This is a genomic window from Solirubrum puertoriconensis (genome assembly GCF_001483135.1).
Taxonomy (GTDB): Bacteria; Bacteroidota; Bacteroidia; order Cytophagales; family Hymenobacteraceae; genus Solirubrum; species Solirubrum puertoriconensis.
Window position 1 is genome coordinate 1,201,199 of the sequence record NZ_LNAL01000006.1, and the last position, 57,456, is coordinate 1,258,654.

The window sequence follows — 57,456 nt, forward strand, 5'->3', positions numbered from 1 at the left end:
GAAGCCATGCGTGCTACCATGTCGGGCGATTATTTCAAAAAACTGCAGTCGGCCATTAAGCAAGGCACTCCGGTGGAGCGCAGCGTGGCCGATGCCGTGGCTGGTGCCATGAAAACCTGGGCCATGAGCAAGGGTGCTACGCACTACACGCACTGGTTTCAGCCGTTAACGGGCGCCACCGCCGAAAAGCACGACTCGTTTTTCGATTTGAACTCCGACGGTCGTCCGATCGAAAACTTCAAAGGTTCGGCGCTGGTGCAGCAAGAGCCCGATGCGTCGTCATTCCCCTCGGGCGGTATCCGCAATACCTTCGAGGCACGCGGCTACACCGCTTGGGACCCCACTTCGCCGGCCTTCATCATTGAAACTGCAGGTGCCAAAACGCTGTGCATCCCGACCATCTTCGTTGCTTACACCGGCGAAGCCCTCGACTACAAAGCCCCGCTGCTGAAGTCGTTGGTAGCACTGGAGCGTGCTGCACTGCCCATCTGCCAATACTTTGATAAGGACGTACAGCGCGTAACGACTACGCTGGGCATCGAGCAAGAGTACTTCCTGGTTGATAAGGCCCTGTACTCGGCGCGCCCCGACCTAGTAATGACCGGCCGCACGCTGTTTGGCCACGCGCCGGCCAAGGGCCAGCAGCTCGAAGACCACTACTTCGGCTCGATTCCGCCGCGCGTGCACGCCTTCATGCTCGAGTTCGAAGAGGAAGCTACCAAGCTGGGTATTCCGCTGCGCACGCGACACAACGAGGTAGCGCCACACCAATTTGAGTGCGCGCCCACGTTCGAAGACGCTAACTTGGCCATCGACCACAACCAGCTCCTGATGGACATCATGGACCGCGTGGCCGATAAGCACGACTTTAAAGTGCTGCTGCACGAGAAGCCGTTTGCGGGCGTAAACGGTTCGGGCAAGCACAACAACTGGGCCCTGAGCACCGATACGGGCGTGAACCTGCTCTCGCCGGGCCGCAAGCCCAAGGAGAACCTGCAGTTCCTCGCGTTCTTCATCAACACAATGAAGGCCGTGCACCAGCACGCCGATCTGCTACGCGCCTCTATCGCCTCGGCCTCGAACGACCACCGCCTAGGTGCCAACGAAGCCCCGCCCGCAATCATGTCGGTGTTCGTGGGTTCGCAGCTGTCACAAGTGCTCGACGAGTTGGAGCGCAACGCCAAACTGCCGCTCGATAAGGGCGACAACCTCTACCTGAAGTTGGGCATCGACAAGATTCCGCCCATTCTGCTCGACAACACCGACCGCAACCGTACCTCGCCGTTTGCCTTCACCGGCAATAAGTTCGAGTTCCGCGCCGTAGGTTCGTCGGCCAACAGCTCGTCGTCGATGACGGTGCTGAACGCCATCGTGGCCGATCAGCTGGAAACTTTCCGCAAGGAAGTAGATGCCCTAATTGAGGGTGGCCGTAAGAAAGAAATGGCCATCATCGATGTGCTGCGCCAGTACGTTATCGATTCGAAAGCCATTCGCTTTGAGGGCAACGGCTACTCGGATGAGTGGAAAGTCGAAGCGGCCGGTCGCGGCCTCTCGAACGTGCCTACCACGCCGCCCGCGCTCGATGCATTCGTGACGGAGCAATCGTCGCAGCTGTTCAGTCGCCTTGGTATTTACTCGCACGTAGAGCTGCACGCCCGCCACGAAATCCTGCTCGAGGACTACATCAAGCGTGTGCAGATCGAAAGCCGCGTTATGGGTGATTTGGCTATTAACCACATCATCCCCACGGCCGTAGCTTACCAGAATAAGCTGGTGCAGAACGTAAAAGGCTTGCGCGAACTGGGCCTCGACGATGAGTTCACTCAGGTTACTGTTGACTCCATCAAGGAGATTTCGCGCCGCGTGGCTACCATTAAGACCACAGTGGCCGAAATGGTAGATTGCCGCAAGGTGGCTAACAAAAAAGACGACACCCGCGAGCGTGCGCTGATGTACAGCGAAAAGGTGCGTCCGCTGTTCGACGTGATCCGTCGACAGGTCGATAAACTAGAATTATTGGTGGCCGATGAAGATTGGCCGCTAGTAAAGTATCGCGAACTGCTTTTCTTGCATTAAATTAGCAGCTTGCAAGCGAGGCCGGTTCGAATTCGGGTGGGAATGCAGTTCGACCGGCCCGCTCACTAAGCCCGTTGGCCCCGTGTATATGCGGGAGCCGGCGGGTTTTTTCATTTTAGCGATTCAAGATTAAGGCATTTTTTGCTAGCCTGCAAACGATTGCATAAAAAATTGCGCACGGGGTTGCTTGCTGCCGATGCCGCTCGGGGCAACACCCAAGTACCATTTTTGGCTATAAACCAGTAAGTTGGGTATCTGCAGCAGGGGGTGGGCTGGCAGCAGGCAGCTCAGTAACATATAGGTCCACCTCTTCGGCACCCGAGCCAAAATCGGGCGCTACGGCCCGCCGCAAACGATTCTTAAGCTCGTCGAGGGTGCGGCGCACGTTGGTAACGGAAGGGTGCTGTTTCAGCTTAGCGGCCGCTTCAGTTTTCATCACTAGCTGCACCACTTTCTCGAGTACAAAGGGCAGAATCCAACCGGCCACGTTCGAGGCCAAGGCTCCGCGCAAGCCCAAACGCGCCAGTAACCGCACCGTCATGCGCTCCAGCAGCAGTGCTTTCACGGCCGGAGCGGCTTTGTCGACCAGAAAATCGGCTACTATTTTGGCGTTGCCTTTCTGTACCTCGGCGCGCAACACCTCCTGTACCGACTCCACGGCAGCTAGAAATGCTTTGCGAAACAGCGGTCCGGTTTGCCAAGCGCGCAAGCCAATGGCTCGGGCCGAGTTAAGCATCGACGGAACAAATGCGGGCGTCTTCATCATCGGCAAGAAACGTAAAAGCGTCCGAAAGGTGGCCCACGGGCGTAGCGCCGGGTAAATTTTGCAGCTCTGCCACCTAGGCTTAAACAACTCTCCGCATGAATGCCATTGTAATAGCGCACCCCGGCGGCACCGAAGTGCTCCAACTACGGCAACAGCTCAAGCCCGAACCCGCTGCCAATCAAGTGCTTGTGAAGGTGCAAGCAGCCGGCGTAAACCGCCCCGATGTGCTGTTGCGCCAAGGCAAATACGGCGGTGCCGGTGATGTAAGCGGATTAGTGCCCGGGCTGGAAATTGCCGGCACCGTGGAGCAGGTAGGAGCGGAGGCCAGTCGGTGGCAACCCGGCGATGCCGTGTGCGCATTGCTGGCCGAGGGCGGCTATGCCGAGTACGCCGTGGTTGATGCGCGCCATTGCCTGCCCGTGCCCGCGGGCTGGAGTATGGCCGAAGCCGCTACTTTGCCCGAAACGGTATTTACAGTGTGGCACAACGTGTTTGAGCGCGGCGCATTGCAGCCCGGCGAAACGCTGTTGGTGCACGGTGGTAGCAGCGGAATTGGTATCACGGCAATCCAGCTAGGCAAGCTGTTGGGTGCCACGGTGTACGCCACGGCTGGTACGGAGGAGAAATGCCGCGCCTGCGAAGCCCTAGGTGCGACTCGTTGCTTCAACTACAACACCCAGGACTTCGAGGCTGAGCTAAAGCAAGTTGGCGGCGCCGATGTGGTACTGGACATGGTGGGCGGCGACTACACGGCCAAAAACCTGAGCCTGCTGAAAGAGGATGGCCGTTTGGTGTTCATCAACGCCATGCGCGGTGCCCGGGCCGAGTTTAACGCGCTGGAGGTGATGCGCCGTCGCCTTACCATTACGGGAAGCACCTTGCGCCCTAGGTCGGCTGCGTTTAAAGCCACACTGGCAGCAGCCCTTGAGCAGCAAGTATGGCCGCTGCTGGCCAACAAGCAGTTTCGGCCGGTTATTTACCGGGAGTTTGCCTTGGCCGAGGCCGAGCAGGCGCACCGTCTGCTTGAGAGCAGCGAGCATATCGGTAAACTGGTGCTGCGGGTAAACGATTACTAATTTAAGTCGTGGCGGTTTTCTCTAGGCCCGGGAACGGCGGAGAGGACAACGGCGCCTCGGCGGCGAAGAGTTGGCCGGGGTGGCGGAGGGCGTCGTACACGGCAATGGTGCTGGCGAAGGCCGTCCAGGCGCTGATTGGCGCGTACGCATAGGGCAGAAGATTGGCGTCGCCGCTGTGCGTGGCCAGGCTCAGGCTGGTTAGGGCTGCGGCAGCGTCGGCTAGCGTCCAGGCGGCACTAAGCCGTGGGCTGCAGCAAGTATCGGCCGGTACACGCCCGTACGTAGGTCAGGCCATGATTAATGCCTAATGCCGCCTTTAACGATGCACCGGGTTTGCAGGTGCATACGCTCGAAGGGGTTTTCGCGCGGGCCGAACAGGAGTAGGGTGTTGTAGTGCGTACTGCAGCACGCGCTACACGCAGCTACAATCGCCCTTCGTACCTTTGCCGCCGAGCAACTTTGCCGCCGCCAGCGCGGTTTTGCTTCCGACTACGATATCCGCTGCATGAGCACCTCCGCCTTTAAGATTTACTGCCCCAGCCTTACCGAGTACAAGCGCCGCGAAGCGCGCGTCGTGAACATCGGCGACCTGCCCCTAGGTGGTTCGTACCCCATACGTGTGCAGAGCATGACCACCGTCGATACCATGGATACCATGGGCTCGGTGGAGGAGACGCTGCGCATGGTAGAGGCCGGCTGCGAGTACGTGCGCATCACGGCGCCGAGCATGAAGGAGGCTCAAAACCTGCTCGAAATCAAGAAGGAGCTGCGCAAGCGCGGTTGCGAGGTGCCGCTGATTGCCGACATTCACTTCACGCCGAACGCGGCCGAACTCGCCGCGCGCATTGTGGAGAAAGTGCGCGTAAACCCCGGCAACTACGTCGACAAAAAGAAATTTCAGGTACTGGAGTACACCGACGCCGAGTACCAGGCCGAGATAGAGCGCATTCGGGAGCGGTTTCGGCCGTTGGTGCAAATCTGCAAGGAGTACGGCACGGCCATGCGCATCGGCACCAACCACGGGTCGTTGTCCGACCGCATTTTGTCGCGCTACGGCGATACGCCGCTGGGCATGGTAGAGTCGGCGCTGGAGTTTTTGCGCATCTGCGAAGACGAGAACTACTACAACGTGGTGCTCTCGATGAAGGCCTCCAACACGCAAGTGATGGTGCAAGCCTACCGCTTGCTGGTGCAGAAGCTCGCAGCCGAAGGCCTGCAGCCATACCCGCTGCACCTGGGCGTAACCGAAGCCGGCGAGGCAGAAGATGGCCGCATCAAGTCGGCCGTGGGCATTGGCACCCTGCTCGAAGACGGCCTGGGCGATACCGTGCGTGTGTCGCTCACGGAACCACCCGAAGCCGAGGCGCCCGTGGCCCGTATGCTCATCGACCGGTACACCAACCGCGCCGCCGAGGCTAAGCCAATTATGCCCTTGGCGGCTGATGCTACCAACCGCGCAAAGCTGTCGGGCATCAGTGAAGCTCAGGAGCAAAATATTCCCATCGACCCATTTCAATACCACCGCCGCCACTCGCACGAGGTACTGAACCTAGGCGGGCAAAACGTGCCGCGTGTGCTGGCTGATATTTCGCGCCTGCCGCAGCTGGAGTACGCCGATCTGCGTTGCGTGGGGCACCTCTACTCGGCATTCCTCGATAAGTTTCAGATGAACGACCTAGGGGCCGACTTCATCTATACCGGTCAGCGCCCGGTGCCTTTCATGCTGCCCAACGGCCTGAAGGAGCTGGTTGATTACTCGGCCTGGCTCGACGGCGGCAAACGCGAAGACCACTACCCGGTGCTCACCCAAAGCGAGTACGCTGTGGCCGCAGCCAAGCACCCCGAGGCCAACTTTGTGTTCCATAATCTGGAGTCGCTCACCACGGCAGCCCTCGAGCAGCTGCGCCTCGACCGCACGGCCGTTGTCATTCTCTACACCGACAACGCCCACGCCATGCCCGAAATCCGCCGGGCGTTCTTCCGGCTGATGAACTTCGGCATTACCAATCCGGTCATCATCAACCGCCAGTACCCCGAGCAGGCGCCCGAGCAAACGCAGCTCTACGCCGCTACCGATGTGGGCGGTCTGCTGCTCGATGGCCTCGGCGACGGCGTGGTGCTGAGTACCGAAAAGCTACCCGATGCCGACCAGGCTACTTGGCTGCAGCGCCTCGATTCTCTAAACCAGCTGAGCTTCGGTATTTTGCAGGCGGCTCGTACGCGCATGAGCAAAACGGAGTACATCAGCTGCCCGAGCTGCGGCCGTACCCTGTTCGACTTGCCCGAAACCACGGCCATGATTCGCCGCCGCACCGACCACCTCAAGGGTGTCAAAATCGGCATTATGGGCTGCATTGTGAACGGCCCCGGCGAAATGGCCGATGCCGACTACGGCTACGTAGGCGTGGGCCGAGGCAAGATTGCGCTGTACCGCGGTCAGGAGGTTATCAAGAAATCGGTGCCCGAAGAAGCCGCCGTGGATGAGCTTATCAACCTGATCCGTGAGGATGGCCGCTGGGTTGAGCCTGTGAAGCTGGAGGAGCAAGTAGGGGCGTAGTAGCAGCTATCAGAGCATTAACAGAACGTCATGCCAAGCGTAGCCGAGGCATGACGTTTTTCTTTTGGGTTTACCCGCTATGCTGGACTTTTTTCTAATTGATGATAGCCAATCCACATCCAACCGGAAATTGGTTTTGCAGCGTGTAGGGGGCATCGAGGATGAGTTGTTTTACCGCCTGCAAGCGGAAGGGATTATTGAAGCTTGGCTTGATTACTACGGTACCTTTCGCTGGGGAAGTGAAAATGTAATGCGTATCCTGCACCAGCTGTTGCAGAAGCGTGGGGCGGCTACACTGCGACCAGACGAGGCCGTTTTTGTGGCTATTCTGCAACGCGCAGTGGATGCACAATGCGGCTTGCTGGCTCGTGGCGATTAGTAGCTTGCCTTACGGCTGAAACGCAATCGTATCAGCGCTATTCTCTGGGTCAGCGCTAGCAGCCGAGACGCTACCTTTACCGCGCCAATACCCAATCTCCACTATGATCCGCACCGTCATCTTCGACATGGACGGCGTACTCGTTGATACCGAGCCGCTGCACCACGAGGCCTTTTTCCGTCATTATGCCGAGCTCGGCATTCAGGTCTCGGATGAGGAATACGCCACCTTCCTAGGTCTCTCCACGCGCAACGTGTACCAGCGGCTGAAGCAGGAGTTCGGATTGGATGGCGACATTGACGAGCTGATGAAGCGTAAGCGCGAGCTATTTGCCGTGGCTTTCGACGAATCCGAGGAGCTGGATTTGCTGCCCGGTGCGCGCGAGCTGATCTTGGACTTACGCCAGGCGGGCGTGCCGTTGCAGCTGGCCTCGTCGGCGGGCAAAGACACCATCAACCGCGTGTTCCGGCGTTTCGGGTTGTATCCGCTGTTCGACAACCTGGTAAGCGGCGAAGATTTTCCGCGTTCCAAGCCCGATCCGGCCATTTTCTTGCGTGCCGCCGAGTTGGCCGGAGTGCCACCGCAGGAGTGCTTGGTAATCGAGGACTCCCACAACGGCGTAACCGCCGCCAAAGCAGCAGGCATGTACTGCATCGGCTACCGCAGCGAGCATTCGGAAGGGCAGGACCTGCACCACGCCGATCAGGTGGTTTCGCACCTAGGGCAGCTTAGCGCAGCCGCCATTCTGGCATTGTAAGCACCTAGGGCAAGGCCCGGTGCGCTCAGATTGAGTTTAAGGCCATAACGCCATTGCCAACAATAACTCCGATTGGGCGCGGTTGCGTACTAAGGGTAAACGCTTGCCCCCACCACCCGCATGATCGTCCGCCCGCTGAACCTGCCGGAACTAGGTTTGCTTATTTACCTGCTCCGCAGCGCGCCTCAATCAGCGCGTTTGCTCGGCGAGCTGCATACCGCCGAGGTGGTCGAGCTTAACACCAGCGGCATAGGCACGTTGCGCTTTCTAAACCACATGCCCAACCGCCACCTAGGCGAGCGAATTGCCAGCACGCAGTTTCTAGACGAAGACGGTGTGCAGGTTTTTGCGGCACTGTACCTCGATCAGCACGGCGAGCTATATGAGCTCGACTGTTGGAAGGCCGACGATACCCCGGTGGTGCGTATTCCGGCATTTTAGCCGCTGCTGCTAGGCAAAAGTCCGGCTCCTGGGTGCGTATGCTGCTTTAGAAGTAGGGCAGCTGCTACTGCTTGCACTTGTCTTTGCGGCGGGTGTCAATTACGTAAGCAATTTTCCAGCCCTGGGCCATGCGTACCAGTTGAAACGAGTTGTAGCCGCAGTGGCTGAACTTGTTGCCTGCATAGAACTGATAGGGCGTCCAGACGCTGGCCAGATCAGCATCAATCAGCAGGCGCTCGTAGATGATGCGCTCATCCCATACCTCGGGGTGCGGCGTGCCAACAGCCTTCAGAAAATCGGTAGGGTTTTCGGTGCGCACCTGGGGGCTGCCGCCGCGGGTGCTGATGGTTTGCATAACCACTGCAGGAGCTAGCGTGCTGCGCACCATTGCACTGTCGCCCTTGCGCATGCCCTCGAAAAATGTGTCGATGGTCTTCTTCACGGCGTTGGCTTCGGAGGCCGATTGAGCCGAGGCTAACGGAGCAATGGCGAACAGGCAGCAGGAGAGTAGCAGGTGTTTCATAAGAGAAGAAATGCGGCAAAAGCCGGTGCGCACAACGACGTACCGTCGAGCTAAGGAGTTGCAGCTTGGACGGTAGAAGGGCGTTATTACACCGCTGCAAACTCGAAAATATGTTCGAAAAGCGGCAACTATGCCCCGGTGCCCACTGTTTCATATATAGTCAGCAACTTACGATTTGCCACAAGGAGGGAAGCCCTAGGTTGCCGATTGATGAGCCGGTGTGTGGTGGGCGACGGAGCGCCAATTGCAAGTAGCCGGCGAGGTATGGCGCCACCGAGGCGTCGTTTCATGGTAAGTTTACTTTTCCATCCGCTTCTTTGCCGAAGCCGCAACCCCAACGATATGCGTACGAAAGGTCTGTTTGATTTTGGTCCCGTATTTGGCTATTTCTTCCGCAAGAAAGATCCGAACCGCCACACCAACTTTAACCTGCGCACGATGCACATCATCAATAAAATATCGATGCTGATGTTTCTGGCAGGCCTGATTTTCATGCTCTTCAAATTTGTCATTCTGCGCTAACGCGCTTTAGTCTTTTGGCCTATACCGCAAGCCCGCTGGTATTTCCGGCGGGCTTGTTTTCTTTGGTAAGTGGCTTGCCCACGAGCTCATCCACTGGCAATATGGGCGGCAGCCGCTACCTTGCTGCCAAGCATTGCCCTTTGGTATGAACATCGAAGAACTCCGCGAGTACTGCTTAAGCAAGCCCGGCACCACCGAAGAAACCCCGTTTGGCGAAGACACGCTGGTGTTTAAAGTAGGCGGCAAAATCTACGCCCTCACCAGCATTGGCAGCTACGAAAGCGTAAACCTGAAATGTGACCCGGAGCGCGCCGTGCAGCTGCGCGACGAGCACGACTTTGTGCGGCCTGGCTACCACATGAACAAAAAGCACTGGAACACGGTGCTGGTAGGCACGGGCATCAGCGTGCGCATGCTGCAGGAGCTCATCGACCACTCGTATGACTTGGTGCGCGCCTCGCTGCCCAAGGGCGTGCAAGCCGAATTAGCCGCGGCCGAGTAGTTAGGCTTTGGGGTAAGCAAAGCGTTGCCCCAAGCGGCGCAATGGCCGCTCCAGCCAAGCCCACGATACGGACGCCACTACCAGCAGCCCCGCGGCCATCAGCAGCAACGCAAGCGGCGACTGCTCCCACTCGGCCGTGGCATAGGCAGGTGCTACGCGGTGCAACACGCGGTGCAGCAGCACGGGCATAAACAAGTGGTACAGATACAATCCGTAGCTGCGTTGGCCTATCCACACCAAAACCGGGTTGATAAGTGCGCTACGCACCGAAGCCGAGGGCGTAAGCAAAATCATGCCCAGCACGCAAGCGGCCAGCAGTGCCAGCAGACTAGGAGCCAGCAGGAGCTCCGGGCGGCCCCCTAGGTGCTTCAGCAGCACATATGCGGGCAGCAACACCGCAAAGGCCATAACCCAGTGCCGATAGCTAATCCGCTGAGGTTGGGCTACGGCTAGCCCTAGCAACCCACCTAGAGCAAATACATCGAGGTGCGCGGGCAACAGCACCAAGGCAAACGAGGTGCCGGTAGCCGCCAGTAAGTACCAACGCAGCACCGGGCCGAGCACTACCAACAGGCCCAGTAACCAAGGCAAGCGGCGGGCACCGACTAGCAATACCAGCGCGGGCCAAATCAGGTAAAACTGTTCTTCCACGGCCAACGACCACCAGTGGCCCACGCCTTCGCCCCAGGCTTGCTTGCTGAAGAACAAGAAGTTTGCGCCTTGCAGCGCAAACCAGCCTAAGGACGCGCGCACGAAGCTGAGGTTCAGCAGCCAAGCCGCTGCCAGCGCAACATAAAAGGCTGGCAAAATGCGCAGGCTCCGGCGCAGGTAGAACGGCTTCAGCACCCGCCACGGCTGCTCGCTGCGTTGCGCCCGGCGCAAAATGTTGGTTACAAAGTAGCCGCTCAGCACAAAAAAGGCCGTTACGCCCACCGAGCTGGTTGCAGTGCGCACCCATGCCACCGGCAACCAGTGCTGCGCAATCACCATCAGCACCGGCAGCACCCGAAACGCATCGAGCTCGGGGCGGTAAGAGGCGCTGGTGGTTTGGCGAACCGACAAAGCTAACATCGGGGTAAGTGCAAGAGTATGTGCAGCCGACAAACCTAGGTTAAATCAACCAGAACAATGCAGTTGGTTGGGCGCCAACGCAAACGGCCCACAGCTCCGTTGAGAGCCGTGGGCCGTGCAATAGTTCTGGTAACCCTAGGTGCTTACACCACCACGTTTACCATGCGGCCGGGCACTACAATCACCTTTTTGGCAGGCTTGCCTTCGGCGTAGCGGGCCAGGATGTCGGTGCCGAGTACGGTTTGCTCGATTTCGGCGGCCGTAGCATTGGCCGGGAACTGCAGCTGCTCGCGCACTTTGCCGTTGATGGCCACCGGGTAGTTCACCGTGTCTTCAACCAAGTAAGCCTCGTTGAACTCGGGGAACGGCGCCGTGCTCAGCGAACCGGCTTCGTGGCCGAGTTGCTCCCACAGCTCCTCCGCAAGGTGCGGAGCGTAGGGCGAAATCAGCACCACCAGCGGCTCCAAAATGGCGCGCTTGCGGGTGTTCAGGGCCGACAGCTCGTTTACGCAGATCATAAACGTGCTCACCGAGGTGTTGAACGAGAACCGCTCGATGTCCTCCTGCGCCTTCTTGATGGCCTTATGCAAAGCCTTCAGCTCGGCCGGTGTGGGCTCCTCGTCGGTAACGGCCCAGTCGCGGTCTTCCGGGAAGAACAATCGCCAGAACTTCTTCAGGAAGCCCGATACCCCCGTCATGCCTTGGGTGTTCCAGGGCTTGAATTGCTCCAACGGACCTAGGAACATCTCGTGCAGGCGCAGCGCGTCGGCCCCGTAGCGCTCAATCAGCGTGTCGGGGTTCACTACGTTGTATTTCGACTTCGACATCTTCTCGATTTCGACGCCGCACACGTAGGTGCCGTTGTCTTCGAGAATGAACTCGGCCGAGGCAAAGTCTTCGCGCCAGTTGCGGAAGGCTTCGATGTCGAGCACGTCGTCTTCGGTGATGTTCACATCCACGTGCAGGGGCGTGGTTTCGTATTCGCCCTTCTTCGAGTTCGTCACGAACTTGTTGGTGCCGTTGATGCGGTACACAAAGTTCGAGCGACCCAGGATCATGCCTTGGTTAATGAGCTTCTGGAAAGGCTCGTTACCGCTTACCAGCCCTAGGTCTTTCAGGAACAAGTACCAGAAGCGGGCGTAGAGCAAGTGGCCCGTAGCGTGCTCAGCACCACCCATGTATAGGTCTACGGTTTGCCAATACTGCTCGGCTTCTTCGCTCACAAAACGCTCGTCGTTCTGCGGGTCCATGTAGCGCAGGTAATACCACGACGAACCCGCCCAGCCAGGCATGGTGCTCAGCTCGAAATCGAACTGCCCGCGGTACTTCCAGTCCTTGGCCCGACCTAGGGGCGGCTCACCGGTTTCGGTAGGCTTGTACTCATCGATTTCGGGCAGTACCAGCGGCAGGTCTTGCTCGGCCACGCCGAAGGCCATACCGTCGCGGTAGTACACCGGAATAGGCTCGCCCCAGTAACGCTGCCGGCCGAAGATGGCATCGCGCAGGCGGTAGTTCACCTTGCCCTTGCCGATACCCATTTCCTCAAGGCGCTCAATTACAGCCTTGAGAGCCGGCTTTACTTCGAGGCCGTTGAGAAAATCGGAGTTGATGATGCGGCCTTCTTTGGCGGCGTACGCCTCGTTGGCTTCTTCATCGAAGCCTTCCACCACCGGTACGATGGGCAGCGAGAAGTGCTTGGCAAACGCGAAGTCGCGGGTGTCGTGGGCCGGTACAGCCATCACCACGCCGGTGCCGTAGCCCGCCAGCACGTAATCAGCCACCCAAATGGGCAGCTTCTCGCCGCTGAAGGGGTGCAGCGCGTACGAACCCGTGAAGGCACCGGTAATGGTCTTCACATCGGCCATACGGTCGCGCTCTGAGCGGTTTTTGGCCCACTCAACGTACTTTTCTACTTCGGCGCGCTGCTCGTTGGTGATGAGTGTTTCGAGCAACTCCGACTCGGGCGCCACGGCCATGTACGTAACGCCGAACAGGGTGTCGGGGCGGGTGGTGAACACCGTAAGCGGCAGCTCGGGGTGGTTTTCTACCTCGAAGCGCACTTCGGCACCCACGGAGCGGCCTATCCAGTTGCGCTGCATTTCCTTCACGGCTTCGGGCCAGTCGATGGTGTCGAGGCCGTCGAGCAGGCGCTGGGCGTAGGCGGTGATGCGCAGGTTCCACTGCGGCATCAGGCGGCGCTCAACGGGGTAGCCGCCGCGCTCCGATACGCCGTCTTTTACTTCGTCGTTGGAGAGCACCGTGCCGAGCTGGGGGCACCAGTTCACGTAGGTTTCGCTTTGGTAGGCCAGGCGGTAGGGGTGAACGGCGGCCACGCGTTGGGCCTCGCTCATCATCTGCCACTGGCCCGCCGAAAAGTCGTGGCGCTCGTCTTCGTCGCACACGGCCCGCACACCGGCCGAGCCCTCGGCGGCAAACTTATCCTGCAGCGTGCGAATGCTTTCGGCCTTGTTGGTGTCGAGGTTGTACCACGAGTTGAACAGCTTCAGGAAGATCCACTGCGTCCACTTGTAATAGCTGGCGTCGGAGGTGCGCACTTCGCGGCTCCAGTCGTAGCTGAAACCCAAGGAAGAAAGCTGCTCAATATAGCGGGCGATGTTCTCGCGGGTGGTTTTCTCGGGGTGCTGGCCCGTTTGGATAGCGTACTGCTCGGCGGGCAAGCCAAACGAGTCGAAACCCATGGGGTGCAGCACGTTGAAGCCGCGGTGACGCTTGTAGCGCGTCACGATATCGGAGGCGATGTAGCCTAGCGGGTGACCCACGTGCAAGCCCGCTCCCGAGGGGTAGGGGAACATGTCGAGCACGTAGTACTTGGGCTTATCAGAGTGGTTTTCGGCGCGGAACGTCTGGTTTTGTTGCCAGAAATCCTGCCACTTCTTCTCTATCTCCTGCGGACGGTAGCCGGGCATAACGGATGCGAATTCGTTGAGCCGGCGAAAATACGGGGAAATGGCGGCAAGCCCGCTTTTTTACCGAAGAAGGCCGTACCACAGCTTGCTTTGGAACCGAAAAAATGGGGCAATAAGCAACCCTGATGCTGCTTGCCGCAGCAAGGCAGCAAAACCGAAATTGCCGCCAGCCCCCGGCGCCCTAGGCTACCCAGCGGTGGGTTAGGCGTATCAGTTCGTCGATGTCCTTGATGGGGCCACGGTAGAGAATGTCGGGGTTGTACACGTCGCCCGACGAAAGTTCAATATCACTGCCGTCGGAGCCGTTGGGCAAGAACACGCGCAAGGAGCCCGTGGGAGTCATGCGCACGTATAGCTCGCCGCGGCGGTAGTTGGTGCCATCGGGCACGTAGTCGGCGTGCAAAAAGCCAGCTTGTTCCAGTTCGTCGTGCGTCATCGGGCAAGCAAAGGATTTTGGATGGGCGCGAACAAATATCGCGGCGCAGACCACTTGTAAGGGGTGCATAAACAAGCCCAAATGCGGTCTTGAAACGTGACCCAAGGTACAACCTAAACGCGCCGACGAGGCTTTGGCAACTACGGAAACTTGCTTGCGCGAATTACTGAATTGCTACTTCGTACTGGCAGCACGCAAACGCGGGAGCGGCCTTGCTGGCTGCGTTTATTGTGAAGTGTAAGGCAAAAAATCAGTACTGGCCGCCGGCCAAAACCCGTAGAAATGCTGCCACCTAGGCCAAATGCAACGGCCAACTTTGTAGCGGCAGGCTGCTCGTCGAAATGCGGCAACTGGTACGACTTCAGGTGTGGTGTTGTGCCACGACGGGTGGCCTGCTTTTTTTATGCTCCTAAGTGAGCAGCAGCGGATTTTTCCCATCCCAAGTGCCGCGCGTAGCCAGCACCCGAAAGCGGGCGAACATCTCCTCGGAGTACCAGCCTTCTTGCCGCGTGCGCTTAATCACTTCCTTGTGACGACCCTCGTGCTGCTGCCCATAAGCATACTGACGCATTTCGGCAGCCGAGCGCCACAGGCTAAAAGTTGCTTGCCGGATAACTGGCAGCTCGCCTAAGCCAATAGCCGCCAATAGCCCCGGAGCTTGCTGTACAGCCCGGCTCACTGGCGGCACCGCCCGCCAGAAGTTCCAAGACCGCAGCAAGCGGATGCTGGCTCGCGTGAGCACCGCTACCGGGGCCTCGGCCGGCGCATCGGCCCTAGGTGCGTAGTCGAAGGGATTAGTGCCATCCCACAAACCATGGCCTTGCAAGGGAAGCAAATCGGCCGTCCAGAGCTCGTGGCTGCGCTCTTGGAAAGCTCGCCAATGCTCGTTGCGTTCGAAGAAATGGCTGGCGTCGGCGGCATTGTCCCACACGGCCATTAGCCCGTAGCGAGCAAAATTGGGTTTCAGGCCAAAATCGAAGCCCGAGCCCAGCATTTTGGCGAAGCGCAAGCCCGGCACTTTGGCCAGATGCCGCGGCATGGTGCCCATTTGGGCCAGCGCCCAGCGCCGGTTTTCGGGCCGTACGGTAATAATGGAAAGCGTAGTAAGCGGCGAGGTGGGCAAAGTGGCGGATGTAGTGGAAGACAACATTAGCAAACAACAAAAAAGGGAGAGAAGTGACTCTCTCCCTTTTTGCGGATTTCGGATTAGTATGGCCCAAGTTACTTGGGCTGCACCTTGGCGTGCTCGTCGCCGGTGGGCTGGTACCGCTCGCCGGTTGCTACGGCTTTCACGTAGCCAAAGGCATGTACCAGCACGTTGCTGGGCTGATCCCAGTATTCGCCTTTGTCGATATCGATGCGAAGCAGTGCGATGTTGGGGTCGTCGGAGCCTTTCGGGAACCAGGTGCGCAGGCTTTCAGTCCAGAGCTCTTTGATTTTGGCGCGGTCGGTAACAATGCGGGCACGGCCCGAGATGCTCACGTAGAGGTTGTCCTGCGGTTTGGAGTAGCCCAGGTTTACGTGGCGGTCTTGCTGCACTTCGTCGATCTTGGGCGAGTCTTGCTCGGTAAAAAACCACAAGGTGCCATCGGCTTCCGGTTCGTGGGTGTACATGGGGCGCGAGTGCAAAGAGCCATCGGGCTCCAAGGTGGTCATCATGGCAATTTTAATGTCCTTGATGCGCTCCACGAGCTTGGTAACGTCGTGGCTTACGGCAACTTTTTCAGCCATGGGGTCGGGTGTTTGGAGTTGGTCAGATTAGAAGGAGTTTTGGGGATTACGCGCCGAGGCAGCCCTAGGTTAGCCTTTGCCGCAACCTAGCCGGGGCACTTGGCGGTACATTGCGCCTGTGAACTTCCTCGCCCACCTGGTTTTATCCGGCCCCGACCCCGACCTCATCTTCGGCAACTTTGCCGCCGAAGCCGTACGTGGCCGGGCCGCCGTGGCCGCCTACTCGCCCGAGGTGCAGCGGGGCATTCGTCTGCACCGCCTCATCGATTCGTATACCGATGCGCACCCGGTAGTGCGCCGTAGCACGGCCCGCCTGCGCGGAGCCGGCCTAGGTAAGTGGGCCGGGGTAGTAGCCGATGTGGGCTACGACCACCTGCTGGCCCGCCGCTTTGCCCAGTACAATTATCGCCCCCAAGAGCCGCTGCCCGCGTTTGCGCAGCGCATGTACGCTATTTTGCAGGCCCGCAGCACGGAGTTGCCCGAACGGTTGCAGCATATGTTCAGCTACATGCGCCGCGACGATTGGCTTACCGGCTACGCCCAGCCCGAAGGCCTAGCACGCGCGCTCCTAGGTCTGAGCCGACGGGTGCCGAACGGGGAGGTGCTGGCAACGGGAGCAGCAGCGTTTTTGCGCGAAGTAGAAGCGTACGAGAATGATTTTGTGGAATTCTGGCCTGAGCTTTCGGCTGCGGCAAAATCCATAGCCTGATAAAATTTTTGGCCTAGATCATCTGGCCAGAAGACAGGTAGTAGCTACAAAAAGGAAGGCCATTTGGCCTCCCTTTTCCATCGGCTAACATAGTTGCTACACTTCTTCTTCCTTCAACGACTGCATGTCGATAACGTAGCGGAAGCGTACCTCCTTGTCCATCATCTTGTCGAATGCCTTGTTGATGTCTTGCATCCGAATCATTTCCACTTCGGGCAGGATGTTGTGATCGGCGCAGAAATCCAGCACCTCCTGCGTTTCGGCAATGCCCCCGATGATGGAGCCCGCCACCGAGCGGCGAGACTTGGCCATTTCCATGTTGTCGAGCGGCTTTTTGTAGGAGCCCAGCAGCCCTACGGTAACAACGGTGCCGTTGAGTTTCAGCAGCGACACGTACTCGTTAACCTCAAACTCATCGGGAATGGTGGCCAGGATCAAATCGAACATCAGCTCGTTTTGTTTCATGGCTTTGCTATCGGTGGTTATGATAACCTGATGCGCACCTAGGGCTTCGGCGGCTTCTCGCTTGTCCTGGGAGGTGGTAAGCACTGCTACTTGTGCCCCCATGGCCTTGGCCAACTGCACGGCCATGTGCCCTAGGCCACCCAGACCCGCCACGGCCACACTGTCGCCGGGCTTTACCTTCCAGTGCCGCAAGGGCGAGTAAGTGGTGATGCCCGCGCACAGAATGGGAGCGGCAGCTTTGATGTCGAGCTTATCGGGGATGCGCAGTACAAAGCTTTCCTTCACCGTTATGTTGGTGGAGTAGCCGCCGAAGGTGTTGTAGCCGCTGCCGTCGGGTTTCATGTAGCCATTGTAGGTGGCCGTCCAGCTCACGGGGCCTTGGCAGTAATTTTCTTCGCCGTGCTGGCAGGGTTGGCATTGCCCGCACGAATTAATCATGCAGCCCACGCCCACAATGTCGCCGGCCTTAAACTTGGTTACGCTGCTGCCCACTTCCGTAACGCGGCCCACAATTTCGTGGCCAGGCACGCACGGATACACCGTGTTGTGCCAGTCGTTTTTTACTTGGTGCAAATCGGAATGGCACACGCCGCAGTACAGAATATCAATGTGCACTTCGTCGGCTTTGGCCGGGAACCGTTCGATTTCCATCGGGCCCAAGCTGCTGCGGATAGAGCCTTTGGCTCCGTAGGCTTTGGTTTTGATGCTTTCCATGAAGGGGCGGTTTGGTTGGGTAAAACATGCGTTACCCTTGCGGCAGGAAGGAGGCAAGGCTACCTAAGCAAACCCAGGTAGCTACAGCAGAAGGTGGAGTTCTGTACGGCAGCCCAAGGGCAGAGTTCATGCCGGTGCGGTTGCCACGTGCATCAGCACCGCTCAACGGCTACCCAGCGCGGCTACACCTAGGGCAATAAAAAACGGGGCCGCTAAGCCCCGTTTTCAAGTTCATGCCGTGTAGCGGCCTAGTGGTGGTGCCCACCTTCGCCGTGTACGTGGCCGTGGTCGAGCTCCTCTTTGCTGGCGTCGCGCACGGCCACCACTTTGCCGTCGAAGTGCATCGTCATGCCGGCCAGCGGGTGGTTGAAGTCCATCTGCACGGTGTCGTTGCCTACGAACACCACCTTGCCTTGCAAGTGGTTGCCGTGGTTGTCCGACATGGGCAGGTAGTTGCCGGGCTGCAGCATTTCGCTATCTACCTGGCCATCAACTTCAAATACTTGCTTAGGTAGGTCTACCAGGGCGTTCTGGTCGTACTCGCCGTAGCCTTGTTCGGGCGAGAGGGTAAAGCTAAAGGTGTCGCCGGCTTGTTTGCCTTGCAGCTGTTGCTCGAACTCCTCGGGCAGGCCGCTCATGCCAAACAAAAACACCATGGGGCTGTCGGCTTCGGCCTTCTCCACGAGCGTCTTTTCTTGCTCGTCGTTGGTTACGCTTAGGTCGTAGGTGATGGTGACCACCTTTTGATCAGCAATCTGCATGGGACAGGAGAGAATAATGGAAAACTTAAGGCAATTAAAGGAAAATAACGCCGCTCGGGGCTGCGGGTTGCCGCAACTTGCCACCTGAGGGCTCCGTTAGGCAGCACTACTACACCTAACTGTTGCCGCACATGACTGTTCTATTTCCTCGCTCGCTCAGCGCTATGCTGCTGAGCGCAACGCTCTTGGCTGCCTGCGGCCAGAGCGCCGACAAAACCTCTACGGCCGATTCTTCAGCCCCCGCCGATTCCGGTAAAACCAGTGCGGTTGCTACCGCCGATACTGCCCAACGCATCGGCAATCCTAAATTGCTCTTTACCCTCGGTTATACCCACAACACCCCCGATGGTTTGGCGTTGGCGCCCAACGGCAACATAATTTTATCGGTGCCGAACCTGGCCGATAACAGCCAACCAGCTTCGCTTGTGGAAATAGTGGGCGACTCGATGCGGCCCTACCTCAGCAACTTGCCCGTGGAGCCCAGCACCAAGAAAGCGGCGCCCATGGACCTGGCATTCGGGCCCGATGGGCACCTGTATTACGCCGAAAACCAGTACGAAAACGACAAGAACTACAAATCGCGCCTGATGCGCGTGCGGGTGCAGAACGGCAAGCCCGGGGCCGTGGAAACCGTGGCCGATGGCTTTGGCCTGGCTAACGCCGTGCTCTGGAAAGGCAACACCATTTACGTGACCGACAGCCAGTGGGACCTTCCCGACAACGATAAGGGCAGCGCCGTGATGCGCTTTGCCTTGGCTGAGCTAAACAAAGGCGTGGTGCACCTGAAGCCCAAAACCATGGACCCGCACGTACTGGCGTTCTTCACCACCAAAGTCAACGAAACCGGCGTTGATAATGGCGCCGACGGCCTCGACTACGACAGCCAGGGCCGCCTGTACACCGGCTCCTTCGGCGACGGCACCCTATACCGCATGACCCTGAAACCCGACGGTAGCCTCGCTAAGCAAGAGGTAGTTACCACCGCCGGCAAACAGATTTCGTGCGTGGATGGCCTTATTATCGACCGCAAAACCGATAAGCTTTACCTCTGCAACTCGCGCCAAAACGCCATTGAGGTAGTAAACCTGAAAGACAACAGCGTGACCACCCTGGCCCAAAACGGCGACACGGATGGCACGGGTGGCTTGCTCGATCAGCCCGCCGAAGTGCTGATGAAAGGCAACCGACTGTACATCTCTAACTTCGACAAGCCGGAGAAGAACTTCGTCAACAGCAAGTCCGATGCGCCGCATACGATGTCGGTGATTGACTTGCAGTGATTTTCCAGCCAGACACTCCTGTCATCCTCATCTTGCGTCCGCAAAGCGAAGGATGACAGGAGTGTGCTTACTGCTGAAACTCCCAAGCGGTGCGGTAGGCCCCTAGGTCTTCCACGTAGTTCACAAACTCGCGGTAGAAGGGGTGGCTGCTCAGCGTGGCCGAGTCGCCAATCATCAGCAGCTTGCGGCGGGCGCGCGTCATGCCCACGTTCATGCGGCGGATATCGGCCAGGAAGCCGATGTCGTTGGCGGCGTTGGAACGCGTGAGCGTAATGGCAATGATGTCGCGCTCTTGGCCTTGGAAGGAGTCGACGGTGCCGATGCTGAGCTGGCGCTTGGTGAGCAGCTCGTTCAGCTCGGGCATGTCCTCCACGCGGTCTTTCAGGTAATTGATCTGGGCGCGGTAGGGGGCAATTACGCCGATGCTCAGCGGGTGCTGCTCGTGGTCGGCCTGGTGGTAATCCTGCAGCAGTTCCGAGAGGCGGCGCAGTAGCAAATCAGCTTCCTCGGGGTTAGCCACGGAAGGCGAATCCTGCAGGCCCATTTCCTCGAACCCACAACCGGCCGTGTCGATGAACTCCACGGCCTGGCCCGGCTCAAAGCGCACGTCGTAATCGTGCAGGTCGGCGGCGCGCACGCGTTCATCGGCCAGCAGCTTGCCGCCGTAAAACTGATCCGACGAGAACTGCATGATGTGCTGGTGCATGCGGTACTGCACCTGCAGCATGCGGGCCGTGTCGGGCTGGCGCGTAATGCACTTTTCAAACAAGGTTTCGCGCAAGCCCTGGGCCGCCGCTTTTTCGCTTTTCACGGTGGGCGGCAGCTGGCAATGGTCGCCGGCCAGTACTACACGCTCGGCCTTGGTGATGGGTATCCAGCAGCCCGGCTCCAGCGCCTGCGCCGCTTCGTCGATGAACACGGTTTCGTACATCAGGTGCCGAATGGCGCGGTTGGCGGCGCCCACCAGCGTGCAGGTAATTACCTGCACTTTCTCCAAGAGGTCCTCGGTGATGTACTTCTCCAGCTGATCCGACTCTTGCAGCAGTTGGTGCGCCTGCTCTTTCAATGCTTGGCGCTGTTGGCGCTCCTCCCAGCCGTAGTTGCGCTTGTACTGGCCGGCCATTTGGCGGTACTGCTCGGCCGTTTGTCGCAGGCTGCGCAGCTCGCCATAGTGCTTGTGCGTCATCACCTGCGCATCTAGCGTGTGCTCAAGTAGCAAATCCGACACGCGCGAGGGGTTGCCCATCCGGATAACGTTTACGCCGCGCTCGGCCAGCTTTTCGGTCAGCAAATCCACGGCCGTATTGCTGGGGGCACACACCAGCACGCGCCGCTCGCGCCGGATGGTCTCCAATATGGCCTGTACCAGCGTAGTGGTTTTGCCGGTGCCGGGCGGGCCGTGGATGATGGCTACGTCCTTAGCGGCCAGCACGTGCTGCACGGCGGCGGTTTGGGAAGCGTTCAGCGGGTTGGGGTAGTACAGCTTCTCGGCCTCTTCGGCCGATTTGAACTCGGCCGGCCGATGGCCTAGGAGCGTATCGCGCAGCTCGGCAAGGCGGCCAAAGGCACCTTGCACTTTCTGCAGGGCCAGCTCCATCTCGCGGTAGCTTACCTCATCAAAAGTCAGATCGAGGCCCAGCTTGCCTTCGTCGATCCAGTCGGGCAGGTCTTCCTTGTTGGTAGCCAGCGTGATTTTGTTGCGGCGTACGCTCGTAACCACGCCTTGCAGCATGGGCTTATCGGAGCCGGCGCGGCCGGGTATGTTGCCGAACAACGCTGCGTTTTTGCCCACCTGAAACAGGTGCAGCTGCTGGCTTTGGCCGGCCGGGCGTTCGAGCTCGAGCACCAGCTTGCCGCCGAAGCCAATGTCTTCTTTGGTGATTTTAATTGGGTACCACGTCAGGCCGCGGTGTTGCCGCTCCGCAATCGTACTCTTCGCGTTACGAATGCGGTATTGCTCGAGGTCCTCTTGTTGCTCTACGCGCAGCAGGCCTTGTACGCGGCGCAGCTCTTCGTAAACGGACTCGGTAGGGGTGTAGGTAGCTTCAGCCAAGCTTTCGGAATGCAATAAGTGTAAACCGTATCAACAAACGTTGAACGGCAAACGTGCGGCCGAAGGTCGGGCAGAAATTTGGAACGTGGAGGCTGTGTCAGGCCGGTGTTAAAATCATGAGGTGCTATTGGCCGATTCTCGTGCTAACGGCCAGCACGCAATTTGCGGTGAATAGAAGCTTCCTCGAAGCACCCTAAATTTAATTTTTTTAAGGGTTTAAGCCCTGACTTGGTGATTCTCCAAGGAGCTGCAAGATCTGGTATGTGGTAGAGTCTATTGGTTGTTGTGTCTTTTGCCTGAATCAGGTACAAATTGTTTCCCTTGGTTGACCATACGCCGGATATTTCATCTTGACAACCCCCTAGTAAGTAAGAGTAAACAAAGGAAGAATCTGCTCTTAAATACAGGTTTGAATGCTTTTCAAATTGATTAGCCCTGGAATAGTAGCTACCTACTAAGCCGTTGTTAATGGGTTTATGACCTTGTTCTGGTGAATCAGTAAGTAGCAGGAGCAGTATTGGTAATAGCATATCAGTCAATATAAATTGAATGGCAAGTTTAAGGGGGATGTTAAAGAAAGGGGACGCAAGGTTGACGCCTTAACTAGTTCACCGCCCGTACGGGCTATCGGCTCGGTAGCGCCGCTCAAACTCCTCGCGGGTGCAAATACTTTGCACATCCACCACGCGGTCGATGGACAAGATGCCGTCGAGGTGGTCGATTTCGTGTTGCAACAGCTCAGCGAGGTCGTCCTCGGCCCCGGCGAGGGTTTCGTGCCACTGGCCGCCTAGGTCCTGGTAGCGCACGGTAATCCAGTGGTGGCGAGGCACCTGCATGAAGATGGACAGGAACGATAAGCAAGCATCCCACACCAACGAGGTTTCGGGGCTGCGGGCCACAATGCTGGGGTTGATGAGAGGCCATACCTCGCGGCCGGGCAGGCGCAGCAAAACCACACGCTCAAGTACCCCGATTTGAGGCGCGGCAATGGCGCGGCCGTAGCCGGTGGTTTCGCGCCAGTGGGCTACGGTGTCGGTTAGGTTTTGCACTAATGCCGCAACTTGGGGCGCGGTGGGGTCGGCAACGGGCTGGGCTACTTGGCGCAACACCGGGTTGCCGAGCTGTAGGATTTCGCGAACGGGCATGGCTAAGGTTTAACGATGTTTGACGGCTCGCACCATCTGGCGCAGATCGGCAGCGGTGTATACTTGGCCGCGGGCTACCACCGTGTGAATGCCGCGCAGGTTGCTAATGTTTTGCAGCGGGTTGGCGTTGAGCAATACCACGTCGGCATCCTTGCCCGCCCGGATGGTGCCGGAGCGCTGATCGGCTTTCAGGAAGCGGGCCCCGTTGACGGTGGCTGTTTTCAGGGCTTGGGCCGGGGTAAGGCCAGCTTGCACCATCAACACTAGCTCACCAAGGAGCGAGGCACCGGGGTACACGTAGGAGTTGAAGGGGCCGCTATCGGAGCCGGCCAGCAGCGTAACGCCGGCCGCTTGCATTTGGGGCACCATGCTCATAAAACGGGCGCCGAGCTGCTTGTTGAAGGCTCGCGTAGCCGCCGACTGCGCCCGGGCACTGGCAATGCGGCGGGCGTAGGTGGCTTGTATTTTCGGGTCGATGTACGCCAGCAGCGTGTCGCGGGCGTGGTCGGTGTCGGGTAGCTCGGCCAGCACTTTCTGAATGTGCAAGGTAGGCACTACGGCCGTGCGGTGCTTTGCCAGCATGCGGTAGGTACGAGCAGCGGTGGCGGCATCGTAGGTACGGTAAATGGCCGGCAGCACCGCAAACAGACCTAGGGGCTTGCTGCTGGTTTGGCTGTTGCGTATTGCAGTGGTAATACTGTCTTCTATGGCGGAGCAGGCCTTGAACACATAATACAGGTGCTCCGAGGCATCAAGGCCGCTCTCAACTGCCTCGCGCAGAGTGGCGGTGTAGGGCATGTGGCCGGTGGTGGTGAGCCCCCGCTTTTCGGCCGAGGCTATGGCACCTAGGAAGGCCTCGCGCGAAATCGTGCTTTCGTAGAGCTTCACGTAATCAACCTTCAGCCGCTGCAATGAGTCGAGGGCCTGCTCGATCTGCGCGGGCGATTCGACTACGAGCGAACCGGCCCAGGTAGCCCTAGGTCCGTCGAGCTTGGGGCCTGAAGTGTAGATGCGCGGCCCCGCCAGCTTGCCGGCGGCCATTTGCTCGCGCCAGCTAAAAATGGCTGGGGTAAGGTCGCCACCGGCATCGCGCACGGTGGTAATGCCATGGGCAAGGTACAAGGGCAGCAAGTTGCGGTTGGCAGTGGTAAGTGAGTCGCCGCCCCGGAAGTGTACGTGCATATCCCACAAACCCGGTATCAGGTATTTGCCTTGGGCATCAATGGTCTGCTTGGCGGCAATGGTGCGGGTGCCCGACTTCTGCACCCGCCTGATTTGCCCTTGCGCAATGCACACGGTTTGGTCGGGCAGCACGCGTTCGGCCTCCACATCTACTACGTTGGCGTGGGTAATTACCAGGTCGTAGGGCTGCAGGGGTTGCTGCCCGGCACAGGCACCTAGGACTAAGGCCATCGAGCTTAAGAGCAGGGTGGAGGTCGGCTTCATGAAGTGAGCGTAGTGAGGCTTGCAATTTTGCAACGCCGCGCCGACTTCCAAGCCTTGGCAGTACGCACTACGTGTTACCCCGAAAACTCCTCTCCGCAATTATGGCAGCGGTACATGGTGGTGCCGGCATAAAACAAGCGTTTGTACCACGGTTGCCGGGCTTCGGGCTCGGGCCAGGCGTTGTACGAGCCGCACCTGGGGCAGCGGGCCGCGGCGCGCTCGGTGCGTTGCTGCTCAAACTCCTGCACAATCTGGCGGGCTCCCTCTACGTCTTCTTCCTCAATCAGCAGCCGGAAATACAGCCCGTCGCCGAAGGGCAAGGTGGCAGGGCCGTAGTTCTTCACCAAGCTCACGATACCGGCCTCGCTTTGGAGGCGGTGGTACAGGCCCACGGCTTCGGTGTAGGTGAGGTATTCGGCGGCTGCAACTAGCATATTTTCAAAGGTAAAGCAGGCAACGGGTAACGGACTATGAGTATCTTACTTGTAACAGTTGCCCCGTCCTAGGTTAGTCGCACACCATTACGCCCGAGCTATGCGTGTAGAGGAGCTAGAACGCGAACTGGTGCCGCTGGTGCCGTATTTTCTGCCGATTGTTGTGCTGTCGGTGGCAGCCGAGTGGTACCTGCTGCGCCATGACCCCGACCGCCATTACGATGCCCAAGACCTGCGTTCTTCCATCGGCATCGGCTTGGGCAACGCCTTGCTGAACGTGCTGCTGAAATCAGGGATTTTTGGCTTTGGGCTTTTCTTTTGCGGGTTGGCGCCTTGGCAAGTGCCGCCCACCTGGTGGGCATGGGTATTAGCCTACGTGGTGGTTGATTTCTGCAACTACTTGGCGCATTACGTAGCGCACCGGCAGCGGGTGTGGTGGGCTACCCACGTTACGCACCATTCCTCGGAGCACCTTAACTTCTCAACCTCGTTCCGCAATTCCTGGACGCAGCACTTCAAGATTATCTTCTTTATTCCGGCCTGGCTAACGGGAATTCATCCGGTAATCCTGTTCACCTGCTACGAAATCAACCTGCTTTACCAGTTCTGGATTCATACCGAGAGCATCGGGCGGCTGCCTAGGTGGTTTGAGTTGGTGTTCGTCACGCCCTCGCACCACCGCGTGCACCACGGCCGCAACCCCAAGTACGTCGACAAGAACTTCGGCACCACGCTCATTCTGTGGGATAGGCTATTCGGTACTTTTCAGCAAGAAGACGAAAAGCCCATTTACGGCATCACCAAGCCCCTAAAAGCGCCACAAAGCTTGCTGTACCTCAACTTTCATGAGTGGGCCGATTTGTGGCACGACCTGCGGGCGGCGCGCTCCTGGCGGGCATGCTGGCAAACCTTGTTTGGCCCGCCCTAGCGCTTGGCCTTGCGGCGGGCCGGGGCGCTGCTTAGGCGTTGGCGCAGGCGCAGCACATACACCAGCAAGCCGATGCACAACGCGGCTAAGCCGGCCGCAAGCACCTCGCGGCTTACGCGGGCATCTTCGGCCTCTTTGGCGGCCGATTGGTACTCGCGCAGCTGCTTTTCGCGTTGTTTCTCGCGTAGCTGCAGGTTCTGAATCTGGCTTTCGAGGTCGTAGAAGCGCTGGCGCGTGGAGCTTTGGTCGGTTTGGGCTACGGTGGCTTGCTGCTCGGCTTGGCGCTGGCGGGCTACAATATCGGCGGTGCGGCGCAGCTCGGTGGCTTTCAGGGCTTGCACAATCTCGGTGTCTTTGCGGATGATGCCCTTCAGCGCATCCACAACCTCCTGCAAGTCTTTTTTGGAGGGCTTGTTGGCAAACAGAGCATTGCGCTGCGCATTGGCTTCTTCGTATTCGCGCACCAGCTGCTCGCGCTCCTGTATGAGGCGCGTTATCTGGTCGTTGGGCGAAGGAGCAGCAGGCTCGGTTTGGGCGGGGGCGGTGGTTGAGAGCAAAGCCATGCCCAAAACCAGAAGCAAACGGTGTTTCATAACTCAGCCCAAAAATACGCTATTGCGCTTGGGCGGGGTGTAGAACGAGGAAAGTCGGTTTGTAGCGCACAGCGTGAGAATGTAGCGTGGGCCTTAACCTGCGTTTGCGTGCACGATTTGAACTGTACCGTTGCAAACATGTCGTTCTGGCAAACGCGGGCTAAAGCCCCCGCTACAACCACGTGGAGGTCCCTATCCGTGGACGCGGACTAGTGCTGCGAAGGCGGCCCAGCCAAAGCCTGCGCTGCAGGCTGTTTACACCTCAGCTACTTCGGCCCGCAGTTGCTTGGCCTTGCCCACGCGCGGGTTTCGGTAGAACAGCAGCACCAGAATGGGCAGCAGCGTCAGCTCGGCTATAACGCCGAACAGCAGGGTGAGCCCAATGAGCAGCCCCACGTAAAATGTGCCATCGAACGAGGAGAACAGCAGCGTGCTGAAGCCGCCCACCAAAATCATCGACGTGACGATAACTGCCTTACCTGCTAGCCGGTAAGTGCGCGAAACGGCACGCTTTACGGTGGGTTCTTTGCCGAGCATCAGGCGCAACTTGCTGATGAAGTGAATGGTATCGTCGACGGCGATGCCAAAGGCGATGGTGAAAATGATGCTGGTGCTCACCTTCATGGGCACGCCGCACACGCCCATTACACCCGCCACTACCACAATAGGCAACAGGTTGGGGATGAGCACTACCGGCACCATGCGCAGCGACCGGAAAAGCACCAGCACAATGGCCGTCACCATCAGCACATCTACCCCAATGCCCACCAGCATGTCGCGCGTTAGGTTCTGGTTATTTTTATCAATAAGCAGGGCCGAGCCGGTTTGGCGGGTGCGCAGCACATTGGTGTTGGTGTGCTGAAGCTGGAAGCGACGCAAACCGGCGTTTAGCTTGGCCACGGTTGTGCTGCCGGGGTCGGGCATGCGCCCGGTAAGGCGGCCTTCGGTAGCTTGGGGGGTAGCTAACGCCCTAAATTCGGGGCGCTTGCCCAGTTTGCGCACCTGGCGGAGCAAGCGCTTCATTTCGGTTTCCGAACTGGGTAGGCGGTACTCCTCGAGTGCCCCGCCGTTCAGGGCTTTGCGTATCGATTTTACGACCGTGACGGGGGAGGCCACAAAGTGCAAGCCGTACTCGCGGCCCAGGTAGTTTTCTATCTCCTCGATTTCGCGCAGCACGCCTAGGTCGTAAATGCTGCGGCCGCCCTGGGGCAAGAGGTGCATCTCGAAGGGGCGCACGCCGGCAAACTTCTGCTCGAAAAACCGAAAGTCGAGCTGCACGGGGTCGTCGTCGGCCAGGTCGTCGAGCAGGCGCGACTCCAGCCGCACGCGGCTGGCTGCCGTAAGGCTGCCGACCAGCAACAACGCGGCGCCGGCCATAATCCAACGGCGGCGCACCAGCACTACGCGCAACAGGCGGGTAAGCGGCCCATCCCAGGAGCGCCCCGCCCCGTAGCGTTGCTGCGGCCTAGGTAGCAGCACCAGCAAAGCCGGCAGCAACGTGAAGGTGAGAACGTACGCAATCAGCACCGCCAACCCCGTGTAAAGGCCAAAGTTGTGAATGGGCCGAATGTGGCTGGTGGTGAGCGTAAAGAAGCCCAACGAAGTAGTTAGGGCCGATAACCCCGAGCCGAACATCGATTCGCGCATGCTGATGCGCAAGGCCGGTACGGTGGCCGTGCCTTCGCCGGTTTCGGTTACGTAGCGCGTGAGCAGGTGCACCGAATCGGCAATGCCCACCACGCACATCATCACGGGCAGCAGCGCCGTCATCAAATCGATGCCGGCGCCGCTCCAGCCCACTAGCGCCAAGCCGCCGATGGTAGCGCCGGCCACAACGGTAAGCGGCAGCACCACGCCCCACCACGCCCGGAAGGTGAACCACAGCAGGCACATAACGAGCAGCACCGATAACGACACGAACACGGCCATTTCTACCCGCAACCGATCCACAAACACCGATTGGGCTACCATTTTGCCGCCTAGGTGCACGCGCTCGTCGGCGAAGCCCAGGCGCTGCAGCTCGGTGCGCAGGTTGCTCATCAGGGTGTCGCCGGGCGGCTTTTTCAGGTCGGGGGTGGTTTGGAGCACCACCGTTACGGACTGGGCGTCGCGGGCAAACAAGTTGCCCACCAGCCCGGGCGTACGGAAAATCAGCGCGGAGTCTTGCGCGCGCGACGAAGGGTCGTTCAGCCGATCGAGATGCAGGTAGGGAATGTTGAACACGCCCAGGCCCTCCACTACCGGATTGCTGGCCGTGGTGGGCGAAAGCACATGCACCACGTTGTGCTGGCGCTGGGCAAACCGCGTGAATGTATCAATGCGCTGCGCAAAGCCAGGTTCGAACACGGTGCGGCCCCTAGGTGCTTCAAGGCCGATGAGCACGTAGTCGTTATCGTTGCCGAAGCGGCCCGAGTAGGTTTCGTAGTACGCGAGGTCGGGGTCGCCGGTGGGGTAGAAGTCGTTGAAGTTGTAGTTGAACCGCAAGCGCAACAGGCCGGTGGCGGCTACGGCGGCCAGCAGCACCAAGCTTAGCAGGGTAAGTAGACTTAAGGAGCGGGGAGAAAGCACGCAGATGAGCTAAAGTGAACCGGACAACTATGCCAGAGGTTGAGTACTTTGGGGCCGGCGCTCAGCCAACCACCCATTTTCCTGTTTTGTTTCTTCCGTTTTGTTTTGCCGCATGAAAAACGCCCTGCTTGCCCTCGCCCTGTTTGCCTTTGTTGGAACTGCCTCTGCCCACGACGGCGGCAAAGACGCCAAAGGCAAAAAAGCCAAGAAAGAAGCCTGCTCAACCGAAATGAAAGCCAGCTGTGCCGCTAAAGGCGCTACTGCCAGCACGCCGTCGTGCTGCATGAAGAAGGGCGCCTCGGCTGCTACCCAAGCCTCGGGGGCCAAGCCCGCTACTCCGGCCGTTAAGTCGCTGTAAGCACCAAGTATATCAGCAAGCAAAAGCCCCGGCACCACACTGGTGCCGGGGCTTTTGCTTGCTACCTAGGGGGCTGCTACTTGCGGTTGCGGTAATCGGTAATCAGGCCTTCGCAAATCCAATTGGCCAGGGCTTGGCGGTTGTCGGGTATCACAAAACGGCGCTGGTCTTTATCGTTGCGGATGTTGCCCAGCTCGATGAATACGGTAGGGGCGTGGCTGTTGCGCACTACGTACAAGCTCGAGCGCGGCGACACCGTGCCCACGTACGGCCGGTTGGGCTGACTGCGCTTGTAGCGTGCCGTAAATACCTTGTGGATGTTGTTGGCGAGGCGCTTACCCACCGGACTTTTGTCGTGGTGGTAAAAGAAAACGTCGGTGTTTAGGCCAGCGCTGCGGCTGTCGATGTGCAGCGTTATCATGCGCTGGTAGGCACCCTTGTAGCGCCCGTGCAGCCGGTTGATGGCGTTGGTGTACTGGCGCAGGCGCGCGACGTGGTTTAGCGGAATGACGAGGTTGGGCGTGGTTATCTCATCGTTATCCATCCTCAGCACTGCCTCGTCGCGGATTCCGTCGTTGGGGTCCTGCACAATCACGTGCACCTTCGCTCCGTGCTCCATCAGCACCTTGGCAAGGCGGGCGGTAATGTCGTAGGCGTACTCATCCTCGGCAAGCTGGTAGCTGCCGTATTTGCCAACTGCGCCGGGGTCGGGCCCGCCGTGGCCCGACAGCAGGTAGTACACTGTGCCACTCAACTGTTTGGAGCGTGGCGATACTTGCCCGTACCTAGGGCCAAAAAGCTGCTTGTTGCTAAGGGGCGTTTTTACCTTGGTGCTGGTGGTGCGGGCTGCGGTAGCAACCGTCTTGGTGGCCGTGGGCTTCTTTTTAGCAACAGTGGCAGCCTGCTTTGTTGGCAAGCGGTAGTACTTGCCGGCAATCAAGCTATTGCGCGGTCCTAGGCTGGCCCGGTTAAGCGCTACAAACCGGTTGTAATCGCGCACTGGGTTCAGCCCGTGGCGCTGCAGCAGTATCGTGACACCATCGCCGCGTTTTGCCCGCACTTTGCCAGTGGTTTGCTGGGCCGAGCTAACATGGGAAAGAGCAAAGGCAAGAAAAGAGGCTATGAGCAGCGGGAGAGGTCGGAGCAAGGGAGCAGGAGTGTTTGGTTGGGTAGCTTACAGCAGGATAGTGGCTAGGAATAAGGCTATTGATATGGGCCGTTGGAGCAATGCGCCCGCAGGCGCACCCGATAGAAGTGAAATCTTGCAAAAGTAGCATGGAAGCAACACGCACCGTCGGGTTGGTGCATTTTCGTAGCGCAAAAAACCGATCCGGCCTGAGTGCAGGTACTTGTATCCGATGCTTAATTGAGCCCAACCAGTACAGGGCTGGTGTAGTAGATTGCGCGTTCATGTAAGCCGCTGATACTGTTTTGAATATTAAAGCCAGCTAAACATTAGCTGGCTTTAATATTTTTTGCATTTTGAGGAGCTTATGATATAAATCTGCCCTGCAACCACCACCACCTGCCATGAACTGGATTTCTCGCATCGAAAAGCTTCCTAGGTCAGCGTCCGTTACGTACCGCTGCAACCCGCCGGTAGTCGACGAGGAACTGGCTTTTTTGGCAGCGGCGCTGGAGGTACGGTTGCCCGAGGAGCTTCGGCAGCTTTACCTGCTCACCGATGGGCTGGCCGAGGAGCTGCAGGGTATTGGCACCACCGGCTATTTGGTGCTGCCTGCTCAGGTGCTGCTGCACGAAAACCAGCGTTTGCGCCAAACGGCCTGCTACTGCGTGCACGACCTGTTGCTGGTTGCCCCAGCCTATACCGGCGACTACTACGGTTACCTCATTGCCGACGACGGCTCGGTTAGCACCGATATTTATATCTGGAGCTGCACCGATAACACGCGGGTGCGGGTGGCCGCCTCGTTGGCCGAATTTCTGGTAAGCTGGGTATCAAGCGAGCTTACGGCCTAAGCCGCGTGGGCTCCGAAGCTTCTATATTTGAGCTTCCGCCTAATACCTGTAGTTGCCATGCAGCAGTACCACACGCTTCTTCGCCATATTCTTGAAAACGGAACCCAGAAAACCGACCGCACCGGCACCGGTACGTTGTCGGTGTTTGGGTACCAAATGCGGTTCGATCTGCAGCAAGGATTTCCGTTGGTGACCACCAAAAAGGTGCACCTGAAAAGCATCATCCACGAGCTGCTGTGGTTTTTGCAGGGCGACACCAACACGGCCTACCTCAAGGAGCATGGCGTGAGCATTTGGGACGAGTGGGCCGATGCGAACGGCGACCTAGGCCCCGTGTACGGCAAGCAATGGCGCTCCTGGCCCGATGGCCGCGGTGGCCACATCGACCAGATGCAGCAGGTGCTCGACCAGCTGCACCGCTCGCCCGATTCGCGTCGCATCATGGTCTCGGCCTGGAACGTAGCCGAGCTCGATCAAATGGCCCTGATGCCCTGCCACGCGTTGTTTCAGTTTTACGTGGCCGATGGCAAGCTTTCGTGCCAGCTCTACCAACGTTCGGCCGATGTCTTCCTGGGTGTTCCGTTCAACATCGCCTCGTATGCACTGCTCACGCTGATGGTAGCGCAGGTAGTAGGCTTGGAGCCCGGTGAGTTCATCTGGACGGGTGGCGATACGCACCTGTACTCCAACCACCTCGAGCAGGCGCGTCTGCAGCTCACCCGCGAGCCGCGCCCGTTGCCCCAAATGCGCATCAATCCTGATGTGTCAGACCTTTTTGCCTTCAGCTACGAAGATTTCAAACTCGAAAATTACGACCCGCACCCGGCCATTAAGGCTCCGGTAGCGGTGTAGCAACCACTGCGGATCGATTTACTGACCACGGGCACCAGTAGTGGTGCCCGTGGTTGTTTGTGCCCTACAGCATCGAGCCACGTGTATTGGCAGCGAAAGTAAGTTTGGTCAAATCGTTAGGTGCTTTCCTGAGCGAGAGCCGATTGCTCCTAAGTCTGTGAGGGTAGCTTCACCGAAGCAAGTAAGGCATCAATGTGTCAGTTTAGATGCTGGCTAGGTCGCATCATGCTTCAATGCTGGGTCAGTGCTAATGCGGCTTATGTATTAGCATTTTGTTGTGATAAAATGATGCAAGCAGACAATCCTGGCAGTACATTAAGTATAAGAAATAGTACATTCCATTAAAGTCAAAAAACCTTATCTAGCCACGTAACCTTGGCTTCATTTCTGCGTAATCACATTTTCATGTGATTGCTGCAATGAATGCATAGGCAGTAACGTTGTTGGATAAATAGTTGACCAAGTGCTTTCGAATACTCTGCCGCTTTTTGCTCTTTTACCACTTAAAACCCCGACCTTTGTTCCGGGAAAAGTAAACCCTTCCTCGAAAATCCAATCCAGCGGTTCTGTCGTACACAGCGCCGTGTTTTCCTCTACCACACCTCCTTTGTCATCTGCCGTCGCCTCCGCTAGCGGCTGCTCACTGCCGCTTAAGCACCGCGTGCTTATAGCTATGTACGCGCTGGAAATCGGCCGCCAATCGCGCGACGAAATCCTCAGCGCCAACGACGTGACCGAGGCCGATCTGATGAAATTTCAGACCGATTGGCTTCGGATGCGTCGGCGTCGCTACAGTAACGTAGCTTAGTCTTGTTTTTCCCAATGCCGCAGAGCATCCAGCAATGGATGCTCTGTTTGCTTATAAGTGGCGCTAGCCAATTGCTGAATGTTGCGAATACCGGCTACGTTCGCCGTAAACACAGCATCGGCTGCTAGCACCTCTTCCGGTCTGTAAAGACCTAGGTGGCATCGTATGCCTTTGGCTTGCGCTACCTGCAACAGGTGCGCCTGCCGTACGCCCGCTACGCAGCCACTTTCGGGGGCTGGAGTAAATAACTCCTCGTTGCGGATCCATAACAAGGCTGCCGACACCGCCTCGGCAACGTGGCCCTTGCTATCAAGCAGAAGCAACTCGCCTAGGCCACGGGCCTCACGCTCCTGGGCTGCCAACACATAGTGCAGGGCATAAGGACCTTTGCAGAAAGATACCGCTGAATACTGCGTGCTGATGCCTTGCGCAAAGCCAGCACTGCCGATAGGGGTATCGCTCGCCACGAAAGGGGCCGCTGTGGCCAGCCACTCGGCCTGATTGGTTTTGGGGGCATACAAACCACCACCCGCCCGCCAGAACTGCAGCCGTATGCGTGCCGCCCCGCCAATGGGGGAGGCCAACGCAGCCAGCGCCTGGCCCAGGCTGGGTGCGTTACCTAGGGTTGTCGGTAGCTGCAAGTGCAGGGCGGCAGCTGCCCGTTGCATGCGCGCTAGGTGCTGCTTGCTCCAGCGCACCTGCCCATGCTCGAACACCATGGTTTCAAAGAACCCGTCGTTGAACTGCAAGCCGCGGTTGGGTAGGTGCATGTGCACCTCAGCAGCGGGCAGCAAATGGCCGTTGAGCAGGGCATAACTCATCTATACCAGCGCAAATTTTTTGCCCGGAAGTGCCCGCACCACGCCCCGAAACTCTAGCCCCAGTAGTAAAGTAGAAACCTGGTTGATTGGCAGTTGAGCTTCCCAGCTCAACTCATCAATCTGCCGTTCCTTGTGCGCTTGCAGGATTTCAACCAGCTTAAACTCCTCGGCAGAGAAGTCGGCAGGGTTGAGGGAAGGCACCACCGGGGTGTGGTGCAGCGCGCCATCCCAGTTTAGTACCTGCTCCACATCGAGCGGGCCTGTGTAGATAACGGCCTGCTGGTTGCGAATGAGATGGTTGCAGCCTTCGGAGGCCGCTTGATCGAGGCGGCCGGGCACGGCCAACACCTCGCGGTTGTATTCCTGCGCCAGCTCGGCCGTGATGAGCGCGCCGCCTTTGCGAGCTGCTTCTACCACCACGGTAGCTTCTGTGAGGCCGGCAATAATGCGGTTGCGCGCCGGAAAGTTGTACTTATCGGGCTGGGTGCCGAAAGGAAACTCGGTGAGCAAGCCGCCTTGCTCCACCATCTTCTCGGCGGTGCGGCGGTGAGCAGCGGGGTAAATGATGTCGAGCCCGGTGGCCATTACCCCAATGGTAGCCAAGCCCTCCTGAATGGCAGCCCGGTGGGCGATAATGTCAATACCGTAGGCAAGGCCACTTACAATCAACGGTTGGTGCCCAGCAACTCCCCGAATCAGCTTCTCGGTTTGCTCCCGGCCGTAATCGGTGGCTTGGCGCGTACCCACCACGGCCAAGGAGCGTGGGTGGTTGAGGTCGGCGGTGCCTAGGTAGTACAACAACACCGGCGCATCGGGTACCGGGCGCAGGCGTGCGGGGTAGTTGGGCCGCGTGTAGTACAGCAACTGCACGCCGTCCTTCTCGGCCCTACGCAGAATTTGCTCGGCTTTGCCCAGGGCGGAAGAGTTGTTGCGCAGGGCAGTTACCGTGCTCGGGCCAACGCCGGGTATCTTCAGCAGCTTGCTTTGCGGTGCTTGCAGCACCGCCTCGGCCGAGCCGCAGTAGCTTACAAGGTTACGGGTAATCAGCGGGCCTATGCCCGGGAGTAGTGTAAGGGCAACTTCGGATAGGAGGGAAGTATCGGGCACGCTGACAATTTGAAGTTCTGAGTGGCTAGAAAGCAGAAGCGGGAAAAGTCACTCACGGCAATGCTGGCTCGTGCATCGGGTTTGCGACCGACACCTTATTACTGCCCGCAAAGCAAAAAAGATGCTGCGAGCTAGGGAGAGGCCCTTTACCCGTTCGGCTGCTTGCCAGCGGAATCCAGCTCCTTGCGCAAGCTTACCAAGAAGCTCCGCACCTTTTCGAGCGAATGAATCACATCCACACGCTCCTTTAGCTGCGGGCCGCGCTGCTTCATAATCTCACGGGCACCGGGAATGGTGTAGCCGCGCTCCTTTACTAGGTGGTAAATGGTGCGGAAAATTTCGATATCCTGCGGCGAGTACAGGCGGTTGCCCTTCTTGCTTTTTCGGGGCTTTAAGTCGTCGAACTCAGTTTCCCAGAAGCGGATCAGCGAAGGGGCCACATCGAACTGCGCCGCTACCTCGCCAATGGTGTAGTACTGTTTTTCTATGTCGCGCTCTTTGTAGGGCATATGCGTAGGAGCGAGGCTGGGCCCGCCCGGTATTTAATCATGAAATGGGTGAGGGCACCCAATGCAAGGCGGGCAAGTGCCCAGGCCCTACGATTTACGAACCTAACTGGCTACTTTTGCCGGAAGGCCCATCCGTTGATCTGCAAAGACGACGGAAGCCGAAAAGTAGCCAAAAACCCGGCCGTTGCCAATTCTGTGGCCAGCAGTCGGAGCTCAGCAACGAAACCCCACATCACAACGCGAATCAGCATCGCGCTTTAGCCGCCCATGTCGCTTCCATCAGCCAACCAAGTTCGTCAGCAGTTTCTCGATTTCTTCGCCTCCAAAGGTCACCACATCGTGCCCTCGGCGCCTATCGTGGTGAAGGACGACCCCACGCTGATGTTCATCAACTCGGGCATGGCCCCGTTCAAGGATTACTTCCTCGGCAACAAGCCCGCGCCCTTTAAGCGCGTAGCCGATACGCAGAAATGCCTGCGCGTGAGCGGGAAGCACAACGACCTGGAAGAGGTAGGCTACGACACCTACCACCACACCATGTTCGAGATGCTGGGCAACTGGTCGTTTGGCGACTACTTCAAGAAGGAAGCCATTGCCTGGGCCTGGGAACTCCTCACCGAGGTATACAAGCTGCCCAAAGACCGCCTCTACGTAACCTATTTCGAGGGCGACAAGGGCGACAACCTAGGGGCCGACACCGAGACGCAGGCCCTGTGGCGCCAGTACACCACGGAGGACCGCATCCTGCCCGGCAATAAGAAAGACAACTTCTGGGAGATGGGCGACACCGGCCCTTGTGGCCCCTGCACTGAAATCCACATCGACCTGCGCGACGAGGCTGAAGTGGCTCAGCAAGGCGGCGCCGAGCTGGTGAATGCCGACCACCCGCAGGTGGTGGAAATCTGGAACAACGTGTTCATGGAGTTCCAGCGCAAAGCCGATGGCTCGCTCGAAAAGCTGCCCGCCCAGCACGTAGATACCGGCATGGGCTTCGAGCGCCTGATGATGGCCGTGTCGGGCGTGAAGTCGAACTACGACACCGACGTATTCCAGCCGCTGATTCAGTTTATCGCCACGGAAGCCGGCGTGAAGTACACCGGCGCCATGGAGCCGACGGATATTGCCATTCGGGTAATTGCCGACCACATCCGCACCATCTCGTTTGCCATCAGCGACGGGCAGTTGCCCTCCAATGTAAAGGCCGGATACGTAATCCGGCGCATTCTGCGCCGCGCTGTGCGCTACGCATTTACGTTCCTCAACTTCAAGCAGCCCTTCCTGTATAAAGTGGTGCCTATTTTGGCCGACCACATGCACGCTATTTTCCCCGAGCTGAAGCAGCAGCAGCAGTTTGTGCAGCGAGTGATTGAGGAAGAGGAAATTGCCTTCTTGAAAACCCTGGAGAACGGCCTGCGCCGCCTCGATGCGCTGGAAGAATCGTTCAAGCAGCAGGGCAACCTCATCGACGGCAAAACTGCCTTTGAGCTGTACGATACCTTCGGCTTCCCGCTCGACCTTACGGCTCTTATTGCCCGCGAGAAAGGCCTGAACGTTGATGAGAAAGGCTTTGCTGTAGAAATGGAGCAGCAGAAAAACCGTTCGCGCCGCGCCGCCGAGCAGGAGCAGAGCGACTGGGTAATTGTGCACTCCTCGGAGGAGCAGCCGCGCTTTGTGGGCTACGATGCCCTTACGGCCGAGGCTCGCATCCTGCGCTACCGCCAGGTTACGCAGAAAGGCAAAACCGAATACCACGTGGTGCTCGACCAAACGCCGTTCTACGCCGAGTCGGGCGGGCAGGTGGGCGACACCGGTTATTTGGTTACGCCGCTCTCGAAGGTGCGCGTGATTGATACCCGCAAGGAAAACGACCTCATCGTGCACACCGTGCTCGATTTGCCGCACGACCTGGAAGCACCCGTAGAGGCTAAGGTTGACGAGGCACGCCGCTTGCTGATCCGCAAAAACCACTCGGCTACTCACCTTATGCACGCGGCTTTGCGCCACGTTCTAGGTGACCACGTGGCCCAGCGCGGTTCGCTGGTGAACGACAAGCTGCTGCGCTTCGACTTCTCGCACTTCTCTAAAGTAACCGACGATCAGCTGCGCGAGGTTGAGCACATCGTGAATCAGCGCATTCGCCAGCAAATTCAGCTAGGCGAGGAGCGCAACGTTCCGCTCGACGAAGCCCGTTCGCGTGGCGCCATGGCTTTGTTTGGTGAGAAGTACGGCGACAGTGTGCGCGTTATTACCTTCGACCCCGAGTACTCCGTGGAGCTTTGCGGCGGCATACACGTGCCGAACACCGGCGAAATTGGTTTCTTCAAGATTACCTCTGAGTCGGCGGTAGGTGCTGGTGTACGCCGCGTGGAGGCCGTGACGGCCGACTTGGCTGAGCGTTATGTGGAAGAGCAAATGGACCTGCTGGCCCAAGTGCGCGAAGCCCTAGGTAATCCGCAGCACCTCATCCCAAGCATTCAGAAGTTGTCGGAAGAAGTGGCCACCCTGCGCAAGCAGCTGGAGCAAGCCGAAACGCAGCAGCTAGGTCAGCTGAAAGACCAGTTGGCCGGCCAGGTGAAGGAATTGAACGGCGTGAACTTCCTGGCTGCTAAGGTGCCAGCCCGCTCGGCCGATGCCGTGAAGAAGCTCGCCTACGATCTGCGCCAAGTGGTATCCAACCTCGTGCTCGTGCTCGGTGCCGACATCGAGGGCAAGCCGCAATTAGCCGTTATGATCGACGACGAGTTGGCCAAAGGCGGTAAGCTGAATGCCTCGCAGCTGGTGCGCGAGCTGGCCAAGGATATTCAGGGTGGCGGCGGCGGTCAGCCATTCTTCGCTACGGCCGGCGGCAAGAACGCCGCTGGGCTTGATGCAGCCATCGGCAAAGCTGAAACCTTAGTTGCTAATACGCTGGCGTAAGCAAATGCTTGGGCCCTCGAGGCCGTTTTGAGAATAGTAGCCCCGGTTGAGCTGCCAAGTATTGGTAGTTCAGCCGGGGCTGCTGCTTTTATTGGGTCGGGCTGCCGAACAGCCTGTGTTTGTAATACATAGTCACGTTGCTACATTCGTAAAGCAAATGCTGCGCGCGGTTCTTGCTCCCCGCGCGGTAGCCTGTTTTTACCTCTGATGAAGCCGACGTTTTTACGCCTAGGTGCCGCTGCACTGCTTGCCGCATGGCCAGCGTTTGTCTGGGCTCAGCAACCCGTTGCAGCGGCAAAGCCACGCGTGGAAATTGCCTACTTCGATGCCAAAAGCAACAAGCTACCCACGGCCACGGGAGCCAGTTACCGCTCCGAGGTTCAGTACGAAGACAGCGTAACGGCCGTTGAGCGAACCTTTTATGCTAATGGCGGCCGGCGCTCAGTAGCGCCTTACGAGAACTACCGCCTGCGCATTCAGCACGGTGTAAGCCAGTCGTGGTACGAAAACGGCCAGCTGAAGTGGCACGACACTCGGGTGCATGGCAAGCTGGAGGGCGAGCTGCTGTACTATTACCCCACGGGCAAGCTCAAGCGTAGCGAGCAATACAGCGCTGGTACTCGCACAGCGGGGACTTGCTTCGGACCCGATGGCAAAGCCGTACCTTATTTTGAATACCTGATAATGCCCGTGCCGGCTGGCGGGCTGGCCGGCTTGCGTAGCTACCTAGGCGCCAACATTGCTTACCCCGAAGCCGCCCGCGAAGCCGAAGTACAAGGAAAGGTACTGGTAAGCTTCGTGGTGGATACTACCGGAATGGTGAAGGACGTGCAGGTGAAACAATCGGTGCACCCGTTGCTCGACGCCGAGGCGGTGCGGGTGGTGCAGCAAACTCCGCGCTGGACGCCCGGTAGGCGCGACGGGGAACTGGTACCAGTTCAATACGCAGTGCCGGTAGTATTCCGGCTGGAGGAGTAGGCAAACTCCTGCCTGGCTTTGGGCCATTTGTATGCTTTTTTTATCCACCATTTTTCTATAACCGCATGCGCATTTCTACCCTTGGCTTCGCGGCCGCTTTACTTACTGGCCTCGTCAACGTGGCGTCGGCATCAGCCCAAACCTTTACTGATCCGGGCTCTTATAACAACTTTATTGTGGCCGAACAGCGCACCATGCTGAAGAAGAACCTGCGCTACATCAGCAAATCGGCCCACTCCGATAACGAGAAAAAGATTGATGCTCGCCGCGTTGAGTTGGTGAAGCAAACAGAATTGTCGCTGAACAAGCTGGCTAAAATGCCGGCTTTCAAAGACGATAAGGGCTTTAAGGAACAAACCACGGAAGCTTTTTATCAGCTGCTGAAGGTGTACTCCGAAGATTACAAGGCCGTGGACATGCTGGCCGCCACCCGCACGGCCACCGCCGAGAACATGGAGCAGTACTTTAAGCTGCAGGAGGTGGCCGAACGCAAGCTGCAGGCCATCAACGACTCGGTGGATGCGGCGCAGCAACGCTTCGCCAAGCGTCATGGCATGAGCATCTCAGCCGACCCGGAGGGCGAACGGCTAGCCAAGTTCATGGCCCAGGTTTCGGAGGTAAATGCCTACCAGCACAAGGTGGTATTGGCGCAGTTCCGCATCGAAAAGTCGAGCGCAAAGCTATCGGATGCCATTTCGGCCCAGGACGCAGTCAGCTTTGAAGCGGCACGCGTGAAGTTGCTGGAGGATACCAAGGTGGCCTTGACCGAGCTGGCGACTATTCCGGCATTTCGAAACAAAGACACGCAATACCGCGACGCGGCCAAAAGCTTGGTCAATTTCTACGCTGGCATGTGCCAGAATCAGTTTCCGAAATTTCATGAGCTGATGCTGCGTAAAGACCAACTCACAAAAGCTGATGTAACGGCCATTAATGGTTATATCAATCAGCTGAACACTGGCAGCCAGAAGTTTACGCAAGCTTATAACCAGGCCGGCAGCAACTTCATGGCGGCCTACATACCGGTGATGAACGACTAACCTTCGCCACCTACGACGACATTCGCAGCGGTGCCAACTTTCTGGGGCAGGGGAGTCGGCACCGCTGCTGTATCTTGGCCGCATGTGTGCATCTCTTTGTATCTCCGCTCAGCACCGCAGTTGGTTGGCCTTGGCACTGCTGTTGGCTGCTCCGGCCGCATCGGCACAGGTAAAAGTTGTATCTACGCTTGAGCAGCTGGAAGGCCAGAAAGCCGGCATCCGGTACTACGACCGCAACGCCGTACCGCTGCCCGACGCGAAAGGCGCTCATAGCTACGACATCATGCGCCGGGCCGATAGCCTAGGTGTAAAATGGCGCGTGCGGCGCTACACCGTGCAGGGGCATCAGCAACTCCTCGATGCAGGTTTCAGCAGCGATTTGCCCCACGGTACGCTGCAGGCCCGCAGCCGCGAGTGGTACCCCAATGGCCAGCTGCGCGAAGATGTGAGCTACCGCAACGGCAAGCCCGATGGGCCCATGAAAACCTACTTCCCCGATGGCAAGCTCCGCCGCGACCAGCAGGTGCGGGCTGGTACCGTGGTAAAAGGGGAGTGTTACGGCCCCGGCGGCCAAGCTCTCGACGAATGCCCCGCTTACCGCACGTTGGCTAAGCTTACGGGCAAAGGCGCTGGCCAAGGGGTAGTGTTTCAGGCAATGCAAAAGCAGTTTGTGCAGTTTCTGCCGAAGGGCTACAGCCGCGCCACCGATGCCAGCGTCCACGTGGCATTCGGCGTCGATAGCCTAGGTAATGTGCACAGTGCGCGGGTGCTGGCTTCGGATGATGGCGCTTTGAACGCTGCCGCTCTGGAAACGGTGCGCCGCCTGCCGCGCCTCGTGCCAGCTACCGAAGAAGGCCGCTCTGTGAGTAGCGCAATGGAAGGGCAGTTCTTTTACTACCCAACCCGCCGTGCCGCTACCGCCGCAGCCGACGAGTAAGCAACAAGCTTGAAGCTGGGCCGGAGTAAATATACCTTTACGGCTATGATCGAGGTTGACCTGATTAAAAAGCACGGCAAAAAAGCGCTGGGCATGGATGAACACGAGCATCACCACAAGCCCACTTGGCGCGAGCGGGTACCGGAGATTCTGCTCGAAATTGGCATCATCGTCTTTGCCATTATGCTCTCCATTCAGCTGCACAGCTGGCACGAGCATGCCCTGGACCGTAAAACGGAACGCAAGTTTCTCACCGGTTTGCGCAAAGACCTGCAACAGGACTTGCAGGAACTGTGCGATGATTCGCTTTCGTACTGCACGCAAGTTCGCGGCTACCGTTACTTCCGCAGCCTCACGCCACCAGCCACCGTGAACCCAGACAGCCTGAAAGCCTTTGGCTGGACGCTGCGCAACTCTACCCAGCTGGTTCCGAACACCTCGCGCTTCGAAGGGTTGAAGTCGGCTGGCAAGCTCGATGTCATCGAAGACGACGAACTGCTTAACAGCATCTTAGACTACTACCAGGAGCAGTTGCCGGCTCTGATCAACAACACGGCGATGTTCACGGACTACAAGCAGCAAAATATGGTCGGCTACCTCGACTCGCACCTCAGCGCCGACCAGCAAAACCTGCCTGCCGTGATGGCCTCGCCTCCGATGCAGAACTACTTGAACCGCGGCAATGAAATGCGTGACATTGTAGGGCTTTATCACCAAGTGATGGAACACAGCCGCCAACTCATTCGGCAGATTGATAAGCAGCTCGCTGAATAACGCGGCTTCGGTTTACTGATAAGCAAAGTTTTGACTCAACTGACCACCTGTTCAAGCCAGGTTGCCAGCACCACTTAACTGATCAGCAAACGAACTGCTGTTCTTTGCATTCAAGAGAAAGCCGAGCCGGTACTCCTTGGCCCGGCTTTTTTGCTTCCCAGCGGCGCCGGATACTTTTTATCTTGCAGCCGCATTGCCGCCCTTGGCGCCGCAACGCCCTACCTTCTGATTTGTATGGACGAAACCATAAAAGCTAAATACCAGCCTGTTATTGGTCTGGAGGTACACGCGCAGCTGCTTACGCGCAGCAAAATGTACTCGGCCGATGAGAACGAGTACGGCGCTATGCCCAACTCCAACCTATCGGTAATTACCCTAGGGCACCCCGGCACGCTGCCGCGTGTAAACCGCACTGCCGTGGAGTTTGCCATGAAAATGGGCTTGGCCACGAACTGCCACATCACGCGCGACAACCTGTTTGCGCGCAAAAACTATTTCTACCCCGACCTACCCAAGGGCTACCAGATTACGCAGGACAAAACCCCAATCTGCACCAAGGGCCATGTTGACATCCGTTTGGCTGATGGCTCTACCAAGCAAATCGGCATTACGCGCATTCACATGGAGGAAGACGCGGGCAAATCGATGCACTTGGCCGGCGAGGTAGAAACGCTCGTCGACCTGAACCGCGCCGGCGTACCGCTCATCGAGATTGTATCGGAGCCGGACATTCGCAACGCCGAAGAAGCCTACGCCTACCTCACTGAGATTAAGAAACTGGTGCAGTACCTAGGTATCTGCGACGGCAACATGGAGGAAGGCTCGTTGCGCTGCGACGCCAACATCTCGGTGATGCCCGTGGGCTCGGAGAAGTTTGGCACCAAGGTGGAAGTGAAGAACATGAACTCCTTCCGCAACGTGCAGCGCGCAATTGAGTACGAAATCGAGCGCCAGATTGAGTTGCTTGAGGCCGGCGAAGAGGTAATTAGCCAAACCCGCGGTTTCGATGCCACCACCGGCACCACGCAGGGGCAGCGTTCGAAGGAAACGATGAACGACTACCGGTACTTCCCGGAACCCGATTTGCCGCCGGTTATTATTGATGATGCCTGGCTGCACCGGGTGCAAGCCGAGCTACCTGCCTTGCCGCAGCAGCTCTACGCCCGCTTTACCGGCGAGCTGGGCCTTTCGGCTTACGACGCCAACGTGCTGACCACGGAGAAGGACATTGCCCTGTACTTCGACGAGCTGACGCGCCTGACCACCAACGCCAAAGCAGCTGCCAATTGGATGCAAGGCCCCGTAAAGTCGTTCCTCAACGAGCGTGCGCTCACCATGAGCGACTTTCCGCTTAGCGCCCAGCAGCTTGCCGATATCATTGGCCTAATCGACGAGGGTAAGATCAATCACTCGGTGGCTTCGAAGCAATTGTACCCGCACCTGCTCGAAAACCCCGGCCAGTCGGCAGCGCAAGCGGCCGAGGCCCTAGGTCTGTTGCAGCAATCCGATGCCTCGGAGCTGGAAGCCATGGTGCAGCAAGTGCTTGATGCCAACCCCGCCAAGGTGGCCGAGTACCGTGCTGGTAAAAAGTCGCTGGTGGGCATGTTTATGGGCGAGCTGATGAAGCTGACCAAAGGCAAAGCCGACCCGAAACTTTCGAACCAACTGCTGCGCGACAAGCTCGAACAAACTTAGCCTAGGTTCATAAACCAACCAAAAACCACTGGCCGCTCGTGCAGCGGCCGGTGGTTTTTTGCTTTATTATCAACCCGAACTATTCATTTCTATGATCCTGAAAAATTACCTCATTCTGGTGGGCGCAGCCCTTATCAGCTTGCCTGGCCTGTCACAATCCAAAGCGCCGAAGCCCAACTTCACCCTGCAAGGCAACTTGGCCGGAGCAGTGGCTGGCACCAAGGTTTACCTGTTAGATGACGAAAACAACCACACCCTCGGCTCGACCACTGTTGATGCCCAAGGGCACTTTCAGCTGCAGGGTTTGGTGGCTGAGCCAGCGGTTTATTACCTCAAAGTAGACAAACACCCTCGGCGGGTGGCCATAGCGTTGGAGCCGGGAAGCAGGCTGCAACTTAAAGCTGAGGCTGCCAACCTACGCCAGACTGCAAGAGTTGCTGGTTCGAAAGATGCGGCCGTCCTGCAGCGTTTCAATGATTTAGATGAAGACTATTACATTAAAGTTCAAGGCATTATCAACCGTCGGAAAGCCGCTGGTGATGAAATCCAGCGCGCTGCTATCAATAAAGAGTGGGAGTTAGCGCGAAAACAGATGTATGCCGCGATGAAAAGCATTGCCCGGCAGCAGTCGTACGTATCACCCTTCGTGGCAGTGCAGTTGATGAGCTCACCCGATCATTTGCCGTTTATTGACTCAATCGCAACCATCTATCAGCGGCGTTACTCCCAATCGCGCTACACCATTGAACTAGTAACTTACCTGGCAAGCCAAAAAGCTACTGCCGTTGGAGCCATGGCGCCCGAAATCATGCTTCCGGCACTCGATGGCAAGACCACGGCGCTGAGTAGCCTGCGCGGCAAGTATGTCGTTGTCGATTTTTGGGCCTCGTGGTGCACTCCTTGCCGCCGAGAAAACCCAGATATGCTCAAGCTCTACAACTCCTATAAGGCAAAAGGCTTGGAAATTTACGGGGTGGCTATGGATGATAAGCAGGACAAATGGCAGGAAGCCGTTAAGCAAGACGGCATAACTTGGACTCAAGTGTTCGACGACAATAAAGCCGCTAACCCGGCGAAAAACACCTACGGCATTCGGGCGCTACCCAGCACCCTGCTGCTCGATCCGCAAGGCCGCATTGTGGCCAAAGGGCTGCGCGGCGAAGAGCTTGAAAAGAAAATAGCCGAGCTGTTGCCCTAGGTGTGTGACTGCCCATGCATCCGGTTTGCGGCGGGCCGCGTACGTACCCGGCGCCAAATGCTGTGCGCAAATCAGCACAAATCGGCAACTTGCAATGTTTCTAGCCCGACGCGCGTTTACTTGCGCCGACGCCGACCTCATGAAATATCCCATGCATAGTTTGATTTTGGTGACTTCGCTGCTGAGCCTCACCACCGCCTGCAACGACGCTTCTTCCTCGAATACAGCCGCTGGCAATGCGGGCTTCGTTGTTACGGGGCAGCTGCGCAACGCTCCCGCGGGCACGCCCTTGTACCTTGCCGAGCTGGCCGAGGGGCAATTTGTTTCGCGCGATACCGTGAAGACCGATTCGCAAGGTCGCTTTACCATCAAGGGCTCGACCTCAGAGCCGGCTATCTATCAGATCAAGCTGAATGAGGAGAACAACGTGTTGGTAGCCTTGGATAACCAAACTAAGCTGCAACTCACTGGCGACGCCAGCAAGCTTGCTACCACCTACACCGTGAAGGGCTCCAAAGATTCGGAGGTGTGGCAGCAGATGTCGCGCGCGATGACGCGCCACGGCAACTACATGGGCAGCATTATGCGCCGCTACCAAGCAAATGCCCAAGCCGGCCGCCAGGATTCGATGCAGCTGTTGGAACAGAGGTTCTACGTAGCCAAGGCCAAGAGCACAGCCGAGCTGAAAGGCATTATCAAGAAGAACCCGACTTCGGTAGTTTCGGCGTTTGTATTGGGCGAGCCGCAGTTGTTTAATGCCGACGAGAATTTTGGTTTTGCCGACTCGGTAGCTACGCAGCTGACCAAAGCTCAACCCAACTCGCGCTACACGCAAGCCTTGGTGCAAAAGCTGGAGCCGCTACGCAAAACGGCCATTGGTACGGTAGCCCCGGATATACAGCTGCCAACCCCCGATGGCAAGAGCGTGGCCCTAAGTAGCTTGCGTGGTAAGTACGTGCTGCTCGATTTCTGGGCCTCGTGGTGCGGCCCCTGCCGCCAGGAGAACCCCAACGTGGTTCGCACCTTCGACAAGTACAAGAGCAAGAACTTCACGGTGTTCGGCGTGTCGCTCGATCAGGACAAGAACAAGTGGGTGAAGGCAATCGATAACGATAAACTGGCCTGGACGCATGTATCGGACCTGAAAGGCTGGCAAAGCGCTGCCGGGCAAGCCTACGGCATCCAGTCCATTCCGATGAACTTCCTGCTCGATCCGCAGGGTAAGATCATTGCAAAAAACCTGCGCGGCCCGGCGCTGGATGAGAAACTGGCTCAGCTAATTAAATAACCTTGGTACTTACGCCCGCTAGGCTATTATAAAAACGGCCCGCAACGAGAGTTGCGGGCCGTTTTTGTTGGTAGTTGGTGTGCCGCTACGCAAGAAACATTCGTTGCAGCGCCTGCCACAACTGCTTTTTGCGGCCGTTGTCGTACTCGATCATCTCTACCTCGGCAGCGGGCAGGTAAGCTACGTCGCCGATGCGTACAGGCTCGTATGGTTGGGTACGCTTGGTAGCTACATCCAGCAAGTTCTTGCCGAAGCCAATTACCTCGCGCACTGCTAGGCCACGTGCCCGCAGATCCTCAAGACTTACCGGGTACGGCGACTTTACGTTGACAATCACGCATTCCTCCATCACCCGCTGAATGGCCTTGAGCATGTTGTTCAGGAACACGTTGCGCTGCAGCCTGGGTAGTTTAGCCGCATCCTCTAGGCGCACCAACATAACCAAACCGTTGGCATTGCTGCCCAAGGTATCAAAGTCGACGGGTAAGCGTTGGGGCGGGGCTTGGGGTATAGCAGGAGCAGGGGGAGTGGGAGTAACCGCTACCACCGGTGCCGTAGGTGCTGCAGCGGGCGGCGCTGGGGCTGGTTCGGCAGCGCTGCGGGCCGCTCTTAAATCAGCCAAGGAGGGCAACTTGCTTGGGGCAGAGCTGGCGCTTATTGCTGGAGTTTGGAGTGGCTGCTGAGCAGCCACTGCCGGAGCAGACTGCGTTACAGGCTGCAGCGGAGTAGCCGCAGCAATGGGTTCCGGTGCTGGGGTAGCAACGGCCGGAGCAGGCGCTGTCGGCTGCTTTGGGGCGCCGCCAGGTTCGGGCACTACGTAGAGCGGGGTGCCCGCGTACAGCTGCTGATAAAAGGCAAGCAGAGCTTCGTCCACAGTAAAAAGCAAGCTAGGTAGTAAACAAACTGTTCAGCTGCAGCAGGCCCGGAGGCATGTACAGCTGAACAGTACTCAAGTTAACTATTTTGGCGGAGTGCCTTACTCCATTTCAAACAAGGCCTTCAGCTCGGTGGCTTCCTGCGGCTTCATGCGGCCAGCAAGTACCAGGCGCAGTTGGCGGCGGCGCAGGGCGCCGTCGTACAGGCGGATTTCCTCTTCGGTATTCGGAACCGCTTCGGGCACATCAATAGGGCGGCCCGACTGATCTACGGCCACGAAGGTGAAAAACGCTTCGTTCGACTTGAATTTCGTGCCGCTCGGAATATCCTCCGACCACACGTTGATGTGTACTTCCATCGACGAGCTGAACGCGCGCGTTACTTGCGCCTCGAGGGTTACCACGTTGCCCAGCTTAATGCCTTCGCGGAAAGATACGTTGTCGACGGAGGCCGTTACCACAATGCGGTTGGAGTGACGCTGCGCCGAAATGGCCGCGGCAATGTCCATGAGGTGCATCATGCGGCCGCCCATTAGGTTGTTGAGCGTGTTGGTATCGTTGGGGAGTACCAGTTCGGTCATTCGCACGAATGACTCCGCTACGGGCTTTTGTTTGCGCATGCTGAGGAGTAAGTTAGGGCAGGTGCGTGTAAATCGGCCGCAAAGATAGCCGTTGGCCTGCCAGCCCTAGCGCATCCGTCGCAAAATGCCCGGGCTTCCCCAGCGGCTTCTGCTAGGGTGGTGGTGCCTAGGTGCTTTGATTACCCAGCGCCTACTCGGCCCAGCCGGCCGCCCCGCGCAACGGCACAAACCGAAACTCGTCGAACTCCTCGCGAGCAAAGCCATCGGCCGATTCGCGCGTGATGCGCACCATGCGCTGCACCTGTTCGTTGCCCACCGGCACTACAAGTACCCCGCCTATTGCCAGTTGCTGTAACAAGGGGCGGGGCAGAGCCGGCGCCGCCGCCGTCACCAGAATGCGGTCGAAGGGAGCATACGCAGGCAGGCCCAATGACCCATCGCCGCAAAACAAGTGTGCCCCGGTGTACCCCAGCTGAGCCATGCGCTGGCGCGTGCGCTCAAACAGCACCCGGTTGTATTCGATGCTGAATACCTGCAGGCCAAGGGTAAGCAGCACACTGCACTGGTAGCCCGAGCCGGTGCCTACCTCCAGTACACGCAAGCCGGGCCGCACACCCAGGAGCTCGGTTTGGTGCGCCACGGTATACGGCTGCGAAATGGTTTGGCCTTCGCCGATCGGAAACGCTTTGTCTTGGTACGCGTGCGACTCGAATGCTTGCTCGAAGAACAAGTGGCGGGGCACAGTGCCAATGGTTGCCAGCACCCGCTCGTCGCGGATGCCCTTGCGCCGCAACTCCTCCACCAGGGTGCGACGTTGGCCACGGTGGCGGTAGGAGTCGGAAGCGGATGCGGGAACTGACGACGACATAGCAGATCGGTTAAAACAGCCCTACCTTTGCGCGCGGCTGGCGGGCTTTACCTGCCGCAAAGCTACGGCGGCGCGGTATTTGTGCCACGTAGCGGCCGTTCTTTCGTCCTGTTACTACTGCATTCTCCTTGATCCGCTCTCTGCAAAAGCTCAAGCTGATTGCCGCCGATTTTGGGGCGGCGCTGCTTGCTTGGGGCTTCTTTTACCTGCTGCGCAAGTACTTACTGAGCGAAATCAACGAAGGCTACCGCTTCACCGGCGACCAGCTCTTTACCCTAACCGGCTCGGCCGTGATGATTGCCACGTTTTGGGTAATCCTCTACACGCTTATCGGCGAATATCGCGACATCTTCCGGAAGTCGCGCGTAGGTGAAATCATCCGCCTAGCTCGTATCTCTTTCATCGGTGGGGTGGTCATCTTCTTTGCCCTTCTGCTCGACGACCAAGGCGTACAGAACTACCGCAGCTACTACAAAACCATCACGGCCTACTTTCTGCTGCACTTCAGCATCACGGCCGTGCTGCGTACTTGGGCTATTACCACTATTCAGCGCCTCGTGCGCCGCCGCGTCATTTCCTTTAATACGCTCATCGTGGGCTCCAGCCCGTTGGCGCTGGAAACCTATCGAGAGCTGGAGCGCACCAATCGGCACCTCGGCCTCAATATTGTTGGCTTTGTACCCGTGAACGACACCGTTGATCCGGACTTGGCTACCGAGTTGCCGCGGCGGGGTTCGTTCCGGCGCTTGCCAGCCCTTATACGCGGCTACAAGGTGGAGCAGGTTGTCGTGGCGCTGGAGCCCTCGGAACACCAAATGATTCAGGAGGTGTTGGCCCAATTGGAAGGTACCCCCGCGCGGGTGAGCGTATTGCCCGACGTGTACCAGATTCTGCTCGGCTCGGTTAAGGTGAACCACTTGTTTGGTACGCCGCTTATCGAAATTAAGCACGACTTATTACCCGTGTGGCAGGAGGTAACCAAGCGTGCCATCGACATCGTTGGCTCGGCTTTGTTCATTACGTTGGCATGGCCGGTATACGCCTTTACGGCTGCCATGGTACGGCTGTCGTCACCGGGGCCCATTTTCTTTGCTCAGGAGCGCGTAGGCAAGCACGGGCAGCCCTTCCGTATTTACAAATTTCGCTCAATGTACGTAGATGCCGAACGCATGGGGCCGTCGCTGTCGAGCAAGAACGACCCGCGCATTACGCCTTGGGGCCGCTTCATGCGCAAAGTGCGTCTCGATGAATTGCCGCAATTTTGGAACGTGTTAAAGGGCGATATGAGCCTTGTGGGCCCGCGCCCCGAGCGTCAGTTCTTCATCAACCAAATCGTGAAAATGGCGCCGCACTACCGCCACCTGCACCGCGTACGGCCCGGTATTACTTCCCTAGGCCAGGTGAAGTACGGGTACGCTGAAACGGTGGAGCAGATGGTGCAGCGCCTCAAGTACGACATCCTGTACATCGAGAATATGTCGCTGGCCATGGACTTCCGCGTGATGCTTTACACGCTTAAAATCATCGTGGAAGGCCGCGGCAAGTAGTATTACTTGTCTTTCGATTGCCGAAGGCTGTTATTAAACTCAGCTTGTACGTAGTGGTTGTAACAGCCCAACGCATCATTCACTCAAGACTTTCAAAAGCTGTGTTTACTGGCATTATTGAAGCCCTAGGTACCGTGCGCGACGTACGGCAGCAGGGTACCAACCGGCATTTTGTAATCGAGGCCCCCTTCAACGCCGAGCTGCAGATTGACCAAAGCGTAGCCCACGACGGCGTGTGCCTCACGGTGGTGGCGCTTGATGCAGCCGCAGGCACGCACACCGTAACGGCCATCGACGAGACGCTACGCAAAACCAACCTAGACACCTGGGCTGTGGGCCGCCAGGTAAACCTGGAGCGCTGCCTTTCCGCCAACGGCCGCTTCGATGGCCACATTGTGCAAGGCCACGTCGACCTTACGGCCACCTGCGAATCGGTGGAAGACCAGAACGGTTCTTGGCTGTACCGCTTCCGCCACGAAACCGGTCCCGGACGCGTTACAGTGGAAAAAGGATCGATCTGCATCAACGGCGTAAGCCTGACTTGTTTCAATAGTACCGACGATGGTTTCTCGGTGGCTATTATCCCTTATACTTACGAGCATACCACGTTCCAGCACCTCCGGGCAGGCGACCAAGTGAACCTGGAATTCGATATTGTGGGCAAGTATGTAGCAAAGCTGCTGGGGCGTTAGGACGCGAGGCGTTTAGCCTTACTGGTTCATCAAGTATGAGTGTGAATGTGCCAGTAGTATGGCAAGTAGCCTGGGTTTCGCTCTTGTCCCAACTGCTAGTAATAGGCCTCTTAATATTTGGTTTCAAGCTTGGTGGTAGCACTAACCCACTTGTTCACGGTGCGGCTAATTTATAGTTGCCTTTGAGGTCTAGTACTTTGTAGCCTTTATTGCGTAAAACCCTACAGAACTACTAATGGCTTCTGTATGTCGAAACGCGAATTGATAGAACCAAATCCCGGCGATAAGCGCTACGTGCGCCGCAACGATAAAGGCGAATTCACCAGCAATGTTGACTTGAACCGTTCCCTGTCGCAAGACGATAAGCACAACTCCAGCGTGACCAGCAAATCTGGGCAAGGCGACCGGGGCGACGGCCATACCGGCAACCGAAAACCGGCCAAGAAATAGCTGACCTCCCAAACACAGAGCCCCCGCAGTTGCAACTGCGGGGGCTCTGTGTTTGGGAGGGGGCGAGGTGCTTAGGCGGCTACCTGCTGAGCCGGCATCCAACGCTTTACGCTTTCCTTATACAACCACGAGCAACCCCAAGCCAGCAATGCACCTAGGGTGGTGCCAGCCAACACATCGGAAGGGTAATGAACCCCTAGGTAAATCCGGCTGTAACTGACGATGGCAGCCCACACCAGCACCAGTATTTTAACGGGCCAGAAGCGCTGGGGCAGTACCAAGCACAAGAACACGGCCAAGGAAAATGCGTTGGCAGCGTGCGAGGAAATGAAGCCGAATTGGCCTCCGCATCCATTCACCAAGTTCAGCGTTTCGGAAAGCTCCGGATCGTGGCAGGGGCGCAGGCGGGCGAAGTAGGGTTTAAAGAAGCGGCTCGAGATGAAATCGGCTAAGCCCACGCATGCCCCCATGAGGGGCAAAAGCAGTACGGCCCGCCTGCCGAAATAATAACTTAGGGCTATTATTATCACCAGGTAGGCCGGAAACCACACAAGGCGGTCGGTAAAGAAAATCATGAACCGATCGAGGCCCGGGGTGTGGGCGCTGTTGGCTGAAATCAGCAGCCACCGATCCAGCTCCTGCAGTTGTTCAATCAAGTGAAATAGGCGAATTGTCGAGCCAATTTACGCCCTTTTTCAGCCACCGCTGCGTATCGGCTTCGCGCGAGCCGGGTTCGGGCTGTAGGTTGTAGTGCCACTCACAGCGTGGGGGCAGGCTCATGAGGATGCTTTCGGTACGCCCGCTCGTCTCCAGGCCAAACTTGGTGCCTCGGTCGATGGCCAGGTTGAACTCGGCGTAGCGCGAACGGCGGATCATCTGCCACTTCACTTCCTGCTCGCCGTAGGGCAGCTCGGCGTTGCGGCGCATCAGCTCACTATAGGTGCGGCCGTACACCTCGCCAACATCCTGCACAAACGCAAACAGCTCATCACGGTCGCCTTCCTTACCCACGGTCAGGCGGTCGAAAAAGATGCCGCCGACACCGCGGGTTTCTTGGCGGTGCGTCAAGAAAAAGTACTCATCGGCCCAGGTTTTAAAGCGCTGGTAGTAAGCTGAGTTGTGCCGTTCGCATACTTCGGCAATCTGCTCATGAAACCAACGCGCCTGCTTTACATCCACGTAAATAGGAGTCAGGTCGAGGCCGCCGCCAAACCATGCTTCGCCGTTGCCAGCCTCGAAGTAGCGCACGTTCATGTGCGAGATGGGCACCATGGGGCTGCGTGGGTGCTGCACCACCGATACCCCCGTGGCAAAATAGTTGGGGTCGGGCATCAGCAACTGCTTGGCGGCTCGCTCATCCATTTGCCCCCACACGGCCGAGAAATTCACTCCGCCTTTCTCCAGAATGTTACCGTTCTGGATAACGCGCGTTTCGCCGCCACCACCCGAGTGATGCTGCCACACGTCGGGTTGGAAAGTGGCTCCGCCATCGGTGGTTTCGAGCTTGGTGTACAGCCACTTTTGAAAGTAGCGCATCCATTGCTCTACGTTCTGGCGAAAAGGGGTAGGCGTTGTATCAGTATCGGTTGTCATTGCAGGGGCAAAGGCGGGGGAGAGAAGCGTAGCTTGCATGGGTTGGTTCGGCTGGTTTGCAAAGGCGAAATAAGAGCCCGGCAGTAGCTTAAATCCTGACCAATGTCAGCCACGCAGCTGTTTTTTGTCACCGCAAAGGTGGCAGTTTTTTGGTGTTTGCCTGCCTACCAATGTGCCCTGCCAACCTAGGGCTGCGCTGGTTCGACTACCTGCGAGGCTATCTGCCGTGGAGGTGTGCCCGGTATGCCGTAAATTCGGCCCTTCGCCACCGCGTTCATTTTCGATGCAAGCTCCCACCGCTCTGGAAACCTCCGAAACCGATTTTACCACGGCCTTGGCCGCCCATCCCGACCGCGCCACGTTGCTGCGGGCGTATCGCCTGATGCAAACGTCGGCGGCTATGGCCCGTTTGTACGAAGAAAACAAGGCCGTAACGGCTAAGTACGTGCACGCCACGGCCCGCGGCCACGAGGCCATTCAGCTGGCCGCTGCATTTCAGCTGCTCGAAACCGACTATTGCGCTCTGTACTACCGCGACGACGCCTTTATGCTCGGCCTAGGTATTACGCCTTACGAGCTGATGCTGCAGCTAATGGCGAAGCGCGACGACCCGTTTTCGGGTGGGCGCACCTACTACTCGCACCCCTCGCTGCGGCGACCGGGCGTGCCGGTAATTCCGCACCAAAGCTCGGCTACGGGCATGCAAGCCATTCCGGCTACAGGCATGGCCCACGGCCTGCATTACCTCGAGGGCCAGGGCCTGCTGCAAACAGCCGAGCAGCAGCCCGTGGTGCTGTGCTCGATTGGTGATGGCGCCATGACGGAAGGTGAGGTAGCCGAAGCCCTCCAGATGGCAGTGCTGCACCAATTGCCTATGGTGTACCTGGTGCAGGACAATGAGTGGGGTATCTCAGCTACTGGTCGTGAGATGCGCGCCATGGATGCCTACGAGTTTGCGGCTGGCTTTAAGGGCCTGCACCGCTTGCATTGCGACGGCGCCGATTTCGTGGACAGCTTTGCCACCATGCACGCGGCCGTGCAGCACGTGCGCCAAACGCGCGGACCGGTGCTGGTGCATGCTAAGTGCCCGCTCCTAGGTCATCACACCAGCGGCGTGCGGCGCGAATGGTACCGGGGCGAGGACCTTACTCAGCACCAGCAAAACGACCCGCTGCCGCGCTTCCACCAGCAGTTGCTCACCGAGGGCTTTACCGAAGGGGAGCTAGGCTACGCTACCGCTCAGGCGCAAACTACCGTACAGGAGGATTACGCTCGGGCATTGGCTGCTCCCAACCCCGATCCGGCTACGTTTACTGACCATGAGTTTGCGCCGGCAGCCGTTACGGAAGAGGCGGGTGAGCGTAGCCCCGCCGGCGCCGACAAAGCCATTATGGTGGATGCGGCCCTGCACGCCGTCGACGACATTCTGCGCGAATTTCCGGAGGCCCTGTTCTACGGCCAGGATGTAGGCGGCGAGCTAGGCGGCGTATTCCGCGAAGCAGCGCTGCTGGCCAAAAAGTACGGCGACGCGCGGGTATTCAACACGCCCATTCAGGAAGCCTACATAGTGGGCAGCACGGCGGGTATGTCGGCGGTAGGTGCCAAACCGATTGTCGAAATCCAGTTCGCCGACTACATATGGCCTGCCCTGAACCAGTTGGTTGAGGAACTCAGCAAATCGTGCTACCTCTCCAACGGCAAGTTTCCGGTACAATCTCTGATCCGTGTGCCCATTGGGGCGTATGGCGGAGGCGGTCCGTACCACTCTGGCTCGGTGGAAAGCACGTTGCTTACCATTCGGGGCATTAAGGTAGTGTACCCCTCCAACGCGGCCGATATGAAAGGCTTAATGCGCGCCGCATTCCTCGACCCAAACCCGGTGGTAATGCTGGAGCACAAGGGGTTGTACTGGAGTAAGGTGCCCGGCACCGAGGATGCTAAAACCGTTGAGCCTGCTGCCGGCTACGTAGTGCCCCTAGGCAAGGCCAACGTGGTGCAAGAGGCCTCAGCCGAGAAGCTACAGCAAGGCGACACCTGTGTAGTGATTACCTACGGCATGGGTGTGTACTGGGCCAAAACCGCCAGCAAGCACCTACCCGGCCAAGTTGAAATCCTCGACCTGCGCACCCTAAATCCGCTCGATTGGGAAGCGGTGCAAGCTGCTACGTTGCGGCACGGCAAAGTGCTGGTGCTTACTGAGGAGCCCCTGATGAACTCCTTCGCTGAGTCGTTGGCCGGGCGTATTCAGCGCCACTGCTTCCAGCAGCTCGATGCACCGGTGTTTACCTTAGGTGCCGCTAACCTGCCTGCTATTGCTCTGAACGTAGAGCTCGAGAAGCAGATGCTGCCCAACGCTGAGAAGGTGTTTGCTGCTATCGAGGAGTTGCTGGCTTACTAGCAGATTGGGTTTTTGTTTATGACAAGGGGCCATGCCTATTAAGGCATGGCCCCTTGTATTTCACAACATCATCTGTTGAAATGATCTAGGTTTTATGTCTGCATACACAATTAGCTAAGTGCGTCCGGTGTGTCTACTTGGTTCCGCTCATTAAGCACAGGCTTTTGGCTGGCTAAGCACCAAAAGAAAAGCGGCTGCCGAGTTCGGCAGCCGCTTTTCTTTTTCGGTTTTGCGAAGCTTACATCTTCACAAACTTCAGCACGTGGTTCTGGCCATTGCCGCTTACGCGCACCACGTAAGTGCCTTTCGCAAAGCGGCTGGCTTGCAGCGATACTTGTTCACCGCCTTTGCCTTCTAGGCGAGCAACATTGCGGCCTTCAGCACCTAGGATTTCGACCGAGTAGGTACCCTGTGGTAGGCTCGTCAAATCGAGCTTAGCATCCTCGGCAGAGGGGTTGGGGTAAACCACAACCAAGCTGGTTTTCGAACCCGCGAACATCACCGTCTGGATGTTGCTGTAAGTGCTCTTGCCGTCGGCATCAACCTGGCGCAGGCGGTAGTAGCGCAGACCGGCAACCTTACCAGCGCCTTTGTCAACAAAGCGGTAATCGTTGCGGCGGTTGCTGTTGCCAGCACCAGCCACGCGGCCTACTTTCTCGAAGTTCACCCCGTCGCTCGAGCGCTCCAGCTCAAAGCCTGCATTGTTCTTCTCCTGAGCGGTAGCCCAGGTGAGCAGACCATCAAGGCCATTAGCGCGAGCCTGGAATTCAATCAGCTCAACCGGCAGCGGTACAGCAATGAGGTTCGAGCGGAACATTGCCTCCGTAGCGCTAGCAGCCTTAGGAGCCGTAGAGGGCGCACCACCGTAGGCCGGATCGTAAATATCCACGAGGCCGTTGAAGTTGTCGTCGTGGAAGTACGTGCTATTGATGTCGAGGAAGTTGGGAATGTCGTCGTTGTCCGAATCCTGCAGGAATGGCGAGTTCACCGTTCCGCTACCGGGTACTACTACAGGGTAGTACGATGCTTTCGAGGGGTTGTTTACGGCAAACAAACGAGCCAAGGCGACAATCTCATCACCCGCTCTTCCATCGCGGTCGGTATCAAATCCCTCCGTCCAGTCGGCGGTTTGCTGATAGATGGGTAGGTTAACGCGGGTAGCGTTGTCGCCATCTGAGTCATTGTCAAACATGTCAGCGGCAGAGCTGCCGCCTGAGTTCACAGGTGTGCCAATGGCTGAACCTCCGTTATTAGGATCATAAATGTCGCGGAGGCCGTCGCCGTCCGAATCGCGGTTGAACAGTGTAGTGTTAGCCTTGCGCGTGTCGTAAAGAGCGGTAGTTTGCACCTCAATCTCATCGCTGATGCCGTCGTTATCCGAATCAACGTCAAGGAAATTGTAGTTGCGTGCTGTCTGGGAGTTACCGCTTACAGTAGCGGTGCGTACGTCAGCATCGTTGTCGGTGAGCGTATATCTGCTTACACCGTTTTCGGTCTCGACGTTGCCGTTGTTTCGATAACTGATTGTTTGCTTAACAGCATCAGGCAGTCCATTACTACCAACACTAGAGGCACTAGTAGAAGTAGTTGAGGCCATGTATCGCGCGAACGAAGGATTATAAGCACTGCTTCTAGTGCCTCCGTTATAGCTTTCACTGAAGGTAAACACAGTCGAGTTTCCATTTGCTTCAACAGCATCAGGTAAACCATCGCCATCCGAATCTAAGTCAAAGTGATTCGGTACACCGTCACGGTCCGTGTCAAAAAAGTCATTGACACCATCGTTGTTGGTATCCAGGAAAGCTCCCAACACTGGGTGAACAAAGTCTACATCCAAGTATTGAATGGGAGATGATGCATCCGCAAAGCTGCTAGGATCGATGTTGGCTGCGCCTGTGCCACCCGGAGTCGTAGCTTCCACTACATCCAGTATACCATCGTTGTCATCATCGATGTCGGTTGCATCCGTAATGCCGTCGTTGTCGTTATCGCAAGCTGAGCTGTAGGTAAACTCCGTGTCGCCAACAAATACCGAAAAACCGTAAGTCCAGGTGTTTACTGTGTAGTTGTTACCCTCGTCGTTGGTTGTGCCCCAGGCGTGAGTGCCGGTGGTCGAACTCACCCCCGATAGCTGTGCAGTCCGGTTAGTGAAGTTCGTGAGGTTGGTATCGTCCCAATAAAGCAGATCGTAGTTGTTGCCGTTGGCAGGACGGATGTTTCGCACCCGGAAACCATCGGGGTTACCTTCCGCATCATACACCGGAAAGTTAACCGGTGCACCAAAGCTGGTAAAGTCAAAGCGGATGGTGGTGCCTACAGCAACTTGCGTGC

At 57.9% G+C, this 57,456-nt stretch carries 53 protein-coding genes (2 of these 53 only partly in view); 27 read left to right on the forward strand and 26 right to left on the reverse strand.

Features of this window, described 5'->3' with window-relative positions; genetic code table 11:
- A protein-coding gene (locus tag ASU33_RS09965) for a glutamine synthetase III family protein (protein WP_059070638.1) crosses the window boundary here: on the forward strand, positions 1-2,076 show its 3' portion. It extends 111 nt beyond the left edge of the window; only the last 2,076 of its 2,187 coding nucleotides appear in the window; its start codon lies beyond the left edge, outside the window; its stop codon occupies positions 2,074-2,076.
- 232 nt (positions 2,077-2,308) lie between these two features.
- On the opposite strand, the gene ASU33_RS09970 is transcribed toward ASU33_RS09965, so the two are convergent.
- The gene (locus ASU33_RS09970; protein WP_149867138.1) at positions 2,309-2,842 is read right to left on the reverse strand and encodes a hypothetical protein; all 534 of its coding nucleotides are present in this window, start codon (positions 2,840-2,842) and stop codon (positions 2,309-2,311) included.
- Positions 2,843-2,937: 95 nt separating this feature from the next.
- Here ASU33_RS09970 and ASU33_RS09975 point away from each other — a divergent pair, with 95 nt between their 5' ends.
- The 5 genes from ASU33_RS09975 (at position 2,938) to ASU33_RS09995 (ending at position 8,052) form a co-directional block, all read left to right on the forward strand.
- Entirely contained in the window at positions 2,938-3,918 is a 981-nt protein-coding gene (locus tag ASU33_RS09975) for an NAD(P)H-quinone oxidoreductase (RefSeq protein ID WP_059070640.1), read from the forward strand.
- Between the two features lie 505 nt (positions 3,919-4,423).
- On the forward strand, positions 4,424-6,475 hold the full coding sequence (gene ispG, locus ASU33_RS09980; RefSeq protein WP_059070641.1) for a (E)-4-hydroxy-3-methylbut-2-enyl-diphosphate synthase: 2,052 nt from the start codon (positions 4,424-4,426) through the stop codon (positions 6,473-6,475).
- A 79-nt stretch (positions 6,476-6,554) separates the two neighbouring features.
- Positions 6,555-6,854: a hypothetical protein gene (locus ASU33_RS09985; RefSeq protein ID WP_059070642.1), complete on the forward strand. Its 300-nt coding sequence runs from the start codon at positions 6,555-6,557 to the stop codon at positions 6,852-6,854.
- 103 nt (positions 6,855-6,957) lie between these two features.
- Entirely contained in the window at positions 6,958-7,611 is a 654-nt protein-coding gene (locus ASU33_RS09990; RefSeq protein WP_059070643.1) for an HAD family hydrolase, read from the forward strand.
- 120 nt (positions 7,612-7,731) lie between these two features.
- Positions 7,732-8,052 carry a DUF6984 family protein gene (locus ASU33_RS09995; RefSeq protein ID WP_059070644.1) on the forward strand — a complete coding sequence of 107 codons (321 nt, stop codon included), beginning with the start codon at positions 7,732-7,734 and terminating at the stop codon, positions 8,050-8,052.
- A gap of 64 nt (positions 8,053-8,116) precedes the next feature.
- Here ASU33_RS09995 and ASU33_RS10000 read toward each other — a convergent pair whose 3' ends face one another.
- On the reverse strand, positions 8,117-8,575 hold the full coding sequence (locus ASU33_RS10000) for a nuclear transport factor 2 family protein (RefSeq protein WP_059070645.1): 459 nt from the start codon (positions 8,573-8,575) through the stop codon (positions 8,117-8,119).
- Between the two features lie 342 nt (positions 8,576-8,917).
- Between ASU33_RS10000 and ASU33_RS10005 the strand changes: the two genes are divergently transcribed.
- Together ASU33_RS10005 and ASU33_RS10010 are read left to right on the forward strand one after the other, a co-directional pair.
- The gene (locus ASU33_RS10005; protein WP_059070646.1) at positions 8,918-9,097 is read left to right on the forward strand and encodes a DUF6728 family protein; all 180 of its coding nucleotides are present in this window, start codon (positions 8,918-8,920) and stop codon (positions 9,095-9,097) included.
- A 145-nt stretch (positions 9,098-9,242) separates the two neighbouring features.
- The gene (locus ASU33_RS10010) at positions 9,243-9,599 is read left to right on the forward strand and encodes an MmcQ/YjbR family DNA-binding protein (RefSeq protein WP_059070647.1); all 357 of its coding nucleotides are present in this window, start codon (positions 9,243-9,245) and stop codon (positions 9,597-9,599) included.
- Here the strand turns inward: ASU33_RS10010 and ASU33_RS10015 are convergent, their stop codons facing one another.
- The 5 genes from ASU33_RS10015 to ASU33_RS10035 form a co-directional block, all read right to left on the reverse strand.
- On the reverse strand, positions 9,600-10,661 hold the full coding sequence (locus tag ASU33_RS10015; RefSeq protein WP_160328172.1) for an acyltransferase family protein: 1,062 nt from the start codon (positions 10,659-10,661) through the stop codon (positions 9,600-9,602).
- Between the two features lie 152 nt (positions 10,662-10,813).
- Positions 10,814-13,597 (reverse strand): leucine--tRNA ligase, encoded by a 2,784-nt coding sequence (gene leuS / locus ASU33_RS10020; RefSeq protein ID WP_059070649.1) that lies wholly within the window; start codon positions 13,595-13,597, stop codon positions 10,814-10,816.
- Positions 13,598-13,778: 181 nt separating this feature from the next.
- Positions 13,779-14,033: a hypothetical protein gene (locus ASU33_RS10025; protein WP_059070650.1), complete on the reverse strand. Its 255-nt coding sequence runs from the start codon at positions 14,031-14,033 to the stop codon at positions 13,779-13,781.
- Positions 14,034-14,442: 409 nt separating this feature from the next.
- Positions 14,443-15,183, reverse strand: coding sequence for a spheroidene monooxygenase (locus tag ASU33_RS10030; RefSeq protein WP_286130467.1), 741 nt, complete (start codon positions 15,181-15,183; stop codon positions 14,443-14,445).
- Between the two features lie 71 nt (positions 15,184-15,254).
- Entirely contained in the window at positions 15,255-15,764 is a 510-nt protein-coding gene (locus ASU33_RS10035) for a pyridoxamine 5'-phosphate oxidase family protein (RefSeq protein ID WP_059070651.1), read from the reverse strand.
- A gap of 118 nt (positions 15,765-15,882) precedes the next feature.
- Between ASU33_RS10035 and ASU33_RS10040 the strand changes: the two genes are divergently transcribed.
- Positions 15,883-16,473, forward strand: a complete 591-nt coding sequence (locus tag ASU33_RS10040) for an acyl carrier protein phosphodiesterase (protein ID WP_160328173.1) — start codon at positions 15,883-15,885, stop codon at positions 16,471-16,473.
- 96 nt (positions 16,474-16,569) lie between these two features.
- On the opposite strand, the gene ASU33_RS10045 is transcribed toward ASU33_RS10040, so the two are convergent.
- Both ASU33_RS10045 and ASU33_RS10050 read right to left on the reverse strand, forming a co-directional pair.
- On the reverse strand, positions 16,570-17,652 hold the full coding sequence (locus tag ASU33_RS10045) for an NAD(P)-dependent alcohol dehydrogenase (protein WP_059070653.1): 1,083 nt from the start codon (positions 17,650-17,652) through the stop codon (positions 16,570-16,572).
- A 248-nt stretch (positions 17,653-17,900) separates the two neighbouring features.
- Entirely contained in the window at positions 17,901-18,413 is a 513-nt protein-coding gene (locus tag ASU33_RS10050) for an FKBP-type peptidyl-prolyl cis-trans isomerase (protein WP_059070654.1), read from the reverse strand.
- 131 nt (positions 18,414-18,544) lie between these two features.
- Here ASU33_RS10050 and ASU33_RS10055 point away from each other — a divergent pair, with 131 nt between their 5' ends.
- Positions 18,545-19,693: an SMP-30/gluconolactonase/LRE family protein gene (locus ASU33_RS10055; RefSeq protein WP_286130468.1), complete on the forward strand. Its 1,149-nt coding sequence runs from the start codon at positions 18,545-18,547 to the stop codon at positions 19,691-19,693.
- 67 nt (positions 19,694-19,760) lie between these two features.
- Here the strand turns inward: ASU33_RS10055 and ASU33_RS10060 are convergent, their stop codons facing one another.
- From ASU33_RS10060 to ASU33_RS10075, 5 genes are all read right to left on the reverse strand, one after another.
- Positions 19,761-21,746, reverse strand: a complete 1,986-nt coding sequence (locus ASU33_RS10060; protein WP_059070792.1) for an AAA domain-containing protein — start codon at positions 21,744-21,746, stop codon at positions 19,761-19,763.
- A 143-nt stretch (positions 21,747-21,889) separates the two neighbouring features.
- Positions 21,890-22,285 (reverse strand): hypothetical protein, encoded by a 396-nt coding sequence (locus tag ASU33_RS21245; RefSeq protein WP_149867139.1) that lies wholly within the window; start codon positions 22,283-22,285, stop codon positions 21,890-21,892.
- 69 nt (positions 22,286-22,354) lie between these two features.
- Entirely contained in the window at positions 22,355-22,891 is a 537-nt protein-coding gene (locus tag ASU33_RS10065; protein WP_059070656.1) for a peptide deformylase, read from the reverse strand.
- Between the two features lie 9 nt (positions 22,892-22,900).
- Positions 22,901-24,337, reverse strand: coding sequence for an amidohydrolase family protein (locus tag ASU33_RS10070; RefSeq protein WP_078063024.1), 1,437 nt, complete (start codon positions 24,335-24,337; stop codon positions 22,901-22,903).
- 74 nt (positions 24,338-24,411) lie between these two features.
- On the reverse strand, positions 24,412-24,771 hold the full coding sequence (locus tag ASU33_RS10075; protein WP_059070658.1) for a putative signal transducing protein: 360 nt from the start codon (positions 24,769-24,771) through the stop codon (positions 24,412-24,414).
- Between the two features lie 100 nt (positions 24,772-24,871).
- On the opposite strand from ASU33_RS10075, the gene ASU33_RS10080 reads away from it, so the two are divergent.
- Complete coding sequence (locus ASU33_RS10080) at positions 24,872-25,699, forward strand: sterol desaturase family protein (protein WP_059070659.1); 828 nt, start codon at positions 24,872-24,874, stop codon at positions 25,697-25,699.
- Here ASU33_RS10080 and ASU33_RS10085 read toward each other — a convergent pair.
- On the reverse strand, positions 25,696-26,292 hold the full coding sequence (locus ASU33_RS10085) for a hypothetical protein (protein WP_160328174.1): 597 nt from the start codon (positions 26,290-26,292) through the stop codon (positions 25,696-25,698). The two genes, ASU33_RS10080 and ASU33_RS10085, sit on opposite strands and share 4 nt — an antisense overlap.
- Before the next feature lie 255 nt (positions 26,293-26,547).
- Positions 26,548-28,860 (reverse strand): efflux RND transporter permease subunit, encoded by a 2,313-nt coding sequence (locus ASU33_RS10090; protein WP_059070661.1) that lies wholly within the window; start codon positions 28,858-28,860, stop codon positions 26,548-26,550.
- A 112-nt stretch (positions 28,861-28,972) separates the two neighbouring features.
- Here ASU33_RS10090 and ASU33_RS21645 point away from each other — a divergent pair, with 112 nt between their 5' ends.
- Entirely contained in the window at positions 28,973-29,218 is a 246-nt protein-coding gene (locus tag ASU33_RS21645; protein WP_059070662.1) for a hypothetical protein, read from the forward strand.
- A gap of 76 nt (positions 29,219-29,294) precedes the next feature.
- On the opposite strand, the gene ASU33_RS10100 is transcribed toward ASU33_RS21645, so the two are convergent.
- Positions 29,295-30,365, reverse strand: a complete 1,071-nt coding sequence (locus ASU33_RS10100; RefSeq protein WP_286130470.1) for an N-acetylmuramoyl-L-alanine amidase family protein — start codon at positions 30,363-30,365, stop codon at positions 29,295-29,297.
- A 383-nt stretch (positions 30,366-30,748) separates the two neighbouring features.
- On the opposite strand from ASU33_RS10100, the gene ASU33_RS10105 reads away from it, so the two are divergent.
- From ASU33_RS10105 to ASU33_RS21255, 3 genes are all read left to right on the forward strand, one after another.
- Positions 30,749-31,198, forward strand: coding sequence for an SMI1/KNR4 family protein (locus ASU33_RS10105; RefSeq protein WP_059070663.1), 450 nt, complete (start codon positions 30,749-30,751; stop codon positions 31,196-31,198).
- Positions 31,199-31,255: 57 nt separating this feature from the next.
- Entirely contained in the window at positions 31,256-32,050 is a 795-nt protein-coding gene (locus ASU33_RS10110; RefSeq protein ID WP_059070664.1) for a thymidylate synthase, read from the forward strand.
- 607 nt (positions 32,051-32,657) lie between these two features.
- Positions 32,658-32,858, forward strand: a complete 201-nt coding sequence (locus tag ASU33_RS21255) for a hypothetical protein (RefSeq protein ID WP_149867140.1) — start codon at positions 32,658-32,660, stop codon at positions 32,856-32,858.
- On the opposite strand, the gene ASU33_RS10115 is transcribed toward ASU33_RS21255, so the two are convergent.
- The 3 genes from ASU33_RS10115 to ASU33_RS10125 all read right to left on the reverse strand — a co-directional run bounded on the left by ASU33_RS10115 (position 32,855) and on the right by ASU33_RS10125 (position 35,295).
- A complete protein-coding gene (locus tag ASU33_RS10115; protein ID WP_059070665.1) occupies positions 32,855-33,679 on the reverse strand; it encodes an aminotransferase class IV in 825 nt (274 codons plus the stop codon). The genes ASU33_RS21255 and ASU33_RS10115 overlap by 4 nt on opposite strands.
- Positions 33,680-34,786 (reverse strand): DNA-processing protein DprA, encoded by a 1,107-nt coding sequence (dprA, locus tag ASU33_RS10120; RefSeq protein WP_059070666.1) that lies wholly within the window; start codon positions 34,784-34,786, stop codon positions 33,680-33,682.
- A 146-nt stretch (positions 34,787-34,932) separates the two neighbouring features.
- Entirely contained in the window at positions 34,933-35,295 is a 363-nt protein-coding gene (locus ASU33_RS10125) for a MerR family transcriptional regulator (protein ID WP_059070667.1), read from the reverse strand.
- Between the two features lie 267 nt (positions 35,296-35,562).
- Between ASU33_RS10125 and alaS the strand changes: the two genes are divergently transcribed.
- From alaS to ASU33_RS10170, 8 genes are all read left to right on the forward strand, one after another.
- Complete coding sequence (gene alaS / locus ASU33_RS10130; protein WP_059070668.1) at positions 35,563-38,211, forward strand: alanine--tRNA ligase; 2,649 nt, start codon at positions 35,563-35,565, stop codon at positions 38,209-38,211.
- A gap of 207 nt (positions 38,212-38,418) precedes the next feature.
- Positions 38,419-39,189, forward strand: coding sequence for an energy transducer TonB (locus tag ASU33_RS10140; RefSeq protein WP_078063025.1), 771 nt, complete (start codon positions 38,419-38,421; stop codon positions 39,187-39,189).
- A gap of 65 nt (positions 39,190-39,254) precedes the next feature.
- On the forward strand, positions 39,255-40,229 hold the full coding sequence (locus ASU33_RS10145) for an LIC11966 family surface protein (RefSeq protein ID WP_059070671.1): 975 nt from the start codon (positions 39,255-39,257) through the stop codon (positions 40,227-40,229).
- A gap of 82 nt (positions 40,230-40,311) precedes the next feature.
- Entirely contained in the window at positions 40,312-41,166 is an 855-nt protein-coding gene (locus ASU33_RS10150) for a TonB family protein (protein ID WP_078063026.1), read from the forward strand.
- Between the two features lie 45 nt (positions 41,167-41,211).
- The gene (locus ASU33_RS10155) at positions 41,212-41,940 is read left to right on the forward strand and encodes a hypothetical protein (protein ID WP_059070673.1); all 729 of its coding nucleotides are present in this window, start codon (positions 41,212-41,214) and stop codon (positions 41,938-41,940) included.
- Between the two features lie 234 nt (positions 41,941-42,174).
- Positions 42,175-43,635: an Asp-tRNA(Asn)/Glu-tRNA(Gln) amidotransferase subunit GatB gene (gene gatB, locus ASU33_RS10160; RefSeq protein WP_059070674.1), complete on the forward strand. Its 1,461-nt coding sequence runs from the start codon at positions 42,175-42,177 to the stop codon at positions 43,633-43,635.
- Between the two features lie 91 nt (positions 43,636-43,726).
- On the forward strand, positions 43,727-44,833 hold the full coding sequence (locus ASU33_RS10165; protein ID WP_059070675.1) for a TlpA disulfide reductase family protein: 1,107 nt from the start codon (positions 43,727-43,729) through the stop codon (positions 44,831-44,833).
- Positions 44,834-44,984: 151 nt separating this feature from the next.
- Complete coding sequence (locus ASU33_RS10170) at positions 44,985-46,121, forward strand: TlpA disulfide reductase family protein (protein WP_059070676.1); 1,137 nt, start codon at positions 44,985-44,987, stop codon at positions 46,119-46,121.
- 85 nt (positions 46,122-46,206) lie between these two features.
- Here the strand turns inward: ASU33_RS10170 and ASU33_RS21260 are convergent, their stop codons facing one another.
- From ASU33_RS21260 to ASU33_RS10185, 3 genes are all read right to left on the reverse strand, one after another.
- Positions 46,207-46,995, reverse strand: coding sequence for a hypothetical protein (locus tag ASU33_RS21260; protein ID WP_149867141.1), 789 nt, complete (start codon positions 46,993-46,995; stop codon positions 46,207-46,209).
- Between the two features lie 102 nt (positions 46,996-47,097).
- Complete coding sequence (locus ASU33_RS10180) at positions 47,098-47,616, reverse strand: acyl-CoA thioesterase (RefSeq protein WP_059070678.1); 519 nt, start codon at positions 47,614-47,616, stop codon at positions 47,098-47,100.
- A gap of 151 nt (positions 47,617-47,767) precedes the next feature.
- Positions 47,768-48,445 (reverse strand): protein-L-isoaspartate(D-aspartate) O-methyltransferase, encoded by a 678-nt coding sequence (locus ASU33_RS10185; protein WP_059070679.1) that lies wholly within the window; start codon positions 48,443-48,445, stop codon positions 47,768-47,770.
- A gap of 128 nt (positions 48,446-48,573) precedes the next feature.
- Here ASU33_RS10185 and ASU33_RS10190 point away from each other — a divergent pair, with 128 nt between their 5' ends.
- The 3 genes from ASU33_RS10190 (at position 48,574) to ASU33_RS10200 (ending at position 51,134) form a co-directional block, all read left to right on the forward strand.
- Entirely contained in the window at positions 48,574-49,992 is a 1,419-nt protein-coding gene (locus ASU33_RS10190) for a sugar transferase (protein ID WP_286130472.1), read from the forward strand.
- A 101-nt stretch (positions 49,993-50,093) separates the two neighbouring features.
- The gene (locus tag ASU33_RS10195; RefSeq protein WP_059070795.1) at positions 50,094-50,684 is read left to right on the forward strand and encodes a riboflavin synthase; all 591 of its coding nucleotides are present in this window, start codon (positions 50,094-50,096) and stop codon (positions 50,682-50,684) included.
- 246 nt (positions 50,685-50,930) lie between these two features.
- Complete coding sequence (locus ASU33_RS10200; protein ID WP_059070680.1) at positions 50,931-51,134, forward strand: hypothetical protein; 204 nt, start codon at positions 50,931-50,933, stop codon at positions 51,132-51,134.
- Positions 51,135-51,205: 71 nt separating this feature from the next.
- Here the strand turns inward: ASU33_RS10200 and ASU33_RS10205 are convergent, their stop codons facing one another.
- Complete coding sequence (locus ASU33_RS10205) at positions 51,206-51,790, reverse strand: phosphatase PAP2 family protein (RefSeq protein ID WP_059070681.1); 585 nt, start codon at positions 51,788-51,790, stop codon at positions 51,206-51,208.
- The gene (gene hemF / locus ASU33_RS10210; RefSeq protein WP_059070682.1) at positions 51,783-52,727 is read right to left on the reverse strand and encodes an oxygen-dependent coproporphyrinogen oxidase; all 945 of its coding nucleotides are present in this window, start codon (positions 52,725-52,727) and stop codon (positions 51,783-51,785) included. The genes ASU33_RS10205 and hemF overlap by 8 nt, the downstream gene beginning before the upstream one ends.
- A 283-nt stretch (positions 52,728-53,010) precedes the next feature.
- Between hemF and ASU33_RS10215 the strand changes: the two genes are divergently transcribed.
- Positions 53,011-55,125 carry an alpha-ketoacid dehydrogenase subunit alpha/beta gene (locus tag ASU33_RS10215; protein ID WP_078063029.1) on the forward strand — a complete coding sequence of 705 codons (2,115 nt, stop codon included), beginning with the start codon at positions 53,011-53,013 and terminating at the stop codon, positions 55,123-55,125.
- A 238-nt stretch (positions 55,126-55,363) separates the two neighbouring features.
- Here the strand turns inward: ASU33_RS10215 and ASU33_RS10220 are convergent, their stop codons facing one another.
- Positions 55,364-57,456 carry the 3' portion of a T9SS type A sorting domain-containing protein gene (locus ASU33_RS10220; RefSeq protein WP_078063030.1) on the reverse strand. Its footprint extends 1,231 nt past the window's final position, so the window shows 2,093 of its 3,324 coding nt (coding positions 1,232-3,324); the start codon falls outside the window, past its right edge; the stop codon is at positions 55,364-55,366.

Bases quoted from the DNA above. Each gene is read 5' to 3' on its own strand.
- ASU33_RS10145 (WP_059070671.1), top strand. From the start codon at position 39,255: ATGCGCATTTCTACCCTTGGCTTCGCGGCCGCTTTACTTACTGGCCTC.
- ASU33_RS10085 (WP_160328174.1), bottom strand. From the start codon at position 26,292: ATGAAACACCGTTTGCTTCTGGTTTTGGGCATGGCTTTGCTCTCAACC.
- ASU33_RS10165 (WP_059070675.1), top strand. From the start codon at position 43,727: ATGATCCTGAAAAATTACCTCATTCTGGTGGGCGCAGCCCTTATCAGC.
- ASU33_RS10125 (WP_059070667.1), bottom strand. From the start codon at position 35,295: ATGCCCTACAAAGAGCGCGACATAGAAAAACAGTACTACACCATTGGC.
- ASU33_RS10075 (WP_059070658.1), bottom strand. From the start codon at position 24,771: ATGCTAGTTGCAGCCGCCGAATACCTCACCTACACCGAAGCCGTGGGC.
- ASU33_RS10105 (WP_059070663.1), top strand. From the start codon at position 30,749: ATGAACTGGATTTCTCGCATCGAAAAGCTTCCTAGGTCAGCGTCCGTT.
- leuS (WP_059070649.1), bottom strand. From the start codon at position 13,597: ATGCCCGGCTACCGTCCGCAGGAGATAGAGAAGAAGTGGCAGGATTTC.
- ASU33_RS10170 (WP_059070676.1), top strand. From the start codon at position 44,985: ATGCATAGTTTGATTTTGGTGACTTCGCTGCTGAGCCTCACCACCGCC.
- ASU33_RS10065 (WP_059070656.1), bottom strand. From the start codon at position 22,891: ATGCCCGTTCGCGAAATCCTACAGCTCGGCAACCCGGTGTTGCGCCAA.
- ASU33_RS10035 (WP_059070651.1), bottom strand. From the start codon at position 15,764: ATGGCTGAAAAAGTTGCCGTAAGCCACGACGTTACCAAGCTCGTGGAG.
- ASU33_RS10180 (WP_059070678.1), bottom strand. From the start codon at position 47,616: ATGCGCAAACAAAAGCCCGTAGCGGAGTCATTCGTGCGAATGACCGAA.
- ASU33_RS10155 (WP_059070673.1), top strand. From the start codon at position 41,212: ATGATCGAGGTTGACCTGATTAAAAAGCACGGCAAAAAAGCGCTGGGC.
- ASU33_RS10200 (WP_059070680.1), top strand. From the start codon at position 50,931: ATGTCGAAACGCGAATTGATAGAACCAAATCCCGGCGATAAGCGCTAC.
- ASU33_RS10140 (WP_078063025.1), top strand. From the start codon at position 38,419: ATGAAGCCGACGTTTTTACGCCTAGGTGCCGCTGCACTGCTTGCCGCA.
- ASU33_RS09985 (WP_059070642.1), top strand. From the start codon at position 6,555: ATGCTGGACTTTTTTCTAATTGATGATAGCCAATCCACATCCAACCGG.
- hemF (WP_059070682.1), bottom strand. From the start codon at position 52,727: ATGACAACCGATACTGATACAACGCCTACCCCTTTTCGCCAGAACGTA.
- ASU33_RS10055 (WP_286130468.1), top strand. From the start codon at position 18,545: ATGACTGTTCTATTTCCTCGCTCGCTCAGCGCTATGCTGCTGAGCGCA.
- ASU33_RS09975 (WP_059070640.1), top strand. From the start codon at position 2,938: ATGAATGCCATTGTAATAGCGCACCCCGGCGGCACCGAAGTGCTCCAA.
- ASU33_RS10030 (WP_286130467.1), bottom strand. From the start codon at position 15,183: ATGTTGTCTTCCACTACATCCGCCACTTTGCCCACCTCGCCGCTTACT.
- ASU33_RS10115 (WP_059070665.1), bottom strand. From the start codon at position 33,679: ATGAGTTATGCCCTGCTCAACGGCCATTTGCTGCCCGCTGCTGAGGTG.
- gatB (WP_059070674.1), top strand. From the start codon at position 42,175: ATGGACGAAACCATAAAAGCTAAATACCAGCCTGTTATTGGTCTGGAG.
- ASU33_RS10000 (WP_059070645.1), bottom strand. From the start codon at position 8,575: ATGAAACACCTGCTACTCTCCTGCTGCCTGTTCGCCATTGCTCCGTTA.
- ASU33_RS10150 (WP_078063026.1), top strand. From the start codon at position 40,312: ATGTGTGCATCTCTTTGTATCTCCGCTCAGCACCGCAGTTGGTTGGCC.
- ASU33_RS09990 (WP_059070643.1), top strand. From the start codon at position 6,958: ATGATCCGCACCGTCATCTTCGACATGGACGGCGTACTCGTTGATACC.
- alaS (WP_059070668.1), top strand. From the start codon at position 35,563: ATGTCGCTTCCATCAGCCAACCAAGTTCGTCAGCAGTTTCTCGATTTC.
- ASU33_RS10025 (WP_059070650.1), bottom strand. From the start codon at position 14,033: ATGACGCACGACGAACTGGAACAAGCTGGCTTTTTGCACGCCGACTAC.
- ASU33_RS10010 (WP_059070647.1), top strand. From the start codon at position 9,243: ATGAACATCGAAGAACTCCGCGAGTACTGCTTAAGCAAGCCCGGCACC.
- ASU33_RS10185 (WP_059070679.1), bottom strand. From the start codon at position 48,445: ATGTCGTCGTCAGTTCCCGCATCCGCTTCCGACTCCTACCGCCACCGT.
- ASU33_RS10050 (WP_059070654.1), bottom strand. From the start codon at position 18,413: ATGCAGATTGCTGATCAAAAGGTGGTCACCATCACCTACGACCTAAGC.
- ASU33_RS09995 (WP_059070644.1), top strand. From the start codon at position 7,732: ATGATCGTCCGCCCGCTGAACCTGCCGGAACTAGGTTTGCTTATTTAC.
- ispG (WP_059070641.1), top strand. From the start codon at position 4,424: ATGAGCACCTCCGCCTTTAAGATTTACTGCCCCAGCCTTACCGAGTAC.
- ASU33_RS21645 (WP_059070662.1), top strand. From the start codon at position 28,973: ATGAAAAACGCCCTGCTTGCCCTCGCCCTGTTTGCCTTTGTTGGAACT.
- ASU33_RS10080 (WP_059070659.1), top strand. From the start codon at position 24,872: ATGCGTGTAGAGGAGCTAGAACGCGAACTGGTGCCGCTGGTGCCGTAT.
- ASU33_RS10070 (WP_078063024.1), bottom strand. From the start codon at position 24,337: ATGAAGCCGACCTCCACCCTGCTCTTAAGCTCGATGGCCTTAGTCCTA.
- ASU33_RS09970 (WP_149867138.1), bottom strand. From the start codon at position 2,842: ATGATGAAGACGCCCGCATTTGTTCCGTCGATGCTTAACTCGGCCCGA.
- ASU33_RS10215 (WP_078063029.1), top strand. From the start codon at position 53,011: ATGCAAGCTCCCACCGCTCTGGAAACCTCCGAAACCGATTTTACCACG.
- ASU33_RS10005 (WP_059070646.1), top strand. From the start codon at position 8,918: ATGCGTACGAAAGGTCTGTTTGATTTTGGTCCCGTATTTGGCTATTTC.
- ASU33_RS10045 (WP_059070653.1), bottom strand. From the start codon at position 17,652: ATGGAAAGCATCAAAACCAAAGCCTACGGAGCCAAAGGCTCTATCCGC.
- ASU33_RS10110 (WP_059070664.1), top strand. From the start codon at position 31,256: ATGCAGCAGTACCACACGCTTCTTCGCCATATTCTTGAAAACGGAACC.